Below are 56626 nucleotides of genomic sequence, written 5' to 3'. Positions count from 1 at the left end.
CCGCATCGGTCGTCGCGGCCAGCACGGTCAGCGCGCCGACTGCCGTCCAGGGTGCATACGCGATGAAGCGGCGCGACGCGCCCGGCCCGAACGCCGACGACAGCAGCACCGCCGCGCTCAACGAGCCGGCGCCCGCGCATGCGAAGAACACGCCCGTGAAGCGCGCCGCGTCGTGAAAACCCTGGTCGGCCAGCAGCGGCACGAGCGTCTGGTAGCTGCCGGCGAACAGGCCGATGCACGCGAGAATCGGCAGATAGCGGGCCGAGAACGCATCGGACAGCACATAGCCGACCGCATCGCGCAGGCTGCTTTCCACGCGCGAGGGGCGGTTCACCGATGCCGTGCGGATCGACCGCACGCACGCCGCCATGAAGCACAGCGCGAGCGCGTAGATCGCAAACGACGCCCTCGGTCCCAGCGTCGGATAAACAAATCCGGCGATGGTCGGGCCGACCATGCGCCCGACGTTGTAGACCATCGTGTTCATCGCGACTGCATTGGAGGTCAGCGTCGCATCCCGCAGGCTCGTCAACAGCAGCACCTGCCGCGCCGGCGTTTCGACCGCGCTCGACACGCCGATCGCGAGTGCATGGGCGAGGATCAGCTTGACGCCGAGCAGTCCGAGCAGCGACAACGCGAAGAGGCTGCTCGTCAGCAGCAGCGACGTCGCCAGCACGCATAGCGTCACGCGGCGCGCGTTAGTCGAGCCGATGCGCGCGCCCGCCACGGGCGCGACGATCAACTGCGGCCCGTACAGCAGGAAGTTGAGCAGCGCAAGGATCGCGGCCGAGCCGGACAGGTGATAGATCAGCAGGTTCAGCGTGACGTTCTGCGTCCAGCTGCCGAGCACCGACGCGACTTGCCCGCTCAGATAGCGCCGCAACGATGCCTCCGACAGCGCGGGAAACAGCCTGCTCACCCATCCCGCTTGCGTTGCCACGTTCATGACAGCGCCTTGCCGCGCGTTTCGGGCGCGAACAGCACGACTGCAGCCGCGGCGATGAACGCGACGATCGTCGTCGCGAGTCCGAGCACGAAGCCGCCCGAGGTCGACGCCAGCGCACCGATGATCAACGGCGCGATGAAGCCGCCGAGACGGCCGCCGTTGTATGCGAGCCCCATGAAGAATCCGCGCGACGCCGTGTTGCCGATGATCTCCGCGAGGAACGGACCGGCACCCGCGAAGATGCCGTTCACGCTGAAGCCGGTCAGAAAAATCGCGATCATCAGCAGCAACGCATTCGCCGATACGATGTACACGCCGACGGCGATTGCACCGACGAGCAGGTACGCCAGGAACATCGGACGACGGCCGATCCGATCGACCCATGCCGAGAACAGCAGAAAGCCGGTGATCGCGCCGAACTGCAGCGCCAGCACGAACTTCAGGCTATGCACGAAGTCGAGATGCTTCACCGTGACCAGAAAGGTCGGCGTCCATGTGAATACGCCCCAGTAGAGGTACTGCAGAAAGAAGATGAAACAGAAGGCAGTGAGCAGGCCGCGCACGTTCAGCTTCTCGTGCGTTGCCGCGTCGGCTTGGCGGACCGACGACCTGGCATGCTTGCGTTCGAGCCAGATCGGCGATTCCGGCGTCTTGCGCGCGACCCAGAACAGAATGAAGAACGGCGACGCGCCGATCAGGAACAGCAGGCGCCAGCCGTCACCGGCTAATCCGCCATGCGCGGCACCGACGATGCCCGAGATCGCGATCGCCAGAATCGCGCCGATCGGCAAGCCCATCTGCATCAGCGCACCGCCCTTGCCTCGCCGGCTCGGGTGCCAGGTTTCCGCGATCAGCGCCGCGCCGGCCGTCCAGGTTCCGCCCATGCCAAGCGCGCCGAGAAAGCGCAACGCCGCGAACCAGTGCGAATCGGGTGCGAACGCGATCAAGCCCGAGAACAGCGAATAGATACCGATGCAGAGCAGCGCGGTGCGCACGCGCCCTATCCGGTCCGATACGAAGCCGAACAGAATGCCGCCGGCGATCTGTCCGGCCGCCGTCACGCTCGTGAACATGCCGAGCTGCGCCTTGCTCAGCCCGAACTGCAGCGCAAGCGTCGGCAGCAACAGCGAAAGCAGGAACGAGTCGTAGCTCTCGAATGTCCAGCCGAGCCCCGCGAGCGACAGCGAACGCCACTCCATACCGGAAATGCGCGCGAACCCTTTATCCGCGGCGGCAGACGCCGTGTCGTGCGTCGCTGCCGTTGCACTCGTCTTCATGGCTTGTCTCCGGGAATCGCGATGCGATACGTCGATGCCGCTGTCCGGCTGAACAGCGCGGTCTTTTCATCGGCCGACATCGCGGACGCGAGTCGTTTGAAGGCGTTCCACAGCACGCGATAGCTGAACATCCCTTTGTCGACGGGGAAGTTGCTTTCGAACATGCAGCGATCGACGCCGAAGCGTTCGACGCAGGTGTCGAAATACGGACGCCACGCCGACGCCAGTTCCTGCGACGACGGCGGCAGGTCGCGCGCGGCGAAGTCGAAACCGAACACGGTCATGCCCGCGCCGCCGAGCTTCAGACGCGTATTCGGCAGTGCGGCCAGACGCGCGAGTTGCCGTTTCCACTGCGCATGAACTTCCGCGTGCCGCCCGGCATGCGGGCCGACGCCAAGCGGCCCACCGAAATGGTCGATGACGACCGTGACGTCCTCGCATGCGCGCGCGAGTTCGTACAGGTCCTCGAGCTGCGTGTGATAGACCCAGGCATCGAGCGACAGCCCGTAGCGCGCGAGCATCGTCACGCCGCGCCGGAAAGCCGGATCGGCCATCCGGTCGCGCGGCGGCGTCACGGGACTCGATCGCACGTCGGGGCTCGCATGCCAGGCGAGCGGATTGCGGATCCCGCGCAGCCGCCCGCCGGACACCTGCAGCATCGTGTCGAGCACCGCGTCGAGTTCGGCGCCGAGCGACAGGTCGGCACCGCCGACGATCGCCTCGCAGCATCGCGCGGGGCCGTATGCGCCGCTGTCGAACATCGCGGCGATGCCGCTCGCGAATTGCACTTCGCCGACCGGCTTGAACGCATCGGGCCCGCTTGCACGCAACATCGAGCGGCACTGCACGTAGACCGTCGACACGATCCGATGGCCGCTGCGCACGTCGGCGCCGAACTCGTCCGCGAGATAGCGCCCGGTCTGGCGATCCCACAGGTGATGATGGGCGTCGACGATGGCGAGCGCGGGTTCGAGCACCGGCTCGTCGCGTCGTGCAAGCCACTCGGGCCTGACGGGAAGATGCGGCGCATGGACGTTCTGCATGGCAGTCGCCTTAGAACTTCTGGCGCATGCCGATCACCACACCCGTCTGGTTGTGACCGGGTGCGACCGTGCCGTAGCCGTTTACGCCGAGCGCGGAGCCGCCCTTGTTGCGTGCGAAACCCGCTGTCGCGTAGATATCGGTGCGCTTCGACAGCAGATAGTCCGCACAGAGCACGGCAAGCCACGGATCGGCACTGGTCGAATGCACGTCCTGGTAATAGGCCGTTGCCGTGACCACGAACGCCGGCGACACCGTGTATTGCGCGCCGGCCCAGTACAGACCGGCCGCACTGGCCTCGGCACCGTTCGCGACGCGAATCGGGTTCGCCGGCAGGAACGCATTCGATGCACGCAGATATCGATAGCCGACGAAGCCCCTCACCGGGCCGATCGCGTACGACGCCGCAGCCGTTGCGCGACGTTCGGTGCCCGTGTTCGTCGCGACGGTATTGCTGTTGCGCTGCTCGTACGACAGGCTGGCGGCGAACGGTCCTTGTGCGAAAGTCAGTGCGCCGCTGAAGAAGCGGCCGGTGAGCTGCGCACCGGGCACCTCCGAGCCGTACCCGGTGTCGTAGCGCGTGCTATACATCGCCTGCGCAGTCAATGGCCCGAACACGCCCGTGTACTTCGCCGAGTTGTCGATACGCGCGGCCGCTGCGTAGTCGAGCGACAGCACCGAGTATCGCGACGACGCGCCCATCGGATCGAACGCCACGGCCTGCTCGTAGAAGAGCGAGTTCTGGCGGCCGAACGTCAGCTGCTGACCGCGGTACGACAGTCCGACCCATGCCTGCCGGCCGAAAAGCCGCGACGTCGTGGCGGCGTTCGGACCGAGGCCTTTCGTCGACTGCGCGGTCGTGCCGTCATTGACGTTGAAGCCGTCTTCCAACTGGAAAATCGCCTTCATGCCGCCGCCGAGATCTTCTACGCCCTTCAATCCCCAGCGCGAACCGGACAGATTGCCCGACGCTTCGCGCGTCTGCGCGCCGCCCGTACTCGTATTGTTGATGTGCTCGATCCCGACGTCGACAATGCCGTAGAGCGTGACGCTGCTTTGCGCATGCACGGCACCGCACCCTAACGCCGCGCTCGCGACGGTGACGGCGCCCAGCACGAAGCAGGATGACGGACGGGCATTCTGGCTGGCCTGATTCGACAACATGGAGTCTCCAAACTATTTTTTGTGGGTAGGTCTGACGAATAAAGATTCACGTCTTGCGGGCTGCAGGCGCTTCGCCGGCGCCCGAGCCCGGATCGCCGAGCCATGCAATCGTCAGTGCGCCGAGCAACAGCACACCCGACACGGCGAAGAGCGGCACGGTGAAGCCGCCGGAGAACTGCTTGAGCGCACCGATCATCGACGGCCCGACGAAACCGCCGAGGTTGCCGACCGACACGATCAGCGCAAGTCCGCCCGCGGCGGCACGGCCGGTGAGGAATCCCGACGGAATCGCCCAGTACGTCGCCTGGAACGCGAGGATCCCGCTCACCGTGACGCACAGTGCGATCAGCTTGAACACCGGTGCATGAATGAAGGCGCTCGCGCACAACGCCACGGCAGCGACGGCCAGCGCGCCGGCGACATAGGGAATGCGACTGGCCGCGCGATTGGCGACGCGCGCCCACCAGAGCATCACGACGGCACCGATGGCATACGGAATGGCCGTCAGCCAGCCGACCACCGCGTGTTCGACACCGAACTGCTTGATGATCTGCGGCATCCACAAGCCGACGCCGAGCGAGCCGACGATTCCGCAGAAGTTGATGAACGCGAGCACGAACACGCGCCAGTTCGTCATCGCGTCGCGCAGCTTGCTGCCGTGCTTCGCGCCGATGTCGCGCTGCTCGAACGCGAGGCGCTTTGCGAGCGACGCCCGCTCTTCGTCACTGAGCCACGCCGCTTTCTCGGGACGGTCGGCCAGCACGAACAGGCATGCGATGCCGAGCATCACCGCCGGAACGCCTTCGATCAGCAGCAGCCACTGCCAGCTGCGCAGCCCATGCAGACCGCCGAGTCCGAGCAGCGCACCCGAAATCGGCGAGCCGATCATGTTCGCGACGGGAATGCCGACGAGGAAGGCGGCCGTCGCCTTCGCGCGCCACTTGCCGGGAAACCAGTGCGTGAAATACAGATAGATGCCGGGCGTGAACCCCGCCTCGGCAAGCCCGAGCAGAAAGCGCGCAGCCGCGAAGCTCTTCGGTCCGACGACGAACGCCGTCGCCATCGAGAACAGGCCCCACGTGATCATGATTCTCGCGATCCACACGCGCGCACCGACCTTCTGCATGATCAGGTTGCTCGGAATCTCGAACAGGAAATAGCCGATGAAGAACAGGCCGGCACCGAAGCCAAACGCCTCGGCCGTGAGCCCGAGATCCTTGTTCATCGTCAGCGCGGCAAAACCGACATTGGTCCTGTCGAGATAGCTGATCACGTAGCAGACGAAGATGAACGGCAGAATGCGCCGAAATGCCTTGGCGAGCGTGCGCTCGCTGGCCGCGTAGTCTTCGGCGGCGAGGCGCCCCGTGGGTGGCGCGTCGGCGTGCGGCGCGTCGTCGCCGGCACGCAGCACTTGCGAAATGGTCATGCTTGTCTCCTTCGTCGCGCGGCTGACGGCGCGATCTTTCGGCATGCGGGCAGGAAGCCGGCGAGCGGCTTCCCGGTTCGCGGGTCTCAGTCCTTCTTCGCGGCCTGTTTCGGCAGCGGGCCGGCAATGCTCATGTGCGCTTTGAGGACGGACCCGGACGTCGATTCGGTGATGAAAAGCGTCTTCATGTCGGCGCCGCCGAAGCACACGCTCGTGAGCGACGCGCCTTTCGGTCCGGTGAGGATCTCGACGGGCTCTGCGCAGTGGTTGAGCACCCACACGCGGCCGAGCCCTGGATTCGCGACGAACAGGCGGCCTTCGAGATCGACGGTGAGGCCGTCGGGGCCGCTCGGCCCGTATGACGTGAAGAACTGGCTGACCTTGCTGACGGACCCGTCGGCCTGCAGCGGCATGCGCCACACGGCATTGCCGCGCGTCATCGCGACGAACAGCACCTTCTCGTCGCGCGACAGGACGAGCCCGTTCGGGCTCGGGCAAGTGCCGAGCAGCATGTCGAGCTTGCCGTCGGGCGACAGCCGATAGACGCGGCCCGTCGGATCGTGCAGTCCCGTTTGCCCCTGGTCGGTGAAATAGAGGTTGCCTGCCGAGTCGAACGTCAGATCGTTCACGCCCTTGAAGCGTTCGGTGTTGCGGCGCTCGAGATACGGGCGAATCTCGCCGCGCGCGATATCGAGCAGCATCAGGCCGTTTCGATAGTCGGTAATGATCAGATGCGAGGCGTCGAAGCGCTTCATCCCGTTGGGCTCGCCATCGTATTCGACGACGAGATCCCAGTCGCCGGACGGCGAAATGCGGAAAATGCGCCCGTGCGGAATGTCGGTAACGAACAGATAGCCGGCCGGATCCCAGACCGGCCCTTCGAGAAACGAATCGGTGACCATTCCGCCGCGATTCGCGCGCGCCCATTCCGTGCGGACGTCCGGCTTGCGAAACTTCTCCGGCATGCGCGTGAACACTTCGGCTTCGCGCACGTCGGGGCTCGTCAGATAAAACATGCGTACCTCGATGTTGTGGTTCAGGCCGCGCTGCGCGCGCGTTCGTCGAGCACTGCGAGGACGTTGGCGGCCGCGCCCTTGCCCATGTTCACGTACGCGGCGTCGCTCACGCCGCCGATATGCGGAGACAGAATCACGTTGGGGAGCTGCTGGAACGGGTGCGGCGATGTCATCGGCTCCACGTCGAAGCTGTCGAGCGCGGCCGCACGCAATGCGCCGCTCGTCAGCGCGTCGGCAAGCGCAGCTTCGTCGATCAAACCGCCACGCGCGGTGTTGACGAGAATCGCCCCGCGCTTGAAGCGCGCGAGCGTGTCGCGGTTGAGCATCCGGCGGTTGTCGGCCGTCAGCGGGCAATGCATCGAGACGACATCCGACTCCGCGTACAGCGTGTCGAGCGGCACCAGCGTCACTCCGGCGGGCGCTTCCTTTGCGAACGGATCGAACGCGAGCACCTTCATGCCGAACGCCACGCCGATCGCGGCCACGCGCCGGCCGATCGCGCCGAGTCCGACGAGGCCAAGCGTGCGCCCGTCGAGTTCGACCGACTTGTGCGTCGCCTTGTCCCAATGGCCCTCGCGCATGCGCATATCGAGGTGCGGAACCGACTTCGCGCACGCGAGGATCAGCGCCCACGCGTGTTCGGCGACGGCAGCCGCATTCGCGCCGACCGCGGCGCGCACCGCGATGCCGCGTGCGGCCGCAGCGTCCTGATCGATCACGTCGATGCCGCTGCCGTGCTTCGAGATCACCTGCAGGTTTTCGGCCGCGTCCATGATGCGGGCGTTGATCTTGCCGTACCGGACGATGATCGCGACCGGCTTGTGCTTGACGCAGAGCGCGACGATGTCGTCTTCGGTCGGCTGCTTGCCGGCGAACACGACGTCGAACTGCGCAAGCATCTCGAGCGCTTGCGGTGCAAGGTCGGCGGCGGTCACGAGGACCACGGGCTTGTGCGAAGCGGTCTGCATCACAGCGCCTCGCCTTCGGCCAGCATGCCGGCTGCGCGCAGTTCCTTCTCGATCCAGCCCGGACGGACGTCGCCCTTGTGAATCGCCGCGATACGCGCGGTTTCGGCGTCCAGCTTTTTCTGCGCGAGATCGACGATGCGCGCGACGTCGGCGCGCGCAATGACCACGACGCCGTCCGCGTCGCCGACCACCAGGTCGCCCGGGTTGACGGCCGTGCCGCCGAGCGAGATCGGCGCATTCACGCGCCCCGCGACGCTTTTCGTCGGGCCGCACGGATTGAGGCCGGCCGCGAAGATCGGATAGTCGCCGTTGGCCAGCTCGTGTGCGTCGCGCACCGCGCCGTCGATGACGATCCCGGCGATGCCGCTCGCCTTCGCCTGCGTCGCCATGATTTCGCCGAGCAGCGCGCACGAGATGTCGCCCTTGCCGTCGACCACGATGACGTCACCCGGTTTCGCAACGGCGAGTGCCGCATGGATCGCCAGGTTGTCGCCCGCGCGCACTTCGACCGTGACTGCGGGGCCTGCGACCTTCATCGTGGGCGACAGCGGCCGCACGCGGCCATGCACGGTGCCGCGGCGGCCCGCGACATCGGCCAGGATCGCCGCTTGATAGCGTGCGGCGGCCTGAACGAGCTCGGGCGGCACGCGTTCGATGTCGCGATTGATCGGAGAACTGCTGACGGCTGGCTTGCTCATCGTTCGACCTCATGTTGCGCGTTGTACGATGTACAACGCTGGTGTACAGTGTGAAATCACTATAACGACATGACCTGCCGTCTGGCACTAGCGTTTACCCTTTTACGTGGTAAACCATCGTTTTACTGTGTACAATCATCGTCGCGTACCAACGGAGACGAAGAATGGGAAATGACGGGGTAGTTGCCGTGGAAAAGGCGCTGTCGCTACTCGACTGCTTCAAGCCCGGCGCAGAATCGCAGTCGCTCGCGATGCTCGCGCAGGCGTCCGGCATGCACAAGACGACGGTCTATCGCTTGATGAACTCACTGGAACGAATGGGATATGTCGTGCGTTCGCAGGCGGGGAACTACTCGCTCGGGCATCGCGTGCTGTATCTGGGCAAGCTGTTCGAGCAGTCGTTCCACTTGTCGTCGGTCGTCGAGCCCGCATTGCACGCGCTCGCCGCGCAGACGAAGGAAAGCGCATCGTACTACGTGCACGACAACGGCCGGCGGCTTTGCCTGTTCCGCGCGGAACCGTCGGAGGGGTTGCGCGAGACGCGTGTCGCCGGCACGACTTTCCCGCTCGACGACACGGCGATCAGTCAGGTGATCCGATTCTGGGGACTCGGGGAACCGATCTACGACGAGCCGCCCGCGCTGCCGCTGTTCACGGCCGGTGCGCGCGACGTTCATACCGCGGCGTTCGCGATCCCGATCTTCGGCGCCGGCGACAAGTTCATGGCGGCCCTGACGCTTTCGGGACCGGCATCGCGGCTCACTCAGGCGCATGAAACGGGCGAACTCGATCGCGTGCAACTGGACGCGGCAGCCGATCTGTCTCGCAGGCTTGGTGCTACTGCGGCATTCTGCGAAAAGTTTTACGGGCTCTGAGCGGGACGCGATTGTTGGACGGTGTTTGGTCTCGCATCCGCAGCGTAACAAGGGCGTCGAATTTGTCGAAAAATGCGTCCGTATCGATATGCCGCACATAGGCTGCTTTTTTGATCGCGTCATCGACGGAAGTGCGTTCCTTCTCAACGACAATCGCGCGACTCCATCACAATTGACCGGACGACGCGAATCAGAACAGTCTCGAGATGGCGAGGCTCGAAAGCACGCTTACCTCCCGGAAACCTCCCCAAGACAAGGAGCGAATCTCGTAAGGCGTTGACTGGAAAGGAAAAATACTGGTGGGCCCGGCGGGGTTCGAACCCGCGACCAATCGATTATGAGTCGACTGCTCTAACCGCTGAGCTACAGGCCCTGGAGGAATGCGGAGCGTGCTACATGCGCCACCGGCAAAGACGCCGGGCCGGCATTGTAACAACAAAGGGAACAAACGCCACCGGCATCCGACGGATGCCGGCGGCGTTCGACAGGGAGAAGCCGAAAATCAGTTCCCTTCGAGGAACGACTTCAGCTTGTCGGAACGGCTCGGGTGACGCAGCTTGCGCAGCGCCTTGGCCTCGATCTGACGGATCCGCTCACGCGTGACGTCGAACTGCTTGCCGACTTCCTCGAGCGTGTGATCGGTGCTCATTTCGATACCGAAACGCATCCGCAGCACCTTCGCCTCACGCGGCGTCAGCGAATCGAGCACGTCCTTCACGACGTCGCGCATGCTCGCATGCAGCGCGGCATCCGCCGGCGCGACCGTGTTGGTGTCCTCGATGAAGTCGCCGAGATGGGAATCGTCGTCGTCGCCGATCGGCGTTTCCATCGAGATCGGCTCCTTCGCGATCTTCATGATCTTGCGGATCTTGTCTTCCGGCATCTCCATCTTCTCGGCCAGCGTCGCCGGATCCGGCTCGAGACCGGTTTCCTGCAGAATCTGCCGCGAGATGCGGTTCATCTTGTTGATCGTCTCGATCATGTGAACCGGAATACGGATCGTGCGCGCCTGGTCCGCGATCGAGCGCGTGATGGCCTGACGAATCCACCACGTCGCATACGTCGAGAACTTGTAGCCGCGACGGTATTCGAACTTGTCCACCGCCTTCATCAGGCCGATGTTGCCTTCCTGGATCAGGTCGAGGAACTGCAGGCCGCGGTTCGTGTACTTCTTCGCGATCGAGATCACGAGACGCAGGTTCGCCTCGGTCATTTCGCGCTTCGCCTGACGCGCCTTCAATTCGCCGGCCGCCATCTGACGGTTGGTTTCCTTCAGATCCTTCAGCGGCAGCACGACGCGCGCCTGCAGGTCGAGCAGACGCTGCTGCTGTTCGCGGATCGCCGGGATGTTGCGCGACAGGATCGCGCTGTACGAATGGCCTTCGGCCGCGATCTTCTCGGCCCAGTCGAGGTCCGTCTCGTTGCCCGGGAAGCGCGCGATGAATTCCGAACGCGGCATCCCGCACTTGTCGACGACGATGTGCAGGATCTGACGCTCGACCTGACGCACTTCGTCCACCTGCGCACGCAGCGTGTCGCAGAGGCGCTCGACGGTACGCGCGGTGAAGCGGATCGTCATCAGCTCGCTCTGGATCGTTTCCTGCGCCTTCAGGTAGGACTTCGACTTGTAGCCTTCCTTCTCGAACGCGCGGCGCATCTTGTCGAACCACTCGCTGATCAGCGCGAACTTCTCGAGCGAGGCGCGCTTCAGCGCTTCGAGCTGGGCGGCGTTGGCGGTCGCCTGCGCGGCGCCGTCATCGTCCTCCTCTTCCTCTTCTTCCTCTTCCTCTTCGACCTCTTCGTCCTCGTTCTCGATTTCCTCCGCTTCCTTCGCGGAGAAACCGTCCGTGTCGGTGTCCGAAGCGTTCGGATCGAGCAGGCCGTCGACGAGCTCGTCGACGCGGATCTCGTCGTTCGCGACGCGCTCCGCCATCGCGAGGATGTCGGCGATCGTCGTCGGGCATGCGGAGATGGCCATCACCATGTGGCGCAGGCCGTCTTCGATGCGCTTCGCGATCTCGATTTCGCCTTCGCGCGTGAGCAGCTCGACCGTGCCCATCTCGCGCATGTACATCCGGACCGGATCGGTCGTGCGGCCGAATTCGGAATCGACGGTGGACAGCGCAACTTCCGCTTCCTCTTCGACTTCGTCGTCCGACGACGCGGCCGGCGCGTTGTCGTTCAGGAGCAGCGTTTCCGCGTCCGGCGCCTGCTCGTAAACCGCCACGCCCATATCGTTGAACGTGCCGATGATGCCTTCGAGGGCTTCGGTCTCGGTGAAGTTGTCCGGCAGGTGGTCGTTGATTTCGGCGTACGTCAGGAAGCCGCGCTCCTTGCCGAGCTTGATCAGCGCGCGCAGCTTCACGCGGCGCTCTTCGAGCTCCTCGGCCGTGCCGGGCGTGCTCGTCGCGAACGCTTCCTTCAGCAGCGCCTTTTCCTTGGCGCGGCGGTCGCGCACCTTGGACTTGCCCGGGGCAGCCGCCGCTGCGGGCTGCTCGTCGCTCTGATTTGCGTCGTCATCGACGGATACTTCGTTCAGCTTTTTCGTCATGGAGTTCGCCGTACCGGCTATATCGACTCGCGGCTGCTGGACGACAGCCGGTTGAACCGTGGGTGCATGAGTAGTACGTACTGCCGTTTCGTCCGCCGCGGCAGCCGCGTCCCTTGCGCTTTTCGCACTTGCCCGCTTCGCCGCCGGCTTGGCCGGCCCGGAGTCGGGTCTGGCGGCAGCCCGTGTTCTGGCTGCCGGCGCCGGCGCAGCTTGAGCAGTGCCGGCCGCGGTTTTCTTTCCTGCAGGGGTTGATGTAGCCGAAGACGTCGTCCTGGCGGAAGAAGCAGACTTGGCCGCTGTGACCTTCTTGGTCGGCTCCGTCGAGCCCTTGCCCGTTGCTTTCTTTCCGCCTGTCGTCTTTGCCATCGCGAATCTCGCCTCTGCTTAGAAAACAAACCGCTGGAAACCTTATATTATAGCACGCTGGGGAGCCTCTCTCCTGGCGCCCCGGCTGCCTACAGCCCGAGCCGACGTTTCATGTCGGTTCGCTGCTCATTCAAGTGCTTCAATTCGGCCAATTCCTCGGGCGTGAACGCGGATTGCCGCGCCAGCCGATCGAGCCGGTCGCAGCACGCGTCGTAGCGCATCTTCAGCACGGCCGCCTGCAGTTCCTCCCCGGCGATCCGTTCCTGTTCGCGCTGCCGCTCGGCCACCGCCTCGTCGTCCGGATTCTGTAACAGCAAATCGCGGACGTTTTCATCATAGTCCAGAATTTCGCGGAAAATTTCCTCGTACGTCGCGCTGTTCGGCGACGTACGCAGCACGTCGGACAGCAGCCGGAACTCCGCGCCGTCGCCGAGCGCGCGCGCGTGGTCGACGACTTCCGCAAAGAGTTCGCCGATGCGCGGCAGCGCGCGCAGCGTCGCGACCTGCTCGTCCTCGAGCGCCAGCGCGATACGCGGATGCATGACGAGCGTGCGCAACGCGCGCTTTTCGCTCTCCGTCACGCGCCGGCGATCGCTGCGCGCCGGCGCCTGGCGCGGCGCAGCCGCGATGCGCGCATCGACTTCCGACAACGCCGCCACTTCCTCGAACGGAATATCGAGGCGATCCGCGATCATGTGCATGATCTGTGCGCGCAACGCATTCGCGGGCAGCGCCTGCAGCAGCGGCTTCGCGTCGAACAGCGCCTTCGCGCGGCCTTCCGGCTGGTCGAGCGCCTTGCCCGCAATTGCTTCGTTCAACAGAAATTGCGACAGCGGCATCGCGCGCTCGACCTGGTCCGAGAACGCGTCCGCGCCGAACTCGCGCACATAGCTGTCCGGATCGTGCTCGGGCGGCAGAAAAAGGAATCGGATCGTCCGATTGTCCGCCGCGTGCGGCAGGCAGGCCTCCAGCGCGCGACGCGCGGCGCGCCGGCCGGCCGAATCGCCGTCGAAGCTGAAAATCACCGTATCGGTCTGCCGCAACAGCTTCTGCACGTGAATCGGCGTGCAGGCGGTGCCGAGCGTCGCGACCGCGTTCGGGAAGCCGAGCTGCGCCAGCGCCACGACGTCCATATAGCCTTCGACGACCAGCACGTACTTGCGTTCGCGGATCGCAAGCCGCGCCTCGAACAGCCCGTACAGTTCGCTGCCCTTGTTGAACAGCGGCGTTTCGGGCGAGTTCAGATACTTCGGTTCGCCGCTGCCGAGCACGCGGCCGCCGAAGCCGATCACCTGCCCCTTCACGTTGCGGATCGGGAACATGATCCGCTCGCGGAACCGGTCGTAGCGGCGCGCGGCGCCCTGCGCGTCGGTTTTCTCGCTGACGATCACGAGCCCCGACTCGACGAGCGCATCGTCGCGGTAGTTCGGGAACGCGGCCTCGAGGTTCTGCCAGCCGTCCGGCGCATAGCCGAGCCCGAAGCGCGCGGCGATCTCGCCGGTCAGGCCCCGGTTCTTCAGATACTGGATCGCGGCCGGCGCGCCGCGCAACTGCTTGCGGTAGTAGTCGCACGCGGTCGCCATCACGTCGGAGAGCGCCGTCGCCACCGATTTCGATACGGGCGCCGGATAGTCGCCGCCCGCTCCGCCGCCGCCACGCGTCGACGGTTCGTGCGGCACGGTCAGCCCGACCGACTGCGCGAGTTCCTGCACGGCTTCCGGGAACGTCAGCCCCGCGTGCTCCATCAGAAAGCCGATCGCCGTGCCGTGCGCGCCGCAGCCGAAGCAGTGATAGAACTGCTTCGTCGGGCTGACCGTAAACGACGGGCTCTTCTCGTTATGGAACGGGCACAGCCCCATGAAGTTCGCGCCGCCCTTCTTGAGCTGCACGTACCGGCCCACCACGTCGACGATATCGACGCGGTTCAGCAAATCCTGCAGGAACGAATGCGGAATCACCGTGGGATCGAGCGAAAGAGGACGATACGACGCCCGGCGCACGCTGCCGCGCGCCGGATCACGCGGCTTACTTCGACAGCGCGGCCTTGACCTGCGCGGACACGGCCGTCATGTCGGCGCGACCCGCGAGCTTGCCCTTCAGCACGCCCATCACCTTGCCCATGTCCTGCGGGCCGGCGGCGCCCGTCTGCGCGACGGCCGCCTGCACTTCGGCAGCGACTTCGGCGTCCGACAGTTGCGCGGGCATATAAGCGCTCAGCACCGTCAGCTCGGCCTGCTCCTTCGCGACGAGATCGTCGCGGCCGGCGGCCTGGAACTGGCTGATCGAGTCCTTGCGCTGCTTGATCATCTTGTCGATCACGGCCGTGATGCCGGCGTCGTCGAGGGTGACCTGATCGTCGACTTCGCGCTGCTTGATGGCAGCCATCAGCAGGCGGATCGTCGCGAGACGCTCGCTTTCCTTCGCGCGCATCGCGGCCTTCATGTCATCGCTGATCTGCTCTTTCAAACTCATCTTTCACCCGAGATGGAAACGTGGAGGCGACGCCCGCGAATGGGCGTCAACACAAAAACCCGCTTGGACAGTGTCTCAAGCGGGTTGCTCGAATCCGGCATCGGCGACTCGCTGCCCGGTCGCGCGCGTTTCGCCGGTGCGCCGCTCGGCCAACCGCGCGGCGCCCAATCGTTCAGTACAGCTTTTTCGGCAGCATCTGGCTGCGGATCCGCTTGTAGTGACGCTTCACCGCCGCAGCCTTCTTGCGCTTGCGCTCGGCCGTCGGCTTCTCGTAGAACTCGCGCGCACGAAGCTCGGTCAGCAGACCGTTCTTCTCGATCGTGCGCTTGAAGCGACGCATGGCAACTTCGAACGGCTCGTTTTCTTTAACGCGAATGATCGTCATGATCCGACACGAATAAAGGTTTGCAGGGAAAGATTAACGAGTATAGCAGAGGCTTTGCACAAAGGCACTACGACGTCAAGCACCGCGAGCGAACTCCGCGGCGGCCTTGCCGGCGGCCTGCCCGGACGCCCACGCCCACTGGAAGTTGTAGCCGCCGAGCCAGCCCGTCACGTCGACCGCCTCGCCGACGAAGAACAGTCCCGGCACGCGTGCGCTCATCATCGTCGCCGACGACAGCTCGCGCGTATCGACACCGCCCTTCGTCACTTCGGCCTTCTTGTAGCCTTCGGTGCCGTTCGGCGTCAGCGTCCAGCCCGCCAGCGCGTCGCCGATCTGGCGCAGCACCTTGTCGGGCAAGTCCGCGAGGCGCGCGTCGGCGGCCACGCGGTGCGTGTCGAGCCACACGTGCGCGAGCCGCGACGGCACCCAGTCCGCGAGCAGCGAGCCGATCTGCCGCTTCGACGTGCGCTTCGCCTCGAGCAGCTCGGCCACGGTGTCGCGCTGCGGCACCAGGTCGATCCGGATCGGCTCGCCGGGGTGCCAGTAGCTCGAAATCTGCAAGATGCCGGGCCCCGACAGCCCGCGATGGGTCAGCAGCAGATCCTCGACGAATTCGCCGCCGCGCTTCTTGTCGCCGGTCGACACGCGCACCTCGAGCGACACGCCGGACAGCGCCGCGAACGGCGCCCAGTCCTGCTGCGCGAACGTCAGCGGCACGAGCGCGGGCCGCGTATCGACGAGCTTGTGGCCGAACTGCTTCGCGAGCCGATAGCCGAAGTCGGTCGCGCCGATCTTCGGGATCGACAGGCCGCCGGTCGCGACGATCAGCGCGCGCGCACGGATGGGGCCCGCCTGCTGCGTGTCGAGCGTGAAGCCGTCGTCCGCGGCATGACGCACGGCGTCGACGACGACCGGCCGGCGCCATGCGATGCCGCCCGCGTCGCATTCGTGCTTGAGCATGTCGATGATCGCGTCGCTGCCGTGATCGCAGAACAGCTGGCCCTTGTGCTTCTCGTGCCACGTCACGCGATGCTGCTTGAGCAGCGCGAGGAAGTCGCGCGGCGTGTAGCGTGCAAGCGCCGAGCGCGCGAAGTGCGGATTGGCCGACAGATAGTTGTCCGGGCCCGCATGGAGATTCGTGAAGTTGCAGCGGCCGCCGCCCGAGATGCGGATTTTCTCGGCGAGCCGCGGCGCGTGGTCGATCAGCACCACGCGGCGACCGAGCTGCCCGGCCACCGCGGCGCTCATCATGCCGGCCGCGCCCGCGCCGATTACGGCGATGTCGTAAGTTTCCATGGCGCGGATTGTACCCGGCCGGCATCGCGCCGGGGCCCGGCGCCGGCGGCGGCCGGCCCTTGCCTGCTATACTTTCCGGTTACTCGATATTCCTGCGGCGCGCTCGACGCAGCGCGCCGCGCCCGCACCCATGCTCGTTCTCGGCATCGAAAGCTCCTGCGACGAAACCGGTCTCGCGCTCTACGACACGCAGCGCGGCCTGCTCGCGCACGCGCTTCATTCGCAGATCGCGATGCACCGCGACTATGGCGGCGTCGTGCCCGAGCTCGCCTCGCGCGATCACATCCGGCGCGCGCTGCCGCTGCTCGAGGAAGTGATCGCGAAAAGCGGCGCGCGCCGCGAAGACATCGACGCGATCGCGTTCACGCAAGGCCCGGGGCTCGCCGGCGCGCTGCTCGTGGGCGCGAGCATCGCGAACGCGCTCGCGCTCGCATGGAACAAGCCGACCGTCGGCATCCACCATCTCGAAGGCCATCTGCTGTCGCCGCTGCTCGTCGCGGAGCCGCCGCCGTTCCCGTTCGTCGCGCTGCTCGTGTCGGGCGGTCATACGCAACTGATGCGCGTGACCGACGTCGGCGTGTACGAGACGCTCGGCGAAACGCTCGACGACGCGGCCGGCGAAGCGTTCGACAAGACGGCGAAGCTGATCGGCCTCGGCTATCCGGGCGGCCCGGAAGTATCGAAGCTCGCGGAAACGGGCACGCCGGGCGCCGTCGTGCTGCCGCGCCCGATGCTGCATTCGGGCGATCTCGACTTCAGCTTCAGCGGCTTGAAAACGGCCGTGCTCACGCAGATGAAGAAGTTCGAAGCGGCGCAGTTGTCGGGCGACGCGCTGGCGCGCGCGAAGGCCGATCTCGCGCGCGGCTTCGTCGACGCGGCCGTCGACGTGCTCGTCGCCAAATCGCTCGCCGCGTTGAAAAAGACCAAGCTGAAGCGGCTCGTCGTCGCGGGCGGTGTGGGCGCGAACCGTCAGTTGCGCGCCGCGTTGTCGGCCGCGGCCGCGAAGCGCGGTTTCGACGTGCACTATCCCGATCTCGCGCTGTGCACCGACAACGGCGCGATGATCGCGCTGGCAGGCGCGCTGCGGCTCGCGCGCTGGCCCGAGCAGGCCAACGTCGACTATGCGTTCACGGTGAAGCCGCGCTGGGATCTCGCGTCGCTCGCACGCTGAAGCGGCGCGCGCCGCACGATCCGCGCAGATGAAAAAGGCCGCTGCTGCGGCCTTTTCTTCATTCGACGCTCGCGCCATGCCGAAGCCGGCGCGTAGTCGGTCGCGCGTTACGCGGCATGCCGCTTGTCGCGCTCGATCAGCGCATACGCGCTGTGATTGTGAATCGACTCGAAGTTCTCCGCTTCGAGCACATACGCGACGATGCGTGCGTCCGCATCAAGACGCGCCGCGACGTCGCGCACGAGGTCCTCGACGAACTTCGGATTCTCGTACGCACGCTCGGTGACGAACTTCTCGTCCGGGCGCTTCAGCAGCCCCCACAGCTCGCACGACGCCTCTTCTTCCGCGATGCGGATCAGCGCCTCGACCGGCACGTCGGCCGCGAGTTCGGCATCGATCGTCACGTGCGAGCGCTGGTTGTGCGCACCGTACTGCGAGATCTTCTTCGAGCACGGGCACAGGCTCGTCACCGGAACGAGCACCTTCAGGAACAGGCGCGTGTCGCCGTTGCGGCTTTCGCCCGCGAGCGTCACTTCGTAGTCCAGCAGACTCTGCACGCCCGACACCGGCGCGGTCTTGTTGACGAAGTACGGGAACGTCACTTCGATGCGGCCCGCTTCCGCCTCGAGCTTCTCGAGCATCGACGCGATCATCGCGCGGAAGCGCTCGATCGTCAGCGGCGCGCGGTTCTCCTCGAGCAGCGCGACGAAACGCGACATGTGCGTGCCCTTCTGCTCGGCCGGCAAACGAACGTCGAGATTCCAGACGCCGATCGTCGGCTGCACGTCGCCGCTTTCGGTGAGCACCGTCAACGGATGCCGGACCGCCTTCACGCCCACGCGCTGAATCGGAATCTGACGGGTATCCACCGTGCTCTGCACGTCGGGCATCACGAAGGCGGGATTCATCTGGTTCATCTTGTTCAATCCTTGTAAGCCGCGCGTTCGACGACGCGCACGCCGCATCATGCGGCAGCCGGAAAAGCAACATGGGCCCGCAGGCCCATGTTTTTCCGCATCAATGAAGACCGGTTGCGCCAGTCGCGCCGATGCCGCCCTCAGGCGGCGCCGGCTCAGGCGACGCGCTTTGCCTGACCGGCAACGCCGGTTGCCGGGTTCAGGAAGCGTTCGCGAATCGATTTCGCGATGCCCGCGCCGTCGAGGCCGCAGAGCGACAGCAGCTTCGCGGGGTCGCCGTGATCGATGAACTGGTCAGGGAGGCCCAATTGTAGTACGGGTCGGATAACCCCACTCTCCATCAGGGCTTCGACGCAGGCCGAGCCTGCCCCGCCCATCACGCAGCCTTCTTCGGCGGTGACGAGGAAGTCGTGCGTCTCCGCGAGCTCGCGCACGAGCGCCGCGTCGAGCGGCTTCACGAAACGCATGTTCGCGACGGTTGCATCGAGCTCTTCGGCCGCTGCGAGCGACGGCGCGACCATCGTGCCGAACGCGAGGATCGCGATGCGCTTGCCTTCCGGCTGCGACGTGCGGCGACGCACCTCGCCCTTGCCGATCGGCAGCTCGGTGAATTCCTTCACCGTCGCGACGCCGGTGCCCGCGCCGCGCGGATAGCGCACCGCGGTCGGGTTCGGCTGTTGCAGCGCCGTGTGCAGCATCTGACGGCATTCGTTCTCGTCCGATGCCGCCATGATCGTCATGTTCGGAATGCAGCGCATGAACGCGAGATCGTACGCGCCCGCATGCGTCGCACCGTCGGCGCCGACGAGGCCCGCGCGGTCGATCGCGAACACGACCGGCAGGTTCTGCAGCGCGACGTCGTGGATCAGCTGGTCGTACGCGCGCTGCAGGAACGTCGAATAGATCGCGACGACGGGCTTCAGCCCTTCGGTCGCGAGGCCGCCCGCGAACGTCACCGCGTGCTGCTCGGCGATGCCGACGTCGTAGTAGCGATCCTTGAAGCGCTTCTCGAACTCGACCATGCCCGAGCCTTCGCGCATCGCGGGCGTGATGCCGACGACGCGCGAATCGCGCTCGGCCTCGTCGCACAGCCACTCGCCGAACACCTGCGTGTACGTCTTCTTCGCGGGCGTCGCGGACGGCTTGATGCCTTCGGCCGGATTGAACTTGCCGGGGCCGTGATAGAGCACCGGATCGGCTTCGGCGAGCTTGTAGCCCTGCCCCTTCTTCGTGACGACGTGCAGGAACTGCGGGCCGCGCAGCTCGCGGATGTTCTGCAGCGTCGGGATCAGCGAATCGAGATCGTGACCGTCGATCGGGCCGATGTAGTTGAAGCCGAATTCCTCGAACAGCGTGGCCGGCACGACCATGCCCTTCGCATGCTCCTCGAGCTTGCGCGCGAGTTCGAGCACGGGCGGCGCGACGCTCAGCACGCGCTCGACGCCCGCACGCGCGGCCGCGTAGAAGCGACCCGACATCAGACGCGCGAGATGGCGGTTCAGCGCGCCGACCGGCGGCGAAATCGACATGTCGTTGTCGTTCAGGATCACGAGCAGTTTCGCGTCCTCGGACACGCCGGCGTTGTTCATCGCCTCGAACGCCATGCCGGCCGTCATCGCGCCGTCGCCGATCACCGCGATCGAGAAACGGTCGTCGCCGTTGAGCTGGCTGCCGATCGCCATGCCGAGCGCGGCCGAGATCGACGTGCTCGAATGCGCGGTGCCGAAGGTGTCGTATTCGGATTCGGAGCGGCGCGGGAAGCCCGAGATGCCGCCGAGCTGGCGCAGCGTCGGCATTTCGTCGCGGCGGCCGGTCAGGATCTTGTGCGGGTAGGTCTGGTGCCCCACGTCCCAGACGATGCGATCGTTCGGCGTGTTGAACACGTAGTGCAGCGCGATCGTCAGCTCGACCGTCCCGAGGTTGGACGACAAATGGCCGCCCGTCTTCGACACGCTGTCGAGCACGAACGCACGCAGTTCATCCGCGAGCGGTTGCAGTTGGCGACGATCGAGGCGGCGCAGGTCCGCCGGGTCGTCGATGGTTTTCAGCAAGTCGTACATCGTCGTTCCATTGTAGGAAATCAAACGCGCCCGCATTCTGTTGCACGCACCCGTAGCGTGTGCGCGGCGGCGGGCTTTCGCGTCAGCTGACCCGGTTCACTACCAGGTCGGCAAGTTCGGCGAGACGCTGCGCGCGTGCGCCGAACGGTTTCAGCGCATCGTGCGCTTCGGCGCGCAACTGCGCGGCGAGCTCGCGCGACGCATCGAGGCCGAGGATCGATACGTAGGTCGGCTTGTCGTTCGCCGCGTCCTTGCCGGCCGTCTTGCCGAGCGTCGCCGAATCGGTCGTGACGTCGAGAATGTCGTCGACGACCTGGAAGGCCAGGCCCACGGCCCCCGCATAGACGTCGAGTGCAGCCATCGTGTCGGCCGACGGCGTCTCGCCGGCCAGCGCGCCCATCCGCACCGCCGCGCGCAGCAGCGCGCCCGTCTTCATCCGGTGCATCGTTTCGAGTTGCTCGCGCGTCAGCTTGATGCCGACGCTCGCGAGATCGATCGCCTGGCCGCCCGCCATCCCGAGCGAGCCGCTCGCGAGCGCGAGCTCGCGCACGAGCGCCGCCTGCTGCACCGGCGACAGGGCAGCCGCGTCGGTCAGCGCGACGAACGCCTGCGACTGCAGCGCGTCGCCGACCAGCAGTGCGGTCGGCTCGTCGTACTGCACGTGCACGGTCGGCTTGCCGCGACGCAGCGCGTCGTCGTCCATGCACGGCATGTCGTCGTGCACGAGCGAGTAGACGTGGATCATCTCCAGCGCCGCCGCCGCCGCATTGCGCGCCGCCTCCGTCGCACCGGTCAATTCGCCTGCCGCATGGCACAGCAGCGGGCGAACGCGCTTGCCGCCGCCGAGGACCGCGTAGCGCATCGCTTCGTGGAGTCGTGCGGGCACCACGGTGTCAGCCGGCAGATAGTGGCCGAGTGCGTCCTCGACGCGGTCTAGCACGGACCGCATCCATTGTTCGAATGTCATAGATCGTCGTCTTCGCCGTCCGTGGCGGCCGCCGGCTTCAGCGTCGCGCCGTCGAGCACGCGAACCTGCTGCTCCACTTTCTCGAGCTGCTGTTGGCAAAACGCAACAAGGGCTGCGCCGCGGCGATACGCCGCCAGCGAATCCTCGAGGCTCAGCGCGCCGCCTTCCATCCGCGCAACCAGCGTCTCGAGCTCCGCAAGCGCTGTCTCGTAATTGTCCGGCAACGGTTCGGCGCCGTTGCCGGGCGGCGTCGCGCCTGGGGATGCGGTTTTCGCCATGGACGAGGGTGTCAAATTTCAAAACAAGTCGGACATTCTACGGCAAAAGAGAATTTTCCGACCTGCAGACTTGGGCGCGCGGGCCGTACTCCGGCCCCGACTTCGGCCCACATTGTGCGCCCGCCGCACGTCGCCGGACAAAAAATTGACACAAATCAGGCACTTAATGCTGGCCTTACGGGGCGAACCGGGTATAATTCTCCGTTTCCCTAAATCGATTTTTCGATGGTTGGGTTGTTCACTGCTTTCACGCTATCACCGGGAGTGGGAATGTCCAATCTGAGCGATGCGCTTCAGTTGAAGTCGGCTCACAGCCAGCTTCCAGTCACTGCATACTTCGATGAGGCGCTGCTTGCGCGCGAGATCGAAACCCTCTTCAAGAAAGGACCGCGTTACGTCGGGCACGAACTGATGGTGCCCGAGGCGGGCGACTATTTTGCGCTGCCGTCCGAGAAGGAAGGCCGCGTGCTCGTGCGCAACCAGGCGAACGAAATCGAGCTGCTGTCGAACGTCTGCCGCCACCGGCAGGCGATCATGCTGAACGGCCGCGGCCATACGCAGAACATCGTGTGCCCGCTGCACCGCTGGACCTACGACCTCGAAGGCCAGCTGCTCGGCGCGCCGCACTTTCCCGACAAGCCGTGCCTGAACCTCGGCAAGACGCCGCTGCAGAACTGGCAGGGGCTGCTGTTCGAGGCCGAAGGCCGCAACGTCGCGCGCGATCTGGCGAACCTCGGCACGAAGCATCACTTCGATTTCTCCGAGTACCAGTTCGATCACGTCGAAGTGCACGAGTGCGATTACAACTGGAAGACGTTCATCGAGGTGTACCTCGAGGATTACCACGTCGTCCCGTTCCACCCGGGCCTCGGCAATTTCGTGTCGTGCGACGATCTGAAATGGGAGTTCGGCGACTGGTACAGCGTGCAGACGGTCGGCGTGCACAACGCGCTGGCGAAGCCGGGCAGCGCGACGTACCGCAAGTGGCACGAGCAGGTGCTGAAGTTCCGCGACGGCGTGCCGCCGGAGTTCGGCGCGATCTGGATGGTCTACTATCCGGGCCTGATGATCGAGTGGTATCCGCACGTGCTCGTCGTGTCGTGGCTGATTCCGCGCGGCCCGCAAAAGACGACCAACATCGTCGAGTTCTACTACCCCGAGGAAATCGCGCTGTTCGAACGCGAGTTCGTCGAGGCCGAACGCGCGGCGTACATGGAAACGGCGGTCGAGGACGACGAGATCGCGATGCGGATGGACGCCGGCCGTCGCGCGCTGATGGAGCGCGGCGAGTCGCAGGTCGGCCCGTACCAGAGCCCGATGGAAGACGGCATGCAGCACTTCCACGAGTTCCTGCGCCGCCAGCTCGGCGATCTGTAAGCCGCGCGCGCTGCGGCATCCGCATGACGAAAAGACGGGCTTCGGCCCGTCTTTTTTTGTTTAGACTTGGCATATCGGGCCGTTTGCACGCCAGGGAGCCGTCATGCCTCACACTCACTACACCACACTGATTTCCGCGGCCAATCTTGCCGAACGGCTCGCTGCCGCGCCCGGCAGCGTCGCGCTGTTCGACTGCCGCTTCGATCTGGTCGATCCCGATGCGGGCGAAGCGGCGTACGCCGCCGGCCATATCGCCGGCGCGCAATACCTGCATCTCGATCGCGACCTGTCCGGCCGCAAGACCGGCACGAACGGCCGCCATCCGCTGCCGACGCGCGACGCGCTGGCCACGCTGCTCGCGAGCCGCGGGCTCAAGCAGGGGCAGCAGGTCGTCGCGTACGACGCGCAGGGCGGCGCCTATGCCGCGCGGCTCTGGTGGCTGCTGCGCTGGCTCGGGCACGATTCGGTCGCCGTGCTCGACGGCGGGCTGCAGGCCTGGCAGGCGGCCGGCCAACCGCTGACGACGGACGTCCCGCAGCCGGCTCCCGGCGATTTCCGCGCCGCGGCGCCGCTCGAATCGACCGTCGATGCGGCGACGGTACTCGCGAACCTCAGTGCGCCGACGCGCGTCGTGATCGACGCACGCGCGCCCGACCGGTATCGCGGAGAAAACGAAACGATCGATCGCGTCGGCGGCCATATCCCGGGCGCGCGCAATCGGTTCTTCAAGGACAACCTGACGGCCGACGGCCGCTTCAAGACGGGCCACGAGCTGCGCGAGACGTTCACCGCGCTGCTGGCCGGCACCGAGCCGAACCGCGTGATCCTGCAGTGCGGCTCCGGCGTGACCGCCTGCCACAACGCGCTCGCGATGGAAGTCGCGGGCCTGCATGGCGCGTCGCTGTATCCGGGCTCGTGGAGCGAATGGAGCGCCGATCCGTCGCGGCCGATCGCGACCGGCGCGACACCGTGACGCACGCGCGTACGGCGCGATAGCCAAGCGGCGGCCGAGGCCGCCGCTTCGCCGTTTACATCACGCCGTACTTGTGGAACCAGGCGATCGCGCGCTTCCATCCGTCCTCGGCGTCGGCCTTCACGTAGCTCGGCCGGTAGTCGGCAAAAAACGCATGGCCGGCATCCGGATAGACGACGATCTCCGACTCGCGCGCGAGCTTCGAGTCGCTCGTCTGGATCGCCTTGCGCATGTCCGCGAGCGATGCCTGCGTGATGTTCTGATCCTTCTCGCCGTACAGCCCGAGCACGGGCACCTTCAGCAACGACGCATGATCGACCGGATTGAACGGCGTCATCTCGTCGGTCTTGCCTTCGACGAAGCCGTACCACGCGACGGCCGCCCGCACGTGCGGATTGTGCTCCGCGTAGAGCCACGCCTGGCGGCCGCCCCAGCAGAACCCCGTCACGCCCAGGCGCGTCAGGTCGCCGCCGTTCTTGCCTGCCCAGGCGACCGTCGCATCGAGATCCTCGGTGACCTGCCGGTCGGGCACCTTGTTGATGATGTTGTCGTACAGGTCCTTGATCGTCGAATACTTCGACGCGTTGCCCTGCCGCGCGAACAGATCGGGCGCGATCGCGAGATAGCCGAGCTTCGCGAAGCGGCGGCAGACGTCGGCGATGTGCGCATGCACGCCGAAGATCTCGTGGATCACGATGACGACCGGCAGGTTCGTCTTGTCGACCGGCTGCGCGCGATACGCCGGCACGCTCGCGTCGCCGGAGCGGATCTCGACGGTGTCGACGTCGAGGCCGGCGCTGTCGGTCGTGATCGTCTGCGCGGACACCGGCAGCACGGCCGCCGCAAAAGTGCCGCCCAGCGCCGCCTGCATGAACTTGCGGCGCGAGAACGGGACGTGGGGAACCAGGCTGTCGACTTCGGGTTTCAACATGAATGCACTCCTCGATTGGGCGCCGCCGTCACGCCACGGATTCGACGCGACGCGGCATCGCGCCGTCGCCCGGCGCGAAGATTGCGGCGGGTGGCACGCCACCGCAAACGAAAACCCGCACAAGATGCCCAATAATCCGTTGTCGCGTCAACTGTCCGATATGTAAGACTCGATGACAGACGGCGGCCGCCCGTGCGTCGACCGACGTGCCGCGCGCGCCGAACGCGTTCAGTGCAGCTTCACGCGCGGCAGCGTCGTGCGACGCAGCCAGTGCGCGACCGTATCGAGGATCATCCGCGGATAGCCGTGCAGCGCCGCGATGTGCAGCCGGTACAGTGACATGTACATGAAGCGCGCGAACAGCCCTTCGATCAGCATGTTGCCGCCGATCAGGCCACCCATCAGGTTGCCGACCGCGCTGAAGTGACCGAGCGAGACGAGCGACCCGAAGTCGCGATACGTGAACTCGGGAAGCGGACGCCCGTCGAGCCGGCACGCGATCGCCTTCAGCAGAAAGCTCGCCTGCTGGTGCGCGGCCTGCGCGCGCGGCGGCACGTTGCGTTCGCTGCCGGGCCACGCGCACGCCGCGCAATCGCCGAGGGCAAAGACGTTGTCGTCGGTGACCGTCTGCAGCGTGCGACGCACGTCGAGCTGACCGAGCTTGTTGACTTGCAGCCCGTCGAGATGCGCAAGCACGGCCGGCGCCTTGATGCCGGCCGCCCAGACCGTGAGGTCGGCGCGCACGGCCTTGCCGCTCGCCGTATGCACGGCGCCGGGCGCGACTTCGGTCACGCGCTCGCCGAGCATCAGCCGCACGCCGAGCTTCTCGAGCAGCCCGGCGGTCGCGGACGACACGCGCTCCGGCAGCGCCGGCAGAATGCGCGGCCCCGATTCGATCAGCACGATGCCGACGTCGTGGCGCGGATCGAGCTTGTGCAGCCCGTACACCGACAGCACCTGCGCGGTGTTGCGCAGCTCGGCGGACAGCTCGACGCCCGTCGCGCCGCCACCGACGATCACGACCTGGATACGCGGCTCGGCCGGCTCGCCGGGTGCAACGGCTGCCGGCGCCTGATGCTCGGCACGCATGCACGCGGCGATCAGCCGCTTGCGGAAGCGTTCGGCCTCGCCCACGGTATCGAGCGCGATTGCGTTTTCCGGGGCGCCCTGCACGCCGAAGAAGTGCGTCGTGCTGCCGATCGCGATCACGAGCGTGTCGTATTCGAGGTCGCGTGCCGGCAGCAGCTCGGCGCCGTCGCTGTCGTTGACGGGCGACAGCGTGATGCGCTTCGCGGCACGGTCGAGCCCGGCGAGCTCGCCCTGCTGAAACTCGAAGCCATGCCAGCGCGCCTGCGCCGCGTATTCGAGTTCCTGTGTGAACGGGTCCATGCTGCCGGCCGCGACTTCGTGCAGCAGCGGTTTCCAGATGTGGGTCGGATTGCGGTCGACGAGTGTGACGAGTGCGCGTGCCGGACGATTGCCGCGCGCGCCGTAGCGGTCGCCGAGCCGCGTCGCCAGTTCCAGGCCGCCCGCGCCGCCGCCTACGATGATGATCCGATGCATCTGATTCCCCCTTTGCGATTCGAAACCTGTTGCCGCCGGACGATACGGGCTTCATCCGCGCACCGTCGCGTCGATTAACCGGTTCGGACATCATCGATGTGCAGTTCGAAGCACCTCGGCGACGCGCGTTCCGGGAACGCGGGACGCGCAGCCCCGCGTCAATGACATGAACGACATGCATTGTCCGGGAGCTTGCGCGTTGACGACAAGCAAACCAGCTCGATATTCGACATCCCTGCAACAATATGCCGCAGCAGGCAGGCATCGCGCACCGGGAATTGTCAGTGCGCCTCCTCCCAGTTCGCACCGGCGCCGACCTCGGCCACCAGCGGCACCTTTAGCTTCGCGACGCCGCACATCATTTCGGGCAGCTTCTCGCGCACGAGCGACAGCTCGTCGTCGGGCACCTCGAGCACCAGTTCGTCGTGCACCTGCATGATCATCCGCGAGGCGAGCTTGTCGCGCGTCAGCCAGCCGTCCACGGCGATCATCGACAGCTTGATCAGGTCGGCCGCGGTGCCCTGCATCGGTGCATTGATCGCCGCGCGCTCGGCCGCCTGACGGCGCGGGCCGTTGCCGCCGTTGATTTCCGGCAGCCACAGGCGGCGGCCGAATACCGTTTCGACGTAGCCGCGTTCCTTCGCGGTCGCGCGCGTGTCTTCCATGTACTGCGCGACGCCCGGATAGCGCGCGAAATAGCGGTCGATGTAGAGCTTCGCCGCATCGCGCGTGATGCCGAGATTCGATGCGAGACCGAACGCGCTCATCCCGTAGATCAGGCCGAAGTTGATCACTTTCGCGATCCGGCGCTGGTCGGCGTTGACTTCCAGCGGCGTCACGCCGAACACTTCGGCCGCGGTCGCGCGGTGAATGTCCTCACCCTGCGAGAACGCGCGCAGCAGCGAGGCGTCGCCCGAGATGTGCGCCATGATCCGCAGCTCGATCTGCGAATAGTCGGCCGACACGATCCGGTGCCCCGGCGCCGCGATGAACGCCTCGCGAATGCGCCGGCCTTCGGCCGTCCGCACCGGAATGTTCTGAAGATTGGGATCGTTCGATGCGAGGCGGCCCGTGACCGCGACCGCTTGCGCGTAGTTCGTATGCACGCGGCCGGTCGACGGATTGACCATGCGCGGCAGCTTGTCGGTGTAGGTCGACTTCAGCTTCGACAGCCCGCGGTGCTCGAGCAATAGTTTCGGCAGCGGATAGTCCTCGGCGAGCTTCTGCAGCACTTCTTCGTCGGTGGACGGCGCGCCGCTGGGCGTCTTTTTCACGACCGGCAATTGCAGCTTCTCGAAGAAGATCTGCCCGATCTGCTTCGGCGAACCGAGATTGAATTCGCCGCCGGCGAGCGCGTAGGCCTGTACCTCGAGATCGACGAGGCGCGTCGCGATCTCGTTGCTCTGCGCCTGCAGCCGCGCATCGTCGATCAGCACGCCGTTGCGCTCCATCTTGCGCAGCACGAGCGACACCGGCATCTCGATCTCGCGATACACGCGCTCGAGGCCCGGTTCGCGCGCGATCTGCGGGTACAGCGCGCGATGCAGTTGCAGCGTGATGTCGGCATCCTCGGCCGCGTATTCGGCCGCCTGCGCGAGCGCGACTTCGTCGAAGCCGATCTGCTTCGCGCCCTTGCCCGCGACGTCTTCATACTTGATCGTCTTGACGCCCAGATGACGCAGCGCGAGGCTGTCCATGTCGTGCGTGCGATGCGATTCGAGCACGTACGATTCGAGCAGCGTGTCATGCTCGATGCCGTTCAGTTCGATCCCGTAGTTGGCGAGCACCTGCGCGTCGTACTTCAGATGCTGGCCGACCTTCTTGCGATCGGGCGATTCGAGCCACGGCTTCAGGCGTGCGAGCACGTCGTCGAGCGGTAGCTGCTCGGGCATGTCCGGGCCGCGATGCGCGACCGGCAGATACGCGGCCTTGCCGGGCTCGACCGCGAACGACAGGCCGACGAGCCGCGCGACCATCGGGTCGAGCGCCGTCGTCTCGGTATCGAACGCGGTCAGCTCGGCCGCTTCGAGCTTCGCGAACCACGCATCGAATTGTTCCCAGGTCTGGATCGTCTCGTATTCGCGCGGCGTGTCGACGGCGATCACCGGTGCCGGCTCGCCGTCGGGCGCATCGGCGCCGCCGCCTTCCGCGGGCGCGCTGTCGACTTCGCGCAGCCAGGTCTTGAAACCGTAACGCGCGAAGATGTCGCGCAGCAGATCGCGCGCTTCACCGTCGCTCTTCAGCGACGCATCGATCGACTCGAGATGCGGCGCGAGATCGCATGCCGTTTCGACCGTGACGAGCTTGCGGCCGAGCGGCAGGAAGTCGAGCGCGCGGCGCAGGTTGTCGCCGACGACGCCCTTGATCTCGCCCGCATGCTCGATCACGCCGTCGAGGCTGCCGTACTGCGTGAGCCATTTCACGGCGGTTTTCGGGCCGCACTTCTCGACGCCCGGCACGTTGTCGACCGTATCGCCGATCAGCGCGAGGTAATCGACGATGCGCTCGGGCGGCACGCCGAACTTCGCGAGCACGCCGTCGCGATCGAGCGTCTCGTTCGTCATCGTGTTGACGAGCGTGACGCGATCGCTGACGAGCTGCGCGAGATCCTTGTCGCCCGTCGACACGATCACGTTCATCCCGCGTCGCTCGGCTTCGCGCGCGAGCGTGCCGATCACGTCGTCGGCCTCGACGCCTTCGACCATCAGCAGCGGCCAGCCGAGCGCGCGCACGGCGCCGTGAATCGGTTCGACCTGCAGCGCGAGATCGGGCGGCATCGACGGACGGTTTGCCTTATAGTCGGCATAAAGGTCGTCGCGAAACGTCTTGCCCTTTGCATCGAACACGCAAGCGCTATACTCTGCACTGACTTCCTTGCGCATACGGCGCAGCATGTTGATGATTCCGTAGAGCGCTCCGGTCGGCTCCCCGCCAGGGCCCCGCAAATCAGGCATCGCATGGTAAGCCCGATACAGATAGCTCGAACCGTCAACCAATAGCAGGGTCTTACCTTCCAGATTTCGTTCTTCAGGCATTATGAACAAGAGAAAAGTGATTCCGAGTCTGCGTTCGCTCGCAGATCAAGAACGCGCGACGGCCAAGAAGGCGCGCGCATCGTGGCAGATGTTCACGATTATGGCAGAGTTTATCGAGGCGACCGAGTACCTGTCGGAGATCCGCCCGGCCGTCAGCATCTACGGCTCTGCCCGTCTGAAGCCCGACACGCCGCACTACAAGCTCGCCGTGCAAATCGCGCGCAAGCTGTCCGACGCCGGCTTCGCGGTCATCTCCGGCGGCGGCCCCGGCATCATGGAAGCCGCGAACAAGGGCGCGCATGCAGGCAAGGCGCCGTCGGTCGGCCTGAACATCGAGCTGCCGCACGAGCAGGCCGGCAACCACTATCAGGACATCTCGCTGCGCTTCCGTCACTTCTTCACGCGCAAGGTCACGTTCGTGAAGAACTCCGACGCGGTGATCGTGATGCCGGGCGGCTTCGGCACGCTCGACGAACTGTCGGAAGTGCTCACGCTGATCCAGACGAAGAAGTCGCGCCTCGTGCCGATCATCCTCGTCGGCAGCGAGTTCTGGAAAGGGCTGCTGCAGTGGTTCCGCGATCAGCTCATTCCGATGGGCCTCATCAATCCCGAAGACATGGATCTGATGCAGGTGATCGACGATCCCGACCAGGTGCTCGATGCGGTGCTCGCGTTCTACGAGGACAGCGGCGAAGAGGAAGGCGAAGGCTCGGACGACCAGCCGCCGCGGCCCGAAGAAGACCGCATGTTCTATCTGTGATGGCAGCGGCCGCCGGCCGTCACGCCGGTGCGCCGCCCGTCGTTTTGTAACGCTTCGTTAATCGCGTGCCGCTGCGTGGCGCGCGCGAATGTCAAATCCGCGCCGCGCGCTGCACCGCTTCCGCGCAATGCGGCGCGCCCGTCGAGCGTCATTGTCAAATCGGGCCGCGCATGCCGTCCGCAAGCCTGCACAGCGCGCACAATCCACGGTAACAAACGTCGCTCGCGTTTTGCGCCGCGTCTCTGCACACTGCGTATGTCGGCGTCGGCGATCCCCCCTTGGGGCCGATTCGCGACGCGTGATCGACTCCACTGCGCCGCGCCGACCTTCCAGAACAACATCACGGAACATGCCATGAAACGCTCACTGATCGCCCTTGCCTTCGCCGGCCTCGGCCTTTCGCTGTCCGGTCTTGCCCACGCCGTCAACGTCGACGTCAACATCGGCACGCCCGCGCCGGTCGTCGTCGCACCTGCGCCCGTCGTCGTCGGCTGGCACGGCGACCGCTACTGGGACGGCCATCGCTACTGGGAACGCCGTGAGTGGGAAGAGCATCAGCACCGTCATGGCCCCGGTCGCTATCACTGCCCGCCGGGACACGCGAAGAAGGGGGAGTGCTGAACGACTCGGCACGACCTCGGCAGACAAGGCCGCCCGCGCGCTTCGGCGCCGGGCGGCCTTGTCGTTGATGGCTACGCGTTTCGTCATACGGGCGTAGCGCCCGCTGCGTCGAACGACATACGCGCTTGCCGACGGGTTCGCCGGCTACGCGTCGATACGCATGAGCGCGCCTGCCGTGCTCGCACCCGAGCTTTGAAACGCGAGTGGTAGTATCGGCCGCGCAAACGGCCACTCTCCCCTCATCCACTCATGAACAGGATTCTCGTCAGCGCCTGCCTTGCGGGCCTGCCCGTGCGTTACGACGGTTCGGCGAAGACGCTCGCGGATACGCTGCTGCAAACGTGGCGCGACGAGGGCCGCCTCGTCGTCGTATGCCCCGAGGTCGCCGCCGGCTTCGGCACGCCGCGCCGGCCCGCCGAGATCCGCCTGCATCGCAGCGGCGGCGACGTGTTGGCGGGCGCGGCGTCGATCTGCGACGACGCGGGCACGGACGTCACCGCGATGTTCATCGACGGCGCGCACCACGCGCTCCGTCAGGCAGCCGCGCACGGCTGCCGCTATGCCTTGCTCGCGGACGGCAGTCCGTCATGCGGCAGCAGCTTCATCTACGACGGCACCTTCTCGGGAAACCGGCATGCAGGCGCCGGCGTCACTACCGCGCTGCTCGAACGGCATGGCATTCAGGTGTTCGCGCCGTCCCGGCTGGCGGAGCTCGCGGCGTTGATCGAGCGCCACGGGTAAGGGTCGAAGAGGCGCGCTCGCGAGCCCGAATCGAAGCATCGTGCGCGCTGCCTGCCCGTCATCGTCGAACGCGGGCCGGCGCGCCGATGACGGCGCCGCGCGCGCACGAGCACGCGCGGTCGTCGCGGCGATGGCACCGGGAACGACCGCACACGGCGCTCGCCGATTCGAACGCCAGCGTCACTGAAACGCCACTTCCGCAAAACTCCGCAGCTTGCGGCTATGCAGCTTGTCGAGCCCGTTCGTGCGCAGGATCTCCATCGCCCTCACGCCGATCTGCAGATGCTGATCGACTTGTGCACGATAGAACTGATCGGCCATGCCCGGCAGTTTCAGCTCGCCGTGCAGCGGCTTGTCGGACACGCACAGCAACGTCCCGTACGGCACGCGGAAGCGGAAGCCGTTCGCGGCGATCGTCGCGCTTTCCATGTCGAGCGCGATCGCGCGACTCTGCGACAAGCGCTGCACGGGCTCGCGATGATCGCGCAATTCCCAGTTGCGGTTGTCGACGCTCGCGACCGTACCCGTGCGCATCACGCGCTTCAGCTCCGCGCCTTCGAGCTGCGTGACGTCCGCCACCGCGCGCTCGAGCGCGAGCTGCACTTCGGCGAGCGCCGGGATCGGTACCCACAGCGGCAGATCGGCGTCGAGCACATGATCCTCGCGCACGTAACCGTGTGCGAGCACGTAGTCGCCGAGGCGCTGCGTGTTGCGCAGCCCCGCGCAGTGACCGAGCATCACCCATGCATGCGGCCGCAGCACGGCGATGTGGTCGGTGATCGTCTTCGCGTTCGACGGACCGACACCGATGTTGACCATCGTGATACCGCTGCCGTCGGCCCGCTTCAGGTGATACGCGGGCATCTGCGGCAGGCGCGGCGGCGCGGCGCCCTCGCCCGCTTCGCTGCCGAGGTTCGCGTTGTACGTGACGACATCGCCCGGCTCGACGAACGCGCTGTACTGGCTGCGATACGCGCGCACGTCGGGATCGTCGCTCTCGGTCATCATCGTGCGGCCGAGCTTCACGAACTCGTCGATATAGAACTGGTAGTTCGTGTAGAGCACGTAGTTCTGGAAATGCGTCGGCGACGTCGCCGTGTAGTGGCGCAGCCGATGCAGCGAGAAATCGACGCGCGCGGCCGTAAACAGCGCCAGCGGATGCGGCTCGCCGGGCGCCGGCTCGAACGTGCCGTTCACGATCCGGTCGTCGAGATACGAGAGGTCCGGTGTATCGAAGATGTCGCGCATCGCGAGCAGGCTGTCGCGGTCGAGTTCGCCTTCGAGATGGATGCCTTCCGGAAACGCGAAGTGAACCGGAATCGGCTGCGACGACACGCCGATCTCGATCTTCACGTGGTGGTTCTTCGCCAGCAGACGCAGTTGCTCGCGATAGTAGTTCGCGAAAAGATCCGGGCGCGTGACGGTCGTTTCGAACACGCCGGGGCCCGCGACGAAACCGTACGAGCGCCGCGAGTCGACGTTCGTGTTCACGTCGGTGCGAATCCGCACGAACGGATAGCACGCACGCACGTGCTCGGCGATCGTTTCGTGGCGACGATAACGCGCGAACGCGTCGCGCAGGAAACCGGTGTTGGTGTCGTAGATGGCGGACAGCCGCGCGACGGCGGCGATCGGGTCGTCGAAAGCTTCGACCGGCGGGCTCTCGGGCGTCAGCATCCGGTGCCCGCGGCTCAAATCGTTCTTCATTTTCATCACCTCGTCTGATCCGACGACATTACCACGGAACCCGGTCAGTCTCATGGCTGCCCACGCGCACGCGGGAGCCGGATGGCGCGCAGTATTTGCTAAAATCGGCAGGTTCACTGGAGACTCATCATGAAGCCGCTCATTCTCGTCGCCGCTGCTGCCGCGTTTGTCGCCGCCAGCGCCGCTTTCGCCGCCGGCGGCACGCCGAGCGCGGACGCGCAGGCGCAGGCCGAAGCCAACGAAGCCGCCGGCCTGCCCGATCTCCGGCAGATCAACCGGCCGGCCGCAGAGGTCACGTCGAAAGTCGATTTCAGCGATATCCGCCGCACGCCGAGCTTCCACGAAAAAAGCAAGAACGGCACCGAGGTCACCGAGTACCGCGACCGCGGCAAGCCGGTCGAGATCGACGTGAAGTCGAACTTCGGCACGCGTTATCAGATGAGCTCGACGCCCGACACGTCGCCGAAGCCGCACGACGCCGGCGTGCCGATCACGCGCCTGCCGTCGGTCAACCTGCGCTACTGACCGGGGCCGCGCCGCGTCGGTCCCGGCACGGCGCGCCCGCCTCTCTCCACTCCCGTCGCGACGCGCGCACTGCGCGCGCCGGCACACTGACCACACGCATCTCGCATGGCCGTTTTCACCGCTGTTTCCGACTCCGATCTCGCGCAATGGATGCGCCACTACGCACTGGGCGATGTCGTTGCGTTCCGCGGCATTCCGTCCGGCATCGAGAACAGCAACTTCTTCCTGACGACGACGCGCGGCGAGTACGTGCTGACGATCTTCGAAAAGCTGACGGCCGAGCAGTTGCCGTTCTACCTCGACCTGATGCGCCATCTCGCCGGCCACGGCGTGCCGGTCCCCGATCCGGTGCCGCGCGACGACGGCGCGCTGTTCGGCACCCTGCACGGCAAGCCGGCGGCGATCGTCACGAAGCTCGACGGTACGGCCGAACTCGCGCCGGGGGTCGAACACTGCATCGAGGTCGGCCAGATGCTCGCGCGCATGCATCTGGCGGGGCGCGACTATCCGCGCCGGCAGCCGAACCTGCGCAGCCTGCCGTGGTGGCAGGAGAACGTGCCGGCGATCGTACCGTTCGTGACCGACGCGCAGCGCGCGCTGCTCGAAGGCGAACTCGCGCATCAGGCGCGCTTCTTCGGCTCTGAAGACTACGCGGCCCTGCCGGGCGGCCCGTGCCACTGCGATCTGTTCCGCGACAACGTGCTGTTCGCGCACGCGGCGCCCGACACGGGCCACGCGGTGCGGCTCGGCGGCTTCTTCGACTTCTATTTCGCCGGCTGCGACAAGTGGCTGTTCGACGTCGCGGTCACGGTCAACGACTGGTGCGTCGACCTCGCGACCGGCGTGCTCGACACCGCGCGCGCCGACGCGCTGCTGCGCGCCTACCAGACGGTCCGGCCGTTCACGGCCGAGGAGCGCCGTCACTGGAGCGACATGCTGCGCGCCGGCGCGTACCGCTTCTGGGTGTCGCGCCTGTACGACTTCTACCTGCCGCGTGCGGCCGAGATGCTGAAGCCGCACGATCCCGGCCATTTCGAACGCATTCTGCGCGAACGTATCGCCCATACGCCCGCGCTTCCCGAGATCCAAACCGCATGCAACTGATCGAAGTGCCCGCGAAAACGGGCTATGTCTGGTTCCGACAAGGCATCTGGCTGTTCCGCCGGAATCCGCTCGCGTTCATCACGCTGTTCTTCACCTACCTGCTCGCGATCACGCTGGTGTCGATGGTGCCGATCGTCGGCGCGGCACTGCCGCTGCTGTTCATTCCCGGCATCGCGGTCGGCTTCATGGCTGCGTGCCGCGACACCGTGGCCGGCAAATCGGTGATGCCGACGATTCTCGTCGACGGCTTCCGCTCGTACGGCAGCGTCGCGACGCAGCGGCTGCTGGTGCTCGGCGTCATCTACGTCGTGTCGATGATCCTCGTGTTCGCGGCGTCGTCGGTGATGGACGGCGGCGTGCTGTTTCATCTGATGATGGGCGCGACCGGCGACGCAAACCCGGCGCCCGAAGCGCTGGCCGCGCAAGGCACGCTCGGCGCGTTGCTGTTCGCGACGCTGCTCTACGTGCCCGTCGCGATGCTGTTCTGGTTCGCGCCGGTGCTGATCGCATGGCACGACATCCCGCCGGCGAAGGCGCTGTTCTTCAGCATCGTCAGCTGCTGGCGCAATCGCGGCGCATTCCTCGTGTACGGCCTGCTCTGGTTCGGCGTCGCGCTCGGCACGTCGCTCGGGCTCTCGCTGCTGCTGCAGGCGCTCGGCGCGGCCGCCTACGCCCTCACGATCATGATGCCGGTGACGATCATCATCGTGACGATGCTGTACTGCTCGTTTTACGCTACGTACAGGGGGTGTTTTGCCCTAAACGTAGATAAAAATGTAGAAAATTCAGTAACTTAGAGCAATTGTCATCAACGGTGCAGACCAAGTTTTTGAGCAGAATTCCCCTGCCGTTTGCACCGCGTTTGCACGCAAATCCCTGTCATCAACTTGTGCAAAAACTAGAAAAAACAAGCACTTAGGGATTTCTGCTGCAACAGCAGTACAGCGTCTATTCTGGCTTGCGGGTGGCAAGGCATCAAGTGCATGTTCGTGTGTACATCGCTGTGGTGCGACAACTTGCCGCATGAGTGGAAACCCTAGCCCTTGGACAACAACAGGGCTTTGAAACCGCTATTTCTTACGATGTTTTCAGCTTGAAAAACACTACTTCTTGCTCGAAGGATTCGTTAGCTTCTTCGTCGGGTAGCGAAACCGAAATTTTGTAGGACGGATAGCTTACCGATTGGCTTGAGAAAAACTCGTCGTCGTTAGGGCACTCTCCGTAAAATGGGGACAGACTTTCCTTATCCCGGTCGGGATCGAACATTTCTGCATCGAACTCTATTTCCGTCGTAACGATGTTGGCCCTCTCTATATGCACATTAGGGGCGTCTGAGAAGAAATGTTGATGGTCAACGCACCATGTGTAAGCAAAGTAATATGCTTTGCTCATCAAATCTGCGTCGGCCTTTCTTCCCTTGCAATCCCCTGAATGCCATTCCCACAAATATTCGCCTGTTCGCTGCCACTGCTCCTGTTGAATTTCCATACGCACTCCTTACATAAATTTAAGTTTAAAAATTGCTGCTGCTTCGTCGTTCTCGAAAGCGACTACCGCAATGTGAACCTGCTTCGGTACGCCGCGCATCTTTAGGTCACAGCCGGTCATACGTTTGTGCCATTCCTTCTCGTAAATCTCGATGTTGGTGGCTAACCCGACCTTGTAATCCGAACGTTCGAAGCACTCGTTGAGCGACCGTCTTGCCTCTCGCAGAACTTTTGCCTTGTCTGTTCCCGACATGACTGGTCGGTTGTTGAACTGAACCCACTTGTAAAAATATTCTTGCATAGTTATCCTATATAAATTTGAGCTTAAAAATAACAGCTTCTTCGCCCGACAGTAACAGTTCGACTTGATACTGCGTGTCCGTCCTTTCTTTGCCATCTGAACAAAGACGCGTACCTCTGCTATCCCTTTCCAGAAAAACCAATGAAGTCCGCACCGTCGCAAATCCAAACGTAACTTTGCCGATAGTCTTGACGACTTCGCTAACGTGCCGAAGAAGCTTCTGCTTGCTTGGACCGCGCATAATTGCGATACAGTTGGTCGTCAAGCTCCATTCGTAATACCTCTGGGTCATAGATCTCCTTAAAGTTGGTGCCGTCCCGACACGAAAAAACACTTGCGGACAATAGGAAAACCGCGCCTGTTGTTCCGCGTGGGACCGGCATAAAATTGAAACCTGTGTTTTTAAAGAACGAGCCTATCCGCAGCCGAGAGCGTCTTGTCTCGCCTGTGTCAATTCGGAAAGGTACTGCTGGGTAATTCGGGTACTGCTGGGTGCTTCGTGTGATGCAGACAACGAAAGCATTAAACCGCTATCGCAGAACGAAGGCAAACAAAATCGCGATCAAAAAGGTGGTTATTTTTATTCACAATCGACCTTTAAATAAAACCCATCTCCGACCCACTACCGGTATGGTGTCAATAGAAAGGTGGTAAACAGTTATCCACAGTGGCGCTAAAACAACACTCGTGAAAAAGGCACCAGCCTAAGCCAGTGCCTGTTCCCGATCCCTTCGATGAGATTGTGTTTAGACCCGGGATCGTTGCTATCAATACATGCCGGGGATGATGTAGCCGGGATTTATGTTTGTGCCATAACCCGGAATGCCTGTAGGGCCGTACTGGCCGGACAGCATCTGCGCTTCTGGATTGCTTGCAGTGTTTGCCATCATGTTTTGCAAGAGCATGTTGTATGAGCTATTAGTCGGCAGTGCGTTTGCTCCCGGCATTGGAATAGTGCTCTGTGACGGATTGCTCATAGATGGCAAAGGAGCAGGAATAGGCATCCCGTTACTTGCTGCTGATGTACGGCGATAACCACCCGGAACAGCAGGTGCTTGTGGAGGTGCATATGGCTGTTCTGCGTTCGAAGCAAGTCTCATTGTTGACATTGTTCCGTTCGCAATACGACCAGCTTTACCTAATCCCATTAGTAGCGAACTATTGCCAATTCCACCCATCGAAGCATCACCAACACCTGCTGCTCCGTTAGCTGCGCCTGAAATACCACCACCTAATGCACCGCTTGCATTGGAACCCATTGGTGACAAACCGCCTAATGTGGAGTTGAATGCACCAAGCGAATTACCGTTCATAGCACCTATCATGCCGTTATAAGCACCGGCTGAATTACCAATACCGCCTGCTAATCCAGAATCGCCGTAATAAGCAGCACCATTCATTGCGCCTTGGAAACCTGTTCCAACTGTTCCAGCACCTTGACCGACTGCACCACCAATTGCATTACCAAGTCCTGTCATACCCGGTGATGACATCGCAGAGCCTGCACCACTAGCCAAAGAACCTGATGCACCGGCACTTGCCGCATGAGTGGCTGCTGCACTTAATGCTGGTGTTGCTCCGGCCGCTGCTCCTAGTGTTGCACCTGTACCTAATCCTGCTGCACCGGCTCCTAAAGCGGCATCACCTGCTACACCTGCCATACCTGAACCCATCATGCCTAAAGCACCTGATGCGCCCAAGTTTGCAGCTAACGCACCACCTCCTAATGCAGTTCCAGAAGTGCCAGCTAATAGACCCGAGCCTAACCCTGCTGCTGTACCTACGTCTGCTGCACCTGCTCCAACTGCGGCTGCTGTACCCGTATCTGCTGCGGCTGTACCTGCTGCAATACCAGCGTCGGCGCTTGCTGCGGCTGATCCTGCTTCTGGTGCTGCTGTACCGAATGACGCTACTGAAGCAACTAAAGCTGCGGCTGTAATACCGCCCATTTCCCAATCTTGACTGCTCATAAACTACCTTATTCTTATTATTAGTTAGAGATCTTCATTACATAGCAAAGTGCATAGTATGGCGGAATAATATTCATCGCCTGCCCTGAGCCTGCATTCTGCGTACTGATACCTGTACCAGATCCATTCAACCAAATACCTGTACCGCTTCCTGAGATAGTAATACCAGTACCACTACTGCTAGTCGTACCGTTAAACTGACCATCCCACGCGATATTTTGAGAACCGCCTGTCAATGCACCCTGACCACCGGAGTCGGTGTTATAGGCAATAACAGAAAACCCGTGTGCGTGACCCGGATCATTAACCCCGTGAGCGTGGCCTGGGTCATTAACGTAGTGATTATGACCTGGATCATTAATACCGTGACTATGGATAGGCATGTTTGCTGTTGACAGTGTGTAACTTACAGCACCACCTGTAGAACCCGGCGCATAAGCATTACCAGCACCGATAACAAACTTATCCATCAAGTTAGGCGTGCCGTTCTGGCCGTTACACAAAACCCATTTAGGTCCGAATGCGCTATAAATGTTAGCCACTGCACCTGAGTACATCAAAACCGTACCGACTGGAAGGTAAGCATTCAACTGATTAAGGTTAACCGCATCTGTACCCGCGACAGCAGGAGACACGTTATTAATCTGGTGGCTATTCATGTTCAAGGCTTGGCCTTGTGTCAACGCACTACCATTTGCTAACTGTGCAATGAACGCGAATGCTGCATTCAAGTATGGAGCCAAGTTATTACCGATTGGCTCTGTGCCTGCCGGAGAATTAAGACTTGGCGTTGTCGACAACTGATTAATACTGGTTGGGACTGACATTACAGGTAACCTCCTTGTGCTAATGAACCCATAAGGCCGATACCTGCTGTACCTAGCCCTGCTACCGCTCCCCACGGACTTGCTGATTGACTTGTTGATGAAACACCCTGAGCACCATTACCCAAAGCAGCAGACAACCCAGATTCTTGAATACCAAGCTGCTCATACGGCTGCATAGCTTGTTGATACCACTTCTGGTAAGCCGCATTCGCTGAGTTCTGCGCATCTGTTTGCATTGCTGTACCACCTGTGTATGCTGCATTCAACTGATTCAAAGTAGACGCATCCAAGCTTGGAGCTAAACCTGATGCTGCGAGTGCTCTACCCTGTGCAGTGTTGTAGTTGCTTGAATTCAAGTTCTGAGCATTTAGGTAGTTGCTTGCATTCGCCAAGTTAGCCTGTGTGCCCAACTCGGCATTGACGTTACCGGCCATTGCTGCCGTGTTGTATGCATTGCCGTAGATGTTTGCTGAGTTATTAGCAAGCGCTGTAGCCAATGTCTTGTTCTGCTGATTCATTGCATTTTGGTATGCAGAACCACCGAAAGCACCTGTACCCGCAAACTGAGCATTCATGTTCATTGCATTCTGGTTGAATGCATCTGTTGTTTGCTGATTTGCCGCTTGCGTTTGTTGTGCCAGATATGGATTCGACATATTGGCATACGGGTTCTGCGCAGCTTGTGCAGTAGGCGCGTTAATGTTGCCGTAGTTATTGCCGCCGTTATTAGCCATACCTGTTACTGCACCAGTGACAGCACCGGTAGCACCACCACTATTAGCGAGATTAGACATCCCGTTAATGGCGTTGGATTGTGTATTGTTCATCCCCGCATAAGTCTGCCCCGAGTAAGTAGGAACGGCTTGCTGCGACAAGCTCTGACTTGTATTAAGGATGTTTTGCGCTACTGGTTGTGCATAGCCAGGGAGTTCTGTTGTGGTTGTACTATTACCGCCTCCACCGCTACCACCGCCTTGCAGAATACGTTTTTCCCAATGCACTTTGCGTGCAAGAACGTGAATTGACATCTTAACCCCTTTATTATTTTTCTTATTGGGTACTTCTACCGCTTATTAATTATTTAATCCCTTAAATCCTTGCGAACCAGCTAATGCGCCTAGCAGACCACCAAGCTTTTGCTTACCTACAACCTTTGATTGCAAGTTTTCCTTGATACCATCGACCACAGCTTTGTTCTTCTCTGCTGCTTTCAAAGCATCTGCTAGACGCTGTGGATTCAACATCAGGTCTTCAAGAGCTTGTTTGTTTGCCGCTACTTCCGCTGCAATCTGTTCTTCGCTCTTTGAACCGAAGCGCTTTGAAATACCATCTGCAACTGCGGTACTAACCTTGTCTGCTGCTGCGTCTGCCAATGCACCACCGATTGGGCCTGCTTTAGCAAAGCCAATCTTAGAAGCAACTGAGCCGACTAATGAGCGTGCTGCTGTTGGAATCTGGTTAGCAACAAAACCGCGTACACCACCTAGCTTTTCATCTGTCATTGCCAGTTGATCTAAGCCATCACGTGATGCCAAGTTAGAAGCAGTGTTACTGCCGCGCACCTTCGCTACCTTGTTTGCATTGGCTTCCAAGTTTTCGCGAACAGCTTGCAGACCAGCTAATTGCTCAGGTGTGTATTGTCCTGCTTGTGTACCCAAGTTCTTTACGTCATTCCAAGCTACGTTACCGTCTGCGCGAGTACCAAACTTCTGCAACAGCTTCTGATAGTTCTGATGTTGTGCTAACTGCTCTTGAGTTGCATAGAAGTTTTGATAGTTCGGGCTTTGCTGAGTAAGGTACTGCTTAATTTGCGCTGCTGCCTCTGGATCTGTTTGCGCTGCTTGACGCACGTAGTTATAACCCTGCCCTTGCAAACCAACTGCGTTCTGTTGATTAGCCAAACTGGAGAAGTCTTTCGCCATTTGTTTCAACTGCGCAAGCTTTGCGTTTGTAACTAACTTCGCGGGATCATGCTCATTCAAGTTAGCCATGCCAGCTTCTATTTCACGAACCAAAGCGTTCAACTTACTAGGATTCTTACCGATCAATGCATCTCGCATCTGAGGACTTGTCAAGAACTTACTTTCCGCCATTTGTTCGGACGCAGTTTGATAAGCTTGGTTAGCCTCTCTTAACCCCGGAACTTGGTTTTCAAGCGTTGCATTAACTTGGTCACGCAATCCAGCCAATGTTGCAAGCTGGAACTTGTCAGATGAAGACGGATCAGCAGAGATCATTGCAATACGCTTGTCCAACGCCATACGTGCTTGGTTCAAGTCGTTTGCAGAGATGGATTGTCCATAAACACTACCGTTTGGTGATACCGCTTGCATGTTTTGGATAACTGGCTCGTCAATACGTGCGTTGAGCTTGTTTGTCTCGACTTGCTTTAACGCGTTTTGCATCGCAGGCGTGTTAATCAAGCGTGATGTTTCTGGATCGAGCGCGATCTTAGGTCCGCCGTTCTCGAAAATCTGCTGATACATTGGCCCGGTTGTTATCTTGCGCTCCAGCTCGAAGTTAGCGGTCTTTTGTGGTGATCCTGCTATTTCGTCCCACTTATTAGCCGCATCAACATATGGTTGATCGAAGACATTTTGAATGGCATTGGAACCATCGTTATTAGCGATAGTGTTAGCACGATTCAAAGTACGTTGCATTGCTGGCGTACTAAACGGAGCTTGGTCTGTTACTGGCCCTATCTCTTGATTGCCCCATGCCGCCTGTTGGTCTGCTTGCTTACCTAGTGCTGAAATAGTTGCGTCGTCCCCACCAAGGCTCTGTAGGTGCGCCGTATTAGCATTTGCGTTTGCTTGGCTACGTGCCGTCAGTCCTGCATTTACACCTGAGTTATCAAGACCCTGTTGGATGCCTTGAATATTTGGGTTCTGCGTTGCTTCTGCTGCTGTCTTTTGATAACCCGGTACTGCTGATCCTGAGTTAGCGGAAAGCTCGTCGGCTACATGCCCTACGTTTTGGCCTGTCTGATCTGCGGTGTTGTTGATCTTGTCTGCAACACGAGCAGCCATCTGCATTTCTTCAGGGCTTAATGCACCACCTGTATTAGCACCTGCATTTGCGAAATCCTGTCCAGCTTGTGCAATGGCCTTGCCAGAGCTACCAAGTTTGTTGATGACGCGACCAGCTACATTACCGAGAGCGGCACCAGCTACACCACCTGCTGCACCTGCGGCTGTGCCTGCGAGTGGATGGTCTGGGTTAGACATGAGACCCTGAAATGCGGACTGACCAATGACAGCAGGAAGCGATGAACCTGCGAGGAATGGGTGCGTTGCTACATCGCCAGCGAAGCCGGTTGCGCCTCTAGCGATACTGCCTGCGGTCGAGTGTTGAACGGAGTCATACGCTTGCTGTTGTGCTGCGTTTGTCGCTTGCAAGTCTCTAACGCCCTGCTCTGCGCTCTTTGTCCATTCTGCATCTGGTGCGAATGTCTCACCAGCTTTAGCAATCCAACCGACGATAGGCGAGACAGTGTTGTAGATCGCATCACGTGCGCCCATTGCAATAGGGTTGGTTGTTGTAGTGACTTTGCCCGGTGCGGATGCGGCAGTCGGCATACCGTATTGCTGTAAAAATGCATCAGCAGGATCGCTGCTATTTGTGCTTTGACTGTTGCTACCTGCAAGGCTAGGATTGCCGTATTGCTTGATGAAACTGTCAGCAGCATTAGAACTTGGTTGCGGAGCTTCATCTGCGTTTGCGTTTGTTGAACCTGTAACTGCACCAAGTACGCCTGACATAATTTGCGCTGCTTTGCTTACCTTACCCACGTAATTAGGGTCTTCCGCATAACCACCAGCTTTCAACGCGGCTGCGTATTGCTGTGCATTCTGCGCCCCTACTGCTTTTGGGTATTTGCTTTTGATTAAGTTGACGTAGTTACTAGCAAATGCGTCTGCGTCTGGGTAAGCATTGTATGTGTCTGTTGAACCTGTTTGGTTATCAACTGCGCTTACACCCTTACCATTTGTGGACTTGATGTTGCCCAGATTGTTTGTACCCGGAATAACGGACTTACCGTAACCAGTTTCTAAGCCTAGTTGACCAGCAATGATTGAAGGATCAACATTCAATTGACCAGCGATATTATTGATTGTTGATCCGTAGGTCTGAGCAAAGCCCTGTGGTGTACCTACTTGCGCACTATCACCCCATGTAATACCGCCTGAGCCTGCGCTAGAACCGCTTGATGCAGAACTAGCTGGACCCCATGTAATTCCTGAATTGGCCATTACTGGACCCCATGTAATTCCTGAATTGGCCATTACTGACCCCCGTTTCTCATATTAGATGGCAATAAGATGCCTGCTGCTCTCGCTTTAGATCGCCAAGCTGGATCTTTGGCGAACTGCAAAGCTTGTTGAATTTGTTGGTCGTTGATCTTTGCTCCATCAGCCCATTTTGGATTAATCAGAGGTGGGTCCCAATCAACCAGCTTAGAAGTTGCCGCGTCTGCTGCTTGCTGCATAGTAGTACCCGCTGACAAGTGCATTGGACGACCTTGAACAGTAATAGTTGTTGGCTTAGACAACGGTGTTTCCATACCGCCATTTGCGCCTACAAACGCTGCTCTTACTTCGCTATCAACTGCATCACGTTGTGCGACTGATCGAGCGAAAGCCGCTGTTTGCATCATTTGCTCTGGTGTAGCTGTAGATGGGTCGGCAATTGTTTTCCCGATCATCTTCAAGAACGTTTGATCCATGCGCGAACCGGCTGGCAACAAGGACATTTCTTTCTGAATATTCAATCCTTGGAATTGCTGACGCAAGGATGAATTGTTATCAAAGACACCCGCGAGGTTTTCAGCCTGACGGAATGCTTGCGGAACTACACCACCTGTACCAGTTCCAGTAAGAGCTTGCTTAGTTTGCATTTGGTTCAAGAACTGGTCTTGTAGCTGCGCTTGGTCTGTATATGTCTTTTGTGTTGTGTTGTAACCAGACACAGCTTTCGCTACATCAGCAGGAGCTAAACCACCTTGCACTACAGGCTGTGGAGTTACTTGGCCTACGCTTGAACCTGAGCTATTACCAAGCGATGAACTGTTATAAAGCGATTCGCCAGGACCGAGTTTCTGGAACTGTGTTGTATTGATGGTTCTAACTGGTTGGCCTGTCTGCTTGTTATAGAGGTAAATGTTCCCTGTTCCGTCTGGTTGCGTTGCACCAAGTTCAGGGTTCATCTTAGTAAACATATCAGCAGCATCAGCAGGATTTGCACCGGCTGCAACAGCATCACCAATATTGAAGTTCTTTCCTGCGTTAGCAGCGTACTTAGATAGAGCTTGGGCTTGTGCCGTCTTCTGTTGCGTAGCTGCCGTACTTGCGTTCTTTGCGTTAATGTCTGCTTGGTCTAATGCATTCTGACGTTGGTAATTCAGAGCAGCCATGCGGTTAGCAATCTGCTGTTGAGCAAGTTGGTTATATGTCTGCACACCTGTTTGTGCGCCTTGACCAATTGCGCTATACCAAGGTGTACCGGGACGTGATGCAGCCATCATGCCGAAACCCGCATTCATCAATGATTCGTTAATCAGTGGATTGCGCAATACAGACATGAGCTTTTCACCAACACTCGGACTTGCATCGCTAGAAGCAGACTGACTATTGCCGCCTACTGCACCCAATAAACCGCCTTGTGAGCTTGTAGTTGCGTCTGGACTTGAAGCAGTGTTGCCGCTTTGGTCTGCACTGGCATTACTTGCTGTACTTGCATTGTCAGAGTTATTAGGTGCTGCACCTGCACTACCGGATGCACCGCTACTGTCATCGCCTGAATAACCAGATTGGTCGACTTGTTGAGCATTAGCGGCGTTTTGCGTATCGCCCTTTGCTACTTTGCTGTCTTGTGAAGCGACATTGCCGGTCGAGTCACTAGCTACAGCATTTGCGTCTTGTGCGCTTGCTTGTGATCCGTCGTCTTGTTGTACTGACTGTGGCATACCGGCTTGCGCCATGTACTGCTGCATCTGTTGCGGAGCAATTCCGCCTTGTTGTGCGCCCATAAGTGCAGACCAACCAGAAGTTGGTGATTGCGCCATAAGCTGCGCTGTTTCATCGTCTAGGGATACTGGCACTCCAGAACTACCCAGACCTAACATTGATAGAAGATTGGCCATCTCTTATTCCTTCTTGTTGTTATATTTATAGCCGCAAGTGAATGTGTAATCTCTGGATTTATGGATTCACTATGCAGTAGGTCGGAACAAAATTAGGTGGATTCTTAGTACCAACATTACCGGCACTTGTGCATACCCATCCCATTAGGACGTATTGCTTGCCGTCCGAACCTGTTATCAGTGCGGGCGTCGAATTCTTAATCTGATCCGCCACACCGTAAGTAATTCCTAGAATCTGGCTGGTTGGATTGCTTGTGACCCCTGTAAAATCAGTAGGTGGTTTAGAAGCCGCGTTCCATGTTCCCGCAATAGCTCCTGAACTAATCAAGTCAAGTTGAGCCGCCATCTTGTTCAACTGCAACTGCAACTGCGTTGAATCCGCATATGTAATACTCTTGCCGCTGATACTCGCTGTGATAGTTGGCAAGTTTATGTTACCGATTCTTGACATCTTAGTTTCTCCCCAACTGCACCATTGACGGTATCCATTCCATCGCTTCAAAGTCGCCGTTGAATGTGAGAATCAAGTTATGCCAACGATTGCTTTGATCTACGTCGATACGGCTATCAGCAAGCACAAGCGGGCCTGCATTTACATTAGTAATGGTTGATGGGTCATTACTACCTAATGTTGTTTTTCCTTGCCATATCGCAGCACCAGAAGACGGTTGTGTTTTAAATCTGATTCTGAACTGCTGCATTGTGGAATACACCATGTCATCGCCGAAGGCGTTCGTGGTAATGGTTGCGCCACTTGATGTACCCGCTAATGCTTGCAGTGTATTTGTCGAATCGAAGTAACCCGGTGTAGTGCGGAAGTTATTCCAGAACGAACTGTTGTATGAAATGTTAGGCAAGTCGTTGTATGTACTCCATTCTGTTCCTAATGAGTTATACGTAATTTCGCCATTAAGGATAGTTACAAAGCACTGCATGTTGGTATCCATCACACCCCATGTACCTGTCGTCCAGTTATAACAAATACAAGTATCAATAACGTTGCTTGCAGAGTTTTTACTTGGGAACGCCCAATAGATAACCTTCTGGCTTTTATCGTAGAAGCTACTGATATTGCTTTTACCGCTCGGATTCAACGTATCAAAGAACCATCGACGCACGTTCTGACCAATTGGAACTGGCAAACCGCTACCTTCGTATGCGTAGAAGTCTTCGCTGCCGATGAAGTAAAGCGTATTGGCAACGGTAACGACACATTCTTGATTTAATGCACCCACAAACTTACTGACAGCTTGGAAATCCCAACCGACCGGATAGCCTGTTTGAGTACCCAAGTACATGCTGTTTTCTTTGAATACAATTGCATTTGGACCTAATGCTGCTCCTGCTGTAATCGGACCTGGTGTGTCGATTAAACGGCCATAAGCGCATAACGTTTGCAAGTTAGTTGTATCCCATTGTGTGTAGTCATAGATACCACTTGCAAACCAGAAGTCACCACCTGACACTTGCGGTGGGTATGAGCAATTGCAGACAAACACTTGGCCGTTAGCAACAAAGATAATCTCACCAACCGGTGCTTCTACTAATGAAGCTGTCGCTGTTGCTTGTGTTGTTCCACCTCCGCCCGAGAATGTGACAGTAGGTGCGCTTGTGTAGCCGCTACCTGTATTGGTCAGTGTGACTGAGGTTACTACCCCTCCTGATACTATTGCCGTCGCTGTGGCTTGAATACCAGAACTGATGTTAGGAGCGGAAATAGTAACCGTAGGTGCGCTTGTATAACCTGCTCCTGCCGTTTGCAAGTTGATGCTTGCAAGTGCTACTGGAACATTTGTAAACGCGTTCGATAACGAAGTCTGCATTACGGACGAACCGTTTACTGCGAGACTGGCATTACCAAATGCAGCAAAGCGCCATTTACCATCTGTGCCTAGTGAGTATCCACCTGACTTTGACTGATCTACCCATGCACCGCTTACGTCTTCGTACAAGTTGGACTGAGTGCCTGCAAACATACGTGCAGTCCCATCAAGCAGCAGAAGCAATGCCGAACCAAGTGCAGGCTTGTTAAGTGTTGCTAGGCCGCCGTTAATAGGGCTCGGTGCGCCTTTGAATCCGGTTGTTGTAGGAAATACGTTATTGCAGTCCTGAAAAATACCCGGTGTACTTGGGTCTAGGTCTGGTGCGAATCCGATTAACTTCTGCGGCTCAATATTCATGCGTGTTGCCATACTTCACCTTAGCTTCTTTTAATTGTTAGTTTGGTGCGCTCAGGTGTCATTTCCTTCTTAGCGGCCATCTGTACTTCTGTAACCCCCTCTTGAAGCATTCCTTCCCATACTTCGATACGCTCGTCGTCAATGAGATATGGTGTTGCTTCAAGCAATGTTGCATACAAGTACAGGTTTGGATAATCTTCAAGCAACCAGTTTGATTCGTTTGAATCCGACAAACCCTGTAGCTCTTGGTAGTAATACATGGTCAATGCAGAGCTACCGTCAATGTAGGTCTGCAACAGGATGTTTGTGCCAATGATTGTGTACTCGTAGAGATAGTCGTTTGCTTTCTCTAATTGCAACTGGTCAGGTGTGATGTACGTCATTGGAATACTGTTGTACGTCACACGGATCATTGCGCCGTAATCGGACGGCAAAGCCACAATCTGGGAACCTTTACCCGGAACCAATGTATATGGAAGCTGTACCTGCTGTGGCAAAGTACGAATGATGTTGCGCAAACGCACTTCCGCTAGTTGGATGAATAGCGGTATCTGCGCAGTCAGGTTTGCACGTTGCAGGTATGTCGCTACGACCTTTTGCAAGTCGTCGTATGAACTAAAGTCCAATGTTGTCATGGGTTAGCCTTTTTTTGTTTTTGTTTTAAACGCCATTGGCGTGATCGTTCTGCTGGCGTAATTCCGTTTGGATCTTTTGGACGCCCAACCGGACGACCATCTTCTTTAGCTGCTTTACGATATTGTTTGATGTTGTCTGCGTGTAACTGGATAAACACGTTACCAACCTCATAGTGGCCTATGTCATTAACTCTCGACATAACATAGTGCCCCTTCTTTTTCCCTCTCTTATCCCACTTACCAGATTCCATCCAAATACCGAACCATTCTTCAAACGTTAATCTGAATTCAACTGGGTCACCATTGAAATCCGTCTTACCGTTCACAACAGCCGATTTTTGAACGTGATACTTTTCCTTTGCATCGCGTCTGATAATTTCATCCAGAAATTCTTTGCTTAACTTTTCAATGTAGTCCATATGCACCTGCGTATAAAAATTGCGTTACGCATCTATTTATTAATAGCGATAATTTTTATACGCAGTTGATGCCAATTTGTGGCCTCCTTTCTTATTATTTTTCTAGGCCGGTTACTACTTACACACCGCTTGGGCGCAAACGGAAGTAAGCTAAGTCTGGGTCTTTCAATACACGGCGAATGTGTTCCTTGTTACTGATGAACTCATGCAGTGTGATGCCGTTAATGTTGCAATACTGCTCGACAATAGCCTCTGGTATTTCCATAACAGGACGCATTTCCTCGCCATAGCTGGACTTGCTTTCCAAGTTAGTGCGCCATGCTTTGATCTGTTCAAGCGTGTCGCCTAGATCAAACGTGCGCTTAACCATGATCTTTTCGCCAGTTACGTCCTTGTCGAAGATCAGTTCCGTGGAACGGTCAGCATGCACTGGTGCGTTTGGGTCGGTGATGATCTGCGGTGCTTCCTGCTTTACTCCTGACAAGTCGAACGTTGCATTGCTGCCAGATACGAAAAACTGCTTACTCATTACTGGCTCCCTGCTGTCTTTTTCTTCTCTGCTGCAATGCGGCCTGTTGCGCTAATCATCTTCAGTTCTTGCTTGAAGTCTTTTACCGCACGTACTTTGTGCCATTGCAGCTCGCGTTGAGCTTGGTCTAGTGAGTCGATCATCTTTTGTGTTGCCTCGCTTTCCATCTTGTCTAGTACCTCATTCAAGATTGGATTGGTCAGCAATGCATTTGCTTCATTTGCGCGTGCAATCTGCGCATCGTACTCGTGTGTGCTTTTTACTTTACGTTCCATTTTTATACTCCGGTATATGGATTTTGGTTGTTCTGTTGTGATGCATCTGGCTCTGGTGCAGAGATAACTTGATTAAGGAAGTTATCGTACTCACCGCTTGCATGCAGGTTAATCTTAGTCAGCGCAGCATTCATTGAGTCTGTAGTGCTCTGGAATGTCTCGTTGAACATAGCTGCTTCTGCTGCTGGATCGACCATTGCTTTAAGTGCCGCTGCTTCTCGTTGAATTGCGGCTTGTAGATAAAGCTTTTCTAGCTCGATCTTCTGTTGCATTTGCAACTTGGCTAACTCACGTTGATGCGCAAGCATTGCTTGTTGGTCATCGCTCTTAGCTTGTGCTTCGATCTTCATTGCATCCAACTGCGCTTGACGTTCCTGACGTTGCGCATCGTTCTGCGCTTGCATCTGTTCAATTTGAATCTTTGCCTGTACATCAGGTGGTACTTGTGGCTGTGGCGGTTGTGGCATTGGTGATTGTGGTTTCTTAAAGAACTCGTCCACATTAGTAAAGTTCATCGCATGTACCAACTTCTCAATTGTGTTGTGTACATTGAACAAATCGGCCATACCTGATGAAGTCTGGATAGCCTGCGTTTGCAATTGCAGAATTGTGTTTAGGTAGGCAAGTTCACGTGACTTATCGCCAGTACCCAATCCGACACGTACAACAGCGTCATAGTGGTGTGCTGCGTCCATTGGGTCAGCCTCTATAGTTTGACCGTTAAGACGAATCTGCATCATCTCGTTTTGGTACTGCGCTAATAGCTTCTGAATACGCAGGAACAATGGTTTAAAACCATTCTCTGCAAACTCGCGTGCCATCAACTTAATGCGTTGTTCCGCACGTTCTGTCATGGCCTGATAGCCGGTAGCAGTCTCGTTGATAATGTCTGCGTCGCTGCCTTGTGTGAGCTTTTGTACACCTGTGCGCTCTTGCTTCATTGTGTCGATAAGCTCAAGCAGTGTTGTCACGGATGAAACGTCGCCACTACCAGAGGAAAGTACGCCTACTGCTTCAGGATTCTTTACGCGGATAATGCCGCCTGGACGGCTATCTAACAGGTCGTCAAGGTTCACATCGCCGTCTACCGCCCACATCTGAGCATTTGCGCCCAAGTTGACGTTATCGACCAATGCACGCATCAACTGTGTTTGGTTAAGCTGTGCGTTTTGTGCTTGCTCTGCTACAGATACACCGAATGCCAAGTGAGGCAATGGGTTTGCTACAAGCATAATGAACGGGTTGCCGTCACATGGCTCGTTAAGCAGAATGGTATTACCGCAACGAATGATCTTGCGCCATTCAGCAATACCAGTTTGCAAATAGTCCAGCTTTACATATGACTCAACAATGATTACTTGGCGCATTGATGGGTCGATCTGGTTGTTCATGTATGACCATGCGTAAGCACCTTCCAACTCCTTACGGCTTAGATACGTGCGTGTCATTTCTGGGTCATACGCTGTATTGCTAACCTCTTCTAAAATGTCGTCATCGAAACCCATAGCTCGCAAATCGGAGATAGTGATACGGCGTGCGTGTGCAGCGTAATGCGCTTCCTCTAATGAACGTGCTTGTGGGTCGATGTAAAACTCTTCCAGCGGAACATTGACGATCTTTACTTTGCCGCGCTCGTTGTTCTTGTGATCTACAGCTTCATGCACAACAATGTCATGCAGATGCACGCTAATAGCTGGCTCTGTTGGATCAATCTGTACTTGTGCTGCCTGCTGCAATACTTGGCCGGGATTAGCGCCTTGCTGAATCGCTTGTCCTGCTTGCTGTACTTGCGGAGTAATAAGCTGTGGTTGCTGACCAATAGCTGTAGCCTTTGCAATAGCTAGACCGTGCTGAATTGTGGTCAGTGGTTCAAAGTCTGGGTTTGCATACATGCGATGCTTAATGATCGCGAACTCACCCGCATCTGCTGCTTCTTTGAGCAATTGGAATTGCAGGTCTGTCAAACCATAGTATTTGGTGGTCTCAGCTGTTAAATCAGGCTCCCAATACACTTTGATAATGCCACCCGGAGACATTAGTGCATCGTGAATCCAAGTACGTGCGATCTTGTAGCCCGTGTTTTCTTCTCTAAACACGTAGTTACACATGGCTGTAGTAAGCGCTGCACTCTTTTCCTGTTGTGGTTGACGTGCTTGAAACTCGACAACGTTTTGTGTACCGCAGAACACGTCTAGCAATGGTGGTAACAGCCAGTTGATAGCATCTGCTACGGAGCTATCGACCCAGTTAGAACGACCGGGACTCAATGGAGGGGTAAAGATGCCTTCTGGTTGTGCGAGATAGAACTCGTTGCTAACAGCAGCACGGATTGAGATTTCGTCTTGTACATAGGCACGTGAACGGTTCTCAAACACGTTCAAGAACGCAATGACTTCTTCATCTGTCATTGGCCCTACTTCGTTGCCGTCCTCGTCGGTGCTTACTTCATCCGCGGAGACTTCGATCTCTGTTTGCTCAGGTTTTGGTAATACACCCGGCAACAGTTCGTTCATTTGCTGCACAAGCGCATCTGTCTCGTCCTGATCCTTACGCTTGGCAAATAGAGGGTTGTTTGGGTCTAGGTTTTGAATCGCAGAGCTTTTGCGCTTCTTCTGAATTGGCTGACCGTTTAGGTCTTTCTGTTGTCCTGCTCCGTCTGAGTTGCTTTGATTGTCAACTGGCAGTGTAGGACGTGGTGTTTTCTTATTAGCCATAAAGGGATTACTCCAATGGAATTCCCTTTATTTATTGAAATGAATCTCGCGTTATCTCGTGCGTTATGCCCAGAAACACAAAAGCCCCAGCTTTTAACTAGGGCCTTCGTGCTCTCTATACAAAATATTATGATTACAAGCTCGCACCTGCAATCATATTTAGCAAACATTAAACGTTGTTCAAGTCTGCAATTGTGAAGCCAGAAGCTTGGTTACGTGCTTCCAATGTACCTTCCCAACGGATTTGGAAGTTACGTGCGTCACCAGTTGTAGCCATTTCTTCTGTATCGAAGCCACGCAGAACAGCCAGTGACCACATATCTGTGTCGATACCGAATACTTCCTTAGCGCCAGTAATAACACGGTTTGGAACGCAAGTTACTTCACCGAAATCGGATTGGTAAATTGTGTATGAAGTCTTCAATGTGACTTTACCGTCGTTATTGACGTCTTGCATACGTGTGATGTTGCCTGTGAAGCTTGACTGTACTTGCTTACCTGCTGGGGTAAGGATAAGCATGTCAACGTTACCACCGGCAATGTATGCCTCTTGCAGAGCTTGCTTCAACAGTGTTTCTGTATAAGCTTGTGATGTACCTGCAACTGGTGCTGTACCTGGGTTACCTGCAACTGGTGCTGAACCGCCTGAACCACCGATGTAGTTTGTTGAGTTCCAACCGAGAACACCCTTCATTTGACGTGCTACTGAGCTTGAACCTGTTGCTGAAGTGGTATTGAGCAATGCAGCGTACTCAATGTCCTTCTTCAATTGCATCATTGTTTTAGCTTGCAAACGAGCAATCTGGTTTGGACCTGCGTGCTTAACTGCTTCCTGTGTGTTTGATACTGAGAAAGCATCACCGACGATCTGGCTGTAGTTACCAAGACGGACTGTTGGTGCTTCTGCTGTGTAGCTTGCATCTGCGCCTTCCACCAGTGCTACGTTAGCTGGTGATGACAATGCGTCTGTTTGCCATTCGTGGTAAATGGCTGTTGCGCCAGTTTGTGAGATTGCTGATACGAATGGTGTATCAGTTGGTGAGATCATGAATACTTTGTCGATCAGATCTTCACGGTTACCTACTGTTGCGTAGGTTGTTACTGTATTGCTTGGCATGATTTATTTTCCTTATTATTATGCCATCTGGTTAACCAGATATTTGTTTATGGTTATTTCTTCTTAGCCCATTGGCTTGCCAAATAAGCTTCAAAGTTCTTAGCTGTTGGTTCGCTACGCAAGGTATCGTTCCAAGCTTTAGCTTCACGTGCATTCGCTGTCTGAGCCTGTCTGTTTCTAAAGCCAGGATCATTGTTAGTAGCAGTTCCGCTATTCAAAGTTTTCTTAGAAGGAGCAAGCTTTGCTTTCTTAGCATTGTTGTCCTTTACCAATTTGTCGTACATCGCAGCTTTGTGCGCAACTTTCAGGAGACGTGCATCAACTAAAGTGTTGAGTTCATCAGCAGAGAATCCTTCTTCGGTCAGGTAGGTATTAACGTGTGATACCGCCTTTGCCGCTACTTCTGGGTTCTTCCACTGCGGAAAGAAATCTAGAATTGCTTTCTTCTGCGCTTCCAGATACTCAAGCTGTCGTTTTTCAAGTTCAGCTTGCTCTTGCTTCTTAATGTTCTCTTGAATAATCTTCGCTTGCTGTGCTTGATGGGCTCTTGCTTGATACATTTCCTTTTGCTTGAAATACTCAAGTGGGTCTGTATCGTACAAAGTTTGCCAATCAGGCTCATACTGCTGTGTTTGACTATCAATAAATGTCTGGTACTGTTGGAGCAAGCTCTTTAATGTCTCACGCTCTTTAACGTAAGCATCTTGAATCTCTGTCGCTTCTTTGCGCATTTTTGAAGCTTCAGCGAACTTGTCATTAGATGCACGCCACTTTTGTGCATCAGCAATCAATTCAGACTTCTTAACTTCGATCTTCTTACCATCAACTTGAATCTCAAATACTGGGTCAGTGTCGCTATCCTCGTCATGCTCTACGTTGGTATCCTCGTCGGAATCGCTGTCGAGCAAATCTAAATCTAGGTCTTCTGCATCAGTGTCGGATTCGGCATTGCTATCAGAATCTTTATCATCCCCAGCGGAATCTTGTTCTTTGGAGAAACCAAAAGGATCAGGCAGCTTTTTACCGCCTTTGTATTCCTCTGATTTGCGCCCTTCAAATTTCTTAGGGATAGGCTTTTCATTTAAGTATGACGCAAGGTCATACTCTGTATCGCCGTTAAGGGATACGCCGTCACTAGCGCCGCTTTCAACTTGACTTGCGCCGTCGAAGTTGCCATTGGTAGCATCGTTAACATTAGTGTCCATTGATATTTATCCTTATTATTATAGGTTTATGGATTTGTTTAATTCATCTACGGTCGAACACCGTAGTATTTTTGTAGTTAATAGGTTTACCCCATGAACTAGTCTGGTTACTACTTTGCAATGACTCAATGTTCACTGCTAGGTATCTAAACGCGTCTGCGCCGTGTGAGTAGTTGTCATGCACTGGCTTACCTAAGCTTCCATCTGGGCGTTCTGCGTAGTGGTAGCGCTTGAGGTTTTCGAGCAGCAATGTCGTTGAATCTCTGTCGAAAATCACATTGCCAAACATTTGCTTGGCTGCGCGAATACCAGCTTCGATAGTCATGGTTGGTGTAATCTCTACTCGCCAACCAAATGCCTGCATAATCTCTTGTGCGCTTTGACCTGTTTTGAAGTCTCTATGGGCGCCGTCATGTGGTAAGTAGCAGGTTCCCCAATTAACTTGATTCTTGTTACCCCACTCTCTTAACTCGTTGTTATATTCAGAAAGCGTCTTTCTGTTGCTCTCGATGTAACCAACAATCCGTGCGTCTGAGTAAATCTTTTGCACTAGGATGATTGCTGTCTGGTCAGCCCAACCCAAGTCCCAAATCGCATGTACTGGTAACTTGGGATCAATTCTCAGCTTGGTAACACGTTCTTCCTCGTATGCCTTACTAAGCTCGCGGAAGTAAACAGCACCAACTTGTGCGGGGAGAATTTCCCCTTCCCAGGTGTTTTTATATTCGTCTTCTGGCAAGCGGGCTTTATCCGCTCTGCGCTCTACATCAAGAACAGTTGGAAACCAAGGGTTATGGTTCCAGTTGACCGCTACGTCTTTAACGTCTTCACGCGTATTCAGCACATAGCGTTGATATACAGCGTCCGTGTCTAGACGTGGATTCCATGTAAAGTAAAAGCGTGAACCCTCTGCACGGATTGTAGGGATTAGGATTTTCAGGGATCTTTCTGTTAGCCCTGCTGCTTCTTCACCCCAACACAAATCAATGCCTTGGAACGACTTGATACTTTCTACTGTCTGGTCACTCAAGCCCTTAAAGATGAATACAGAGCCGTTATTGCAACGTATCTCATTTAATGTGGATGAGAAGGCATAACTAAGCCCAAGCTCTTGAATCAAGTCCTGCAAGCTTTGATAGACGGAATCCTTGATACTGTTCTGGACTTCACGGAAGCAGAGAATCTTTAACGGCTTATGGTAGGCGAGCAATATCAGAATCTTTGCTACTGTTACTGACTTACCGGAACCACGACCACCTCGCATTGATACAAAGCGGTATTTCTTGTCTAGCAATGGTAGAAAGTCTTCCGTGATACTGGTATCAAACTCCGTTCCCTCTAACGGTTTCCCCTCGATGTCAACCACTCCAATTAACTCAGGGGTAGAACTCGATTTGAAAACACCAATACGGAAGTGCTTCTTCGTATTTGCTTGCTTCTTGTTCGCGAGCACTTTCTCTAGTGCTTCTATTTTGTTCTTTAATGCACTGCTCATTTGTTCAAGTCACCGAAACCTCTGAGCAAGTCCTCCAAGTCATTAAGACGCTTCTCTAGCTCTGTTACTGGAGTGGCCCCACGTATCTGAGGACACGAGGACTCTCTTAAAATAAGGGA

51 protein-coding genes and 1 tRNA gene (1 of these 52 cut by a window edge) are annotated in these 56626 nt (G+C 59.1%); 12 read left to right on the top strand and 40 right to left on the bottom strand.

All coding sequences use genetic code 11. From position 1 onward, the window contains the following. From ACSHSS_RS12605 to ACSHSS_RS12570, 8 genes are all read right to left on the bottom strand, one after another. Positions 1–946: the 5' portion of an MFS transporter gene (locus tag ACSHSS_RS12605; protein WP_060145078.1), read on the bottom strand. The gene continues 293 nt to the left of window position 1, outside the view; the window shows 946 of its 1239 coding nt (coding positions 1–946); the start codon lies at positions 944–946; the stop codon falls past the left edge of the window. After that, positions 943–2223 carry an MFS transporter gene (locus tag ACSHSS_RS12600; protein WP_445545057.1) on the bottom strand — a complete coding sequence of 427 codons (1281 nt, stop codon included), beginning with the start codon at positions 2221–2223 and terminating at the stop codon, positions 943–945. The genes ACSHSS_RS12605 and ACSHSS_RS12600 overlap by 4 nt, the downstream gene beginning before the upstream one ends. Further along, positions 2220–3266 carry an amidohydrolase family protein gene (locus ACSHSS_RS12595; protein ID WP_445545056.1) on the bottom strand — a complete coding sequence of 349 codons (1047 nt, stop codon included), beginning with the start codon at positions 3264–3266 and terminating at the stop codon, positions 2220–2222. Before ACSHSS_RS12595 ends, ACSHSS_RS12600 begins: the two co-directional genes overlap by 4 nt. A 10-nt stretch (positions 3267–3276) precedes the next feature. Further along, the gene (locus ACSHSS_RS12590) at positions 3277–4428 is read right to left on the bottom strand and encodes a porin (protein ID WP_445545055.1); all 1152 of its coding nucleotides are present in this window, start codon (positions 4426–4428) and stop codon (positions 3277–3279) included. Between the two features lie 46 nt (positions 4429–4474). Next, positions 4475–5854: an MFS transporter gene (locus tag ACSHSS_RS12585; protein WP_123789046.1), complete on the bottom strand. Its 1380-nt coding sequence runs from the start codon at positions 5852–5854 to the stop codon at positions 4475–4477. Positions 5855–5940: 86 nt separating this feature from the next. Beyond that, positions 5941–6870 (bottom strand): SMP-30/gluconolactonase/LRE family protein, encoded by a 930-nt coding sequence (locus tag ACSHSS_RS12580; protein WP_060145082.1) that lies wholly within the window; start codon positions 6868–6870, stop codon positions 5941–5943. A 20-nt stretch (positions 6871–6890) separates the two neighbouring features. Then, entirely contained in the window at positions 6891–7838 is a 948-nt protein-coding gene (locus tag ACSHSS_RS12575; RefSeq protein ID WP_445545054.1) for a hydroxyacid dehydrogenase, read from the bottom strand. After that, positions 7838–8536, bottom strand: a complete 699-nt coding sequence (locus ACSHSS_RS12570) for a diguanylate cyclase (RefSeq protein ID WP_006414527.1) — start codon at positions 8534–8536, stop codon at positions 7838–7840. Before ACSHSS_RS12570 ends, ACSHSS_RS12575 begins: the two co-directional genes overlap by 1 nt. A 164-nt stretch (positions 8537–8700) precedes the next feature. On the opposite strand from ACSHSS_RS12570, the gene ACSHSS_RS12565 reads away from it, so the two are divergent. Further along, positions 8701–9411 (top strand): IclR family transcriptional regulator, encoded by a 711-nt coding sequence (locus tag ACSHSS_RS12565; RefSeq protein WP_012217363.1) that lies wholly within the window; start codon positions 8701–8703, stop codon positions 9409–9411. 297 nt (positions 9412–9708) lie between these two features. Here the strand turns inward: ACSHSS_RS12565 and ACSHSS_RS12560 are convergent. From ACSHSS_RS12560 to ACSHSS_RS12535, 6 genes are all read right to left on the bottom strand, one after another. Beyond that, positions 9709–9784 (bottom strand) — tRNA-Ile (locus tag ACSHSS_RS12560). 129 nt (positions 9785–9913) lie between these two features. Beyond that, entirely contained in the window at positions 9914–12328 is a 2415-nt protein-coding gene (rpoD, locus tag ACSHSS_RS12555) for an RNA polymerase sigma factor RpoD (protein WP_012217398.1), read from the bottom strand. 89 nt (positions 12329–12417) lie between these two features. Next, positions 12418–14286: a DNA primase gene (gene dnaG / locus ACSHSS_RS12550; protein ID WP_035954230.1), complete on the bottom strand. Its 1869-nt coding sequence runs from the start codon at positions 14284–14286 to the stop codon at positions 12418–12420. 67 nt (positions 14287–14353) lie between these two features. Continuing rightward, positions 14354–14800 (bottom strand): GatB/YqeY domain-containing protein, encoded by a 447-nt coding sequence (locus ACSHSS_RS12545; RefSeq protein ID WP_006399460.1) that lies wholly within the window; start codon positions 14798–14800, stop codon positions 14354–14356. Between the two features lie 172 nt (positions 14801–14972). Then, positions 14973–15185: a 30S ribosomal protein S21 gene (rpsU, locus tag ACSHSS_RS12540; RefSeq protein ID WP_004190342.1), complete on the bottom strand. Its 213-nt coding sequence runs from the start codon at positions 15183–15185 to the stop codon at positions 14973–14975. Positions 15186–15260: 75 nt separating this feature from the next. After that, positions 15261–16490, bottom strand: coding sequence for a BaiN/RdsA family NAD(P)/FAD-dependent oxidoreductase (locus ACSHSS_RS12535; protein ID WP_254915880.1), 1230 nt, complete (start codon positions 16488–16490; stop codon positions 15261–15263). 121 nt (positions 16491–16611) lie between these two features. On the opposite strand from ACSHSS_RS12535, the gene tsaD reads away from it, so the two are divergent. Continuing rightward, complete coding sequence (gene tsaD / locus ACSHSS_RS12530) at positions 16612–17652, top strand: tRNA (adenosine(37)-N6)-threonylcarbamoyltransferase complex transferase subunit TsaD (RefSeq protein WP_006399455.1); 1041 nt, start codon at positions 16612–16614, stop codon at positions 17650–17652. Positions 17653–17759: 107 nt separating this feature from the next. Here the strand turns inward: tsaD and folE2 are convergent, their stop codons facing one another. The 4 genes from folE2 to ACSHSS_RS12510 all read right to left on the bottom strand — a co-directional run bounded on the left by folE2 (position 17760) and on the right by ACSHSS_RS12510 (position 21874). After that, a complete protein-coding gene (folE2, locus tag ACSHSS_RS12525; RefSeq protein ID WP_035955992.1) occupies positions 17760–18569 on the bottom strand; it encodes a GTP cyclohydrolase FolE2 in 810 nt (269 codons plus the stop codon). A gap of 155 nt (positions 18570–18724) precedes the next feature. Then, on the bottom strand, positions 18725–20629 hold the full coding sequence (dxs, locus tag ACSHSS_RS12520; protein WP_006399453.1) for a 1-deoxy-D-xylulose-5-phosphate synthase: 1905 nt from the start codon (positions 20627–20629) through the stop codon (positions 18725–18727). Between the two features lie 82 nt (positions 20630–20711). Beyond that, a complete protein-coding gene (locus ACSHSS_RS12515) occupies positions 20712–21596 on the bottom strand; it encodes a polyprenyl synthetase family protein (protein WP_006399452.1) in 885 nt (294 codons plus the stop codon). Beyond that, entirely contained in the window at positions 21593–21874 is a 282-nt protein-coding gene (locus ACSHSS_RS12510; protein ID WP_006399451.1) for an exodeoxyribonuclease VII small subunit, read from the bottom strand. The genes ACSHSS_RS12515 and ACSHSS_RS12510 overlap by 4 nt, the downstream gene beginning before the upstream one ends. A 270-nt stretch (positions 21875–22144) precedes the next feature. Here ACSHSS_RS12510 and ACSHSS_RS12505 point away from each other — a divergent pair, with 270 nt between their 5' ends. Continuing rightward, positions 22145–23251, top strand: a complete 1107-nt coding sequence (locus tag ACSHSS_RS12505) for an aromatic ring-hydroxylating oxygenase subunit alpha (RefSeq protein WP_006399450.1) — start codon at positions 22145–22147, stop codon at positions 23249–23251. Between the two features lie 103 nt (positions 23252–23354). Beyond that, on the top strand, positions 23355–24224 hold the full coding sequence (locus ACSHSS_RS12500) for a sulfurtransferase (protein WP_006399449.1): 870 nt from the start codon (positions 23355–23357) through the stop codon (positions 24222–24224). Positions 24225–24279: 55 nt separating this feature from the next. Here ACSHSS_RS12500 and ACSHSS_RS12495 read toward each other — a convergent pair whose 3' ends face one another. After that, a complete protein-coding gene (locus ACSHSS_RS12495; RefSeq protein ID WP_006414604.1) occupies positions 24280–25155 on the bottom strand; it encodes a dienelactone hydrolase family protein in 876 nt (291 codons plus the stop codon). Between ACSHSS_RS12495 and ACSHSS_RS12490 the strand changes: the two genes are divergently transcribed. Beyond that, on the top strand, positions 25154–25321 hold the full coding sequence (locus ACSHSS_RS12490; protein WP_445545053.1) for a hypothetical protein: 168 nt from the start codon (positions 25154–25156) through the stop codon (positions 25319–25321). The two genes, ACSHSS_RS12495 and ACSHSS_RS12490, sit on opposite strands and share 2 nt — an antisense overlap. Positions 25322–25383: 62 nt before the next feature. Here ACSHSS_RS12490 and ACSHSS_RS12485 read toward each other — a convergent pair whose 3' ends face one another. Further along, on the bottom strand, positions 25384–26718 hold the full coding sequence (locus ACSHSS_RS12485) for an NAD(P)/FAD-dependent oxidoreductase (RefSeq protein WP_445545052.1): 1335 nt from the start codon (positions 26716–26718) through the stop codon (positions 25384–25386). Positions 26719–26999: 281 nt separating this feature from the next. Beyond that, on the bottom strand, positions 27000–29753 hold the full coding sequence (gene polA, locus ACSHSS_RS12480; RefSeq protein ID WP_445545051.1) for a DNA polymerase I: 2754 nt from the start codon (positions 29751–29753) through the stop codon (positions 27000–27002). 1 nt (position 29754) lies between these two features. Here polA and ACSHSS_RS12475 point away from each other — a divergent pair, with 1 nt between their 5' ends. Beyond that, positions 29755–30513: an LOG family protein gene (locus ACSHSS_RS12475; RefSeq protein WP_006414622.1), complete on the top strand. Its 759-nt coding sequence runs from the start codon at positions 29755–29757 to the stop codon at positions 30511–30513. On the opposite strand, the gene ACSHSS_RS12470 is transcribed toward ACSHSS_RS12475, so the two are convergent. After that, a complete protein-coding gene (locus tag ACSHSS_RS12470; RefSeq protein WP_445545050.1) occupies positions 30504–30854 on the bottom strand; it encodes a hypothetical protein in 351 nt (116 codons plus the stop codon). The two genes, ACSHSS_RS12475 and ACSHSS_RS12470, sit on opposite strands and share 10 nt — an antisense overlap. 13 nt (positions 30855–30867) lie before the next feature. Here ACSHSS_RS12470 and ACSHSS_RS12465 point away from each other — a divergent pair, with 13 nt between their 5' ends. Beyond that, on the top strand, positions 30868–31134 hold the full coding sequence (locus ACSHSS_RS12465; RefSeq protein ID WP_080746485.1) for a hypothetical protein: 267 nt from the start codon (positions 30868–30870) through the stop codon (positions 31132–31134). A gap of 249 nt (positions 31135–31383) precedes the next feature. Beyond that, positions 31384–31875 (top strand): DUF523 domain-containing protein, encoded by a 492-nt coding sequence (locus tag ACSHSS_RS12460; protein WP_445545049.1) that lies wholly within the window; start codon positions 31384–31386, stop codon positions 31873–31875. A 180-nt stretch (positions 31876–32055) separates the two neighbouring features. Here the strand turns inward: ACSHSS_RS12460 and ACSHSS_RS12455 are convergent, their stop codons facing one another. After that, positions 32056–33582, bottom strand: coding sequence for an AMP nucleosidase (locus ACSHSS_RS12455; RefSeq protein ID WP_060145236.1), 1527 nt, complete (start codon positions 33580–33582; stop codon positions 32056–32058). Between the two features lie 129 nt (positions 33583–33711). On the opposite strand from ACSHSS_RS12455, the gene ACSHSS_RS12450 reads away from it, so the two are divergent. From ACSHSS_RS12450 to ACSHSS_RS12440, 3 genes are all read left to right on the top strand, one after another. Next, positions 33712–34107 carry a hypothetical protein gene (locus ACSHSS_RS12450; RefSeq protein ID WP_006399437.1) on the top strand — a complete coding sequence of 132 codons (396 nt, stop codon included), beginning with the start codon at positions 33712–33714 and terminating at the stop codon, positions 34105–34107. Positions 34108–34212: 105 nt separating this feature from the next. Then, the gene (locus ACSHSS_RS12445; RefSeq protein WP_445545048.1) at positions 34213–35211 is read left to right on the top strand and encodes a homoserine kinase; all 999 of its coding nucleotides are present in this window, start codon (positions 34213–34215) and stop codon (positions 35209–35211) included. Further along, the gene (locus ACSHSS_RS12440; RefSeq protein ID WP_445545047.1) at positions 35202–36008 is read left to right on the top strand and encodes a BPSS1780 family membrane protein; all 807 of its coding nucleotides are present in this window, start codon (positions 35202–35204) and stop codon (positions 36006–36008) included. The genes ACSHSS_RS12445 and ACSHSS_RS12440 overlap by 10 nt, the downstream gene beginning before the upstream one ends. 280 nt (positions 36009–36288) lie before the next feature. Here ACSHSS_RS12440 and ACSHSS_RS12435 read toward each other — a convergent pair whose 3' ends face one another. The 3 genes from ACSHSS_RS12435 to ACSHSS_RS12425 all read right to left on the bottom strand — a co-directional run bounded on the left by ACSHSS_RS12435 (position 36289) and on the right by ACSHSS_RS12425 (position 38675). Continuing rightward, a complete protein-coding gene (locus tag ACSHSS_RS12435) occupies positions 36289–36699 on the bottom strand; it encodes a hypothetical protein (protein WP_445545046.1) in 411 nt (136 codons plus the stop codon). Between the two features lie 9 nt (positions 36700–36708). Further along, positions 36709–36999 (bottom strand): hypothetical protein, encoded by a 291-nt coding sequence (locus ACSHSS_RS12430; protein WP_445545045.1) that lies wholly within the window; start codon positions 36997–36999, stop codon positions 36709–36711. A 767-nt stretch (positions 37000–37766) separates the two neighbouring features. Beyond that, positions 37767–38675 carry a hypothetical protein gene (locus ACSHSS_RS12425; protein ID WP_445545044.1) on the bottom strand — a complete coding sequence of 303 codons (909 nt, stop codon included), beginning with the start codon at positions 38673–38675 and terminating at the stop codon, positions 37767–37769. A 50-nt stretch (positions 38676–38725) separates the two neighbouring features. On the opposite strand from ACSHSS_RS12425, the gene ACSHSS_RS12420 reads away from it, so the two are divergent. Further along, the gene (locus ACSHSS_RS12420) at positions 38726–38938 is read left to right on the top strand and encodes a hypothetical protein (RefSeq protein WP_445545043.1); all 213 of its coding nucleotides are present in this window, start codon (positions 38726–38728) and stop codon (positions 38936–38938) included. 51 nt (positions 38939–38989) lie between these two features. On the opposite strand, the gene ACSHSS_RS12415 is transcribed toward ACSHSS_RS12420, so the two are convergent. From ACSHSS_RS12415 to ACSHSS_RS12350, 14 genes are all read right to left on the bottom strand, one after another. Continuing rightward, positions 38990–39796: a hypothetical protein gene (locus ACSHSS_RS12415; RefSeq protein WP_445545042.1), complete on the bottom strand. Its 807-nt coding sequence runs from the start codon at positions 39794–39796 to the stop codon at positions 38990–38992. Then, complete coding sequence (locus tag ACSHSS_RS12410) at positions 39796–40824, bottom strand: hypothetical protein (RefSeq protein WP_445545041.1); 1029 nt, start codon at positions 40822–40824, stop codon at positions 39796–39798. The genes ACSHSS_RS12415 and ACSHSS_RS12410 overlap by 1 nt, the downstream gene beginning before the upstream one ends. 45 nt (positions 40825–40869) lie before the next feature. After that, positions 40870–44049: a glucosaminidase domain-containing protein gene (locus ACSHSS_RS12405; protein WP_445545040.1), complete on the bottom strand. Its 3180-nt coding sequence runs from the start codon at positions 44047–44049 to the stop codon at positions 40870–40872. 32 nt (positions 44050–44081) lie between these two features. After that, positions 44082–45938: a hypothetical protein gene (locus ACSHSS_RS12400; protein WP_445545039.1), complete on the bottom strand. Its 1857-nt coding sequence runs from the start codon at positions 45936–45938 to the stop codon at positions 44082–44084. Positions 45939–45996: 58 nt separating this feature from the next. Next, positions 45997–46389 (bottom strand): hypothetical protein, encoded by a 393-nt coding sequence (locus tag ACSHSS_RS12395; RefSeq protein ID WP_445545038.1) that lies wholly within the window; start codon positions 46387–46389, stop codon positions 45997–45999. Position 46390: 1 nt separating this feature from the next. Then, positions 46391–48118 carry a hypothetical protein gene (locus ACSHSS_RS12390; protein ID WP_445545037.1) on the bottom strand — a complete coding sequence of 576 codons (1728 nt, stop codon included), beginning with the start codon at positions 48116–48118 and terminating at the stop codon, positions 46391–46393. A 20-nt stretch (positions 48119–48138) separates the two neighbouring features. Next, positions 48139–48753 carry a phage adaptor protein gene (locus ACSHSS_RS12385; RefSeq protein WP_111361775.1) on the bottom strand — a complete coding sequence of 205 codons (615 nt, stop codon included), beginning with the start codon at positions 48751–48753 and terminating at the stop codon, positions 48139–48141. Continuing rightward, complete coding sequence (locus tag ACSHSS_RS12380; protein ID WP_146604170.1) at positions 48750–49172, bottom strand: hypothetical protein; 423 nt, start codon at positions 49170–49172, stop codon at positions 48750–48752. The genes ACSHSS_RS12385 and ACSHSS_RS12380 overlap by 4 nt, the downstream gene beginning before the upstream one ends. 118 nt (positions 49173–49290) lie before the next feature. Further along, positions 49291–49701 carry a hypothetical protein gene (locus ACSHSS_RS12375; protein ID WP_077177045.1) on the bottom strand — a complete coding sequence of 137 codons (411 nt, stop codon included), beginning with the start codon at positions 49699–49701 and terminating at the stop codon, positions 49291–49293. Then, positions 49701–49976: a hypothetical protein gene (locus ACSHSS_RS12370; protein ID WP_111440278.1), complete on the bottom strand. Its 276-nt coding sequence runs from the start codon at positions 49974–49976 to the stop codon at positions 49701–49703. The genes ACSHSS_RS12375 and ACSHSS_RS12370 overlap by 1 nt, the downstream gene beginning before the upstream one ends. A gap of 2 nt (positions 49977–49978) precedes the next feature. Then, positions 49979–52690 carry a portal protein gene (locus ACSHSS_RS12365; protein ID WP_445545036.1) on the bottom strand — a complete coding sequence of 904 codons (2712 nt, stop codon included), beginning with the start codon at positions 52688–52690 and terminating at the stop codon, positions 49979–49981. 169 nt (positions 52691–52859) lie between these two features. After that, positions 52860–53807 carry an SU10 major capsid protein gene (locus ACSHSS_RS12360; RefSeq protein WP_445545035.1) on the bottom strand — a complete coding sequence of 316 codons (948 nt, stop codon included), beginning with the start codon at positions 53805–53807 and terminating at the stop codon, positions 52860–52862. A 53-nt stretch (positions 53808–53860) separates the two neighbouring features. Continuing rightward, the gene (locus ACSHSS_RS12355; protein WP_146125272.1) at positions 53861–55012 is read right to left on the bottom strand and encodes a hypothetical protein; all 1152 of its coding nucleotides are present in this window, start codon (positions 55010–55012) and stop codon (positions 53861–53863) included. Positions 55013–55055: 43 nt separating this feature from the next. Continuing rightward, positions 55056–56507: a PBSX family phage terminase large subunit gene (locus ACSHSS_RS12350; protein ID WP_445545034.1), complete on the bottom strand. Its 1452-nt coding sequence runs from the start codon at positions 56505–56507 to the stop codon at positions 55056–55058. Positions 56508–56626 lie beyond the last annotated feature (119 nt).

Source organism: Burkholderia sp. BC1, assembly GCF_052683555.1.
This window is presented reverse-complemented; position numbering and strand designations above follow the sequence as displayed.

What these genes read in the sequence shown, in the direction of transcription:
- ACSHSS_RS12600 (WP_445545057.1), bottom strand. Translation starts at nt 2,223, where the DNA reads ATGAAGACGAGTGCAACGGCAGCGACGCACGACACGGCGTCTGCCGCC.
- ACSHSS_RS12500 (WP_006399449.1), top strand. Translation starts at nt 23,355, where the DNA reads ATGCCTCACACTCACTACACCACACTGATTTCCGCGGCCAATCTTGCC.
- dxs (WP_006399453.1), bottom strand. Translation starts at nt 20,629, where the DNA reads ATGTACGACTTGCTGAAAACCATCGACGACCCGGCGGACCTGCGCCGC.
- ACSHSS_RS12350 (WP_445545034.1), bottom strand. Translation starts at nt 56,507, where the DNA reads ATGAGCAGTGCATTAAAGAACAAAATAGAAGCACTAGAGAAAGTGCTC.
- ACSHSS_RS12575 (WP_445545054.1), bottom strand. Translation starts at nt 7,838, where the DNA reads ATGCAGACCGCTTCGCACAAGCCCGTGGTCCTCGTGACCGCCGCCGAC.
- polA (WP_445545051.1), bottom strand. Translation starts at nt 29,753, where the DNA reads ATGCCTGAAGAACGAAATCTGGAAGGTAAGACCCTGCTATTGGTTGAC.
- ACSHSS_RS12410 (WP_445545041.1), bottom strand. Translation starts at nt 40,824, where the DNA reads ATGTCAATTCACGTTCTTGCACGCAAAGTGCATTGGGAAAAACGTATT.
- ACSHSS_RS12595 (WP_445545056.1), bottom strand. Translation starts at nt 3,266, where the DNA reads ATGCAGAACGTCCATGCGCCGCATCTTCCCGTCAGGCCCGAGTGGCTT.
- rpoD (WP_012217398.1), bottom strand. Translation starts at nt 12,328, where the DNA reads ATGGCAAAGACGACAGGCGGAAAGAAAGCAACGGGCAAGGGCTCGACG.
- ACSHSS_RS12570 (WP_006414527.1), bottom strand. Translation starts at nt 8,536, where the DNA reads ATGAGCAAGCCAGCCGTCAGCAGTTCTCCGATCAATCGCGACATCGAA.
- ACSHSS_RS12415 (WP_445545042.1), bottom strand. Translation starts at nt 39,796, where the DNA reads ATGTCAGTCCCAACCAGTATTAATCAGTTGTCGACAACGCCAAGTCTT.
- ACSHSS_RS12430 (WP_445545045.1), bottom strand. Translation starts at nt 36,999, where the DNA reads ATGCAAGAATATTTTTACAAGTGGGTTCAGTTCAACAACCGACCAGTC.
- ACSHSS_RS12580 (WP_060145082.1), bottom strand. Translation starts at nt 6,870, where the DNA reads ATGTTTTATCTGACGAGCCCCGACGTGCGCGAAGCCGAAGTGTTCACG.
- ACSHSS_RS12375 (WP_077177045.1), bottom strand. Translation starts at nt 49,701, where the DNA reads ATGAGTAAGCAGTTTTTCGTATCTGGCAGCAATGCAACGTTCGACTTG.
- ACSHSS_RS12585 (WP_123789046.1), bottom strand. Translation starts at nt 5,854, where the DNA reads ATGACCATTTCGCAAGTGCTGCGTGCCGGCGACGACGCGCCGCACGCC.
- ACSHSS_RS12590 (WP_445545055.1), bottom strand. Translation starts at nt 4,428, where the DNA reads ATGTTGTCGAATCAGGCCAGCCAGAATGCCCGTCCGTCATCCTGCTTC.
- ACSHSS_RS12515 (WP_006399452.1), bottom strand. Translation starts at nt 21,596, where the DNA reads ATGACATTCGAACAATGGATGCGGTCCGTGCTAGACCGCGTCGAGGAC.
- ACSHSS_RS12505 (WP_006399450.1), top strand. Translation starts at nt 22,145, where the DNA reads ATGTCCAATCTGAGCGATGCGCTTCAGTTGAAGTCGGCTCACAGCCAG.
- ACSHSS_RS12465 (WP_080746485.1), top strand. Translation starts at nt 30,868, where the DNA reads ATGAAACGCTCACTGATCGCCCTTGCCTTCGCCGGCCTCGGCCTTTCG.
- ACSHSS_RS12365 (WP_445545036.1), bottom strand. Translation starts at nt 52,690, where the DNA reads ATGGCTAATAAGAAAACACCACGTCCTACACTGCCAGTTGACAATCAA.
- ACSHSS_RS12460 (WP_445545049.1), top strand. Translation starts at nt 31,384, where the DNA reads ATGAACAGGATTCTCGTCAGCGCCTGCCTTGCGGGCCTGCCCGTGCGT.
- ACSHSS_RS12485 (WP_445545052.1), bottom strand. Translation starts at nt 26,718, where the DNA reads ATGCATCGGATCATCATCGTAGGCGGCGGCGCGGGCGGCCTGGAACTG.
- folE2 (WP_035955992.1), bottom strand. Translation starts at nt 18,569, where the DNA reads ATGAACCAGATGAATCCCGCCTTCGTGATGCCCGACGTGCAGAGCACG.
- ACSHSS_RS12425 (WP_445545044.1), bottom strand. Translation starts at nt 38,675, where the DNA reads ATGATGGGTTCAGGTATGGCAGGTGTAGCAGGTGATGCCGCTTTAGGA.
- tsaD (WP_006399455.1), top strand. Translation starts at nt 16,612, where the DNA reads ATGCTCGTTCTCGGCATCGAAAGCTCCTGCGACGAAACCGGTCTCGCG.
- ACSHSS_RS12420 (WP_445545043.1), top strand. Translation starts at nt 38,726, where the DNA reads ATGCAGTTCCAGAAGTGCCAGCTAATAGACCCGAGCCTAACCCTGCTG.
- ACSHSS_RS12470 (WP_445545050.1), bottom strand. Translation starts at nt 30,854, where the DNA reads ATGTTGTTCTGGAAGGTCGGCGCGGCGCAGTGGAGTCGATCACGCGTC.
- ACSHSS_RS12400 (WP_445545039.1), bottom strand. Translation starts at nt 45,938, where the DNA reads ATGGCCAATCTTCTATCAATGTTAGGTCTGGGTAGTTCTGGAGTGCCA.
- ACSHSS_RS12475 (WP_006414622.1), top strand. Translation starts at nt 29,755, where the DNA reads ATGAACAAGAGAAAAGTGATTCCGAGTCTGCGTTCGCTCGCAGATCAA.
- ACSHSS_RS12405 (WP_445545040.1), bottom strand. Translation starts at nt 44,049, where the DNA reads ATGGCCAATTCAGGAATTACATGGGGTCCAGCTAGTTCTGCATCAAGC.
- ACSHSS_RS12390 (WP_445545037.1), bottom strand. Translation starts at nt 48,118, where the DNA reads ATGAATATTGAGCCGCAGAAGTTAATCGGATTCGCACCAGACCTAGAC.
- ACSHSS_RS12545 (WP_006399460.1), bottom strand. Translation starts at nt 14,800, where the DNA reads ATGAGTTTGAAAGAGCAGATCAGCGATGACATGAAGGCCGCGATGCGC.
- ACSHSS_RS12395 (WP_445545038.1), bottom strand. Translation starts at nt 46,389, where the DNA reads ATGTCAAGAATCGGTAACATAAACTTGCCAACTATCACAGCGAGTATC.
- ACSHSS_RS12450 (WP_006399437.1), top strand. Translation starts at nt 33,712, where the DNA reads ATGAAGCCGCTCATTCTCGTCGCCGCTGCTGCCGCGTTTGTCGCCGCC.
- ACSHSS_RS12440 (WP_445545047.1), top strand. Translation starts at nt 35,202, where the DNA reads ATGCAACTGATCGAAGTGCCCGCGAAAACGGGCTATGTCTGGTTCCGA.
- ACSHSS_RS12490 (WP_445545053.1), top strand. Translation starts at nt 25,154, where the DNA reads ATGAATGCACTCCTCGATTGGGCGCCGCCGTCACGCCACGGATTCGAC.
- ACSHSS_RS12355 (WP_146125272.1), bottom strand. Translation starts at nt 55,012, where the DNA reads ATGGACACTAATGTTAACGATGCTACCAATGGCAACTTCGACGGCGCA.
- ACSHSS_RS12495 (WP_006414604.1), bottom strand. Translation starts at nt 25,155, where the DNA reads ATGTTGAAACCCGAAGTCGACAGCCTGGTTCCCCACGTCCCGTTCTCG.
- ACSHSS_RS12370 (WP_111440278.1), bottom strand. Translation starts at nt 49,976, where the DNA reads ATGGAACGTAAAGTAAAAAGCACACACGAGTACGATGCGCAGATTGCA.
- ACSHSS_RS12385 (WP_111361775.1), bottom strand. Translation starts at nt 48,753, where the DNA reads ATGACAACATTGGACTTTAGTTCATACGACGACTTGCAAAAGGTCGTA.
- ACSHSS_RS12360 (WP_445545035.1), bottom strand. Translation starts at nt 53,807, where the DNA reads ATGCCAAGCAATACAGTAACAACCTACGCAACAGTAGGTAACCGTGAA.
- ACSHSS_RS12455 (WP_060145236.1), bottom strand. Translation starts at nt 33,582, where the DNA reads ATGAAGAACGATTTGAGCCGCGGGCACCGGATGCTGACGCCCGAGAGC.
- ACSHSS_RS12435 (WP_445545046.1), bottom strand. Translation starts at nt 36,699, where the DNA reads ATGGAAATTCAACAGGAGCAGTGGCAGCGAACAGGCGAATATTTGTGG.
- rpsU (WP_004190342.1), bottom strand. Translation starts at nt 15,185, where the DNA reads ATGACGATCATTCGCGTTAAAGAAAACGAGCCGTTCGAAGTTGCCATG.
- ACSHSS_RS12380 (WP_146604170.1), bottom strand. Translation starts at nt 49,172, where the DNA reads ATGGACTACATTGAAAAGTTAAGCAAAGAATTTCTGGATGAAATTATC.
- ACSHSS_RS12565 (WP_012217363.1), top strand. Translation starts at nt 8,701, where the DNA reads ATGGGAAATGACGGGGTAGTTGCCGTGGAAAAGGCGCTGTCGCTACTC.
- ACSHSS_RS12510 (WP_006399451.1), bottom strand. Translation starts at nt 21,874, where the DNA reads ATGGCGAAAACCGCATCCCCAGGCGCGACGCCGCCCGGCAACGGCGCC.
- ACSHSS_RS12445 (WP_445545048.1), top strand. Translation starts at nt 34,213, where the DNA reads ATGGCCGTTTTCACCGCTGTTTCCGACTCCGATCTCGCGCAATGGATG.